Here is a 57,671-nt window from a genome sequence, read left to right on the forward strand (position 1 = left end):
GATGTAAGTTGCTAGCTCTTCGATGTCGTCACCCGCTTTTGCGCTGATGTCGATTTCTTGTGCTTGACCGAAGTTATCAGTGAACGACAGTTTTAGGTCGTTAGAGCCAGCTTGAACGTTCCAATCTTTGTCTTTCGCGTTCTCAGTTTGGTAGCTCTTACCACCCATCTGAGCATTATCAGAGCGCATGTCTTTCAGTTGAAGCATTACCGCTTCACCGTTATCCGCACCGATTTGGAATGATTTAGTACCGTGAGTACCGTTAAGCAGCTTGTTGCCACCAAAAGACGTAGTTTCCGCGATACGGTTTAGTTCGTCGTTAAGTGCTGTTACTTCTTCTTGAATCGCTACACGCTCAGATTTTGAGTTTGAGCCGTTTGAAGATTGTAGAGACAAATCACGCATACGTTGCAGGATGTTCGTTGTTTCGTTCATTGCACCTTCAGCAGTTTGTGCAATAGAGATACCGTCATTCGCGTTACGTACAGCAACATCAAGGCCGCGGCTCTGAACATTCAAACGGTTAGAGATTTGTAGGCCCGCAGCGTCATCTTTCGCGCTGTTGATTTTAGAGCCTGAAGCTAGACGCTCCATTGATGTTTGTTGTGCGCTGTTTGCGTTGTTTAGGTAACGTTGTGCTGTCATCGCTGAAACGTTTGTATTTACATTCACTGCCATGGTGATTTCTCCAATTGATTTTCCGGTATAGCGGTTTCCGACGTCTCGGAAAACCAAAGTAGTTCTCTCAAAGTTACTTTTAATAACGGCGCGAAATTCAGAAGCTTTAGAAAAACTTTTAAAAAACCAAAAAAAAATTATTAACCTGATATTTATCAATAATTTAATTTTCATCACTTTCTATTACAGAGATAGATTTCAATTGAAAAAAGATTTCAACCTGTTTAAAAAACGTACGAATCGACATCTAAATTAGTCAAGGTGGAGAAATGATCAATCACCAAAGATCTCTGGGGTAGGCAAATCCTGTGCAATAGATGAAATTATTTGTCGTGAAGAAGAGCCTTCAAATAGAGATCTAAGAAAGGTAGAGCGAGAAAATTCGCAGGGAAGTAAGTAGCAAAAACAAGAAACACAGAAAGGAAAAAGCCCCTTTTCCTTTGAGAGAACCGGGGCTAGTTGGCGCGTCAGAGCCTGTGTGGAGATCATCGAGAAATGAACACATTTCCGACTTGCCGTTGCATTCTTACCGTAAAAATGGATAGCAGGTGAGAGATGAGAGAGCTAAACACTCAATAGTAAGTATGCTTGCCAGTTTCCCTTGCTGCATGGCTCACGTCTGAACACGAGCAGCAAGTTCAACCAATAACTATTGCAACAATGTCATTGCAGAGTTAGGCAACTGTTTTGCTTGAGCAAGTATCGAAGTACCTGCTTGTTGCAGAATTTGTGACTTGGTCATTTGCGTCGTCTCTTTCGCAAAGTCCGTATCTTTGATTCGGCTGTTAGAAGCGTCTACGTTCTCTTGTACGTTTGCCAAGTTATTAATACTGTGGCTTAGACGGTTCTGTTTCGCACCCAAATCAGCACGCTGTGAATCTACGTACTTCATTGCAGAATCAATCACACTGATTGCGTTCTGTGAACCTGCAACGCTTGTTAGGCTGATATCTTGAACTGATGTTGCACGGCCTTCACTCTTAATACCTAGCTCAGATGCTAGACCACCAGAGATAGACATTGAACCCTCAAGATCAGGTTCAGCAACGAACAACTGTAAACGCCCTTCATCGGTAACCGATGCGTTCACTAGATCAGATTGACCATTAATGTAAGTCGCCAGTTCTTCAATATCGTCACCCGCTTTGGTGTTGATATCTAGAATGATGTCTTCGCCCGCTTTAGTCTTAAATTCGAACTTAAGATCGCTTGCAGTTGGCGGCACTTGCCAATCTTTATCTTTCGCGTTTTCTGAATCAAACGTAGTACCACCCATGCGGAAATCATCGGCACGAATGCTAGTCAACGCCATGATCATCGCTTCACCAGAGTTAGAACCAATCTGGAACGACGCTTCACCAAATGAACCATTCAGTAGACGACGGCCACCAAAAGAGGTTGTTTCCGCGATACGGTTAAGCTCATCTTGAAGTGCCATTGACTCTTCGTTCAGTGCAGTACGCTCTGCTGGAGAGTTAGTGCCGTTTGATGATTGAATCGCTAGATCACGCATACGTTGCAGTACGTTGGTTGATTCATTCATCGCGCCTTCAGCGGTTTGAGCAATCGAAATACCGTCGTTAGCATTACGCATTGCTACATCAAGGCCACGAGATTGAGCCGTTAAGCGGTTCGAGATTTGCAGACCTGCTGCATCATCTTTCGCGCTGTTGATCTTGTGACCAGATGACAAACGCTCCATAGAAGTCGCTAAGTCATTAGACGCTTTATTCAGGTAACGTTGTGCTGTCATAGCAGATACGTTAGTGCTTACATTGATAGCCATTTTGCTCTCCTTATGAGTTCGCAAACTTTCTGCGAAGCGGCCAGCTTTACTCTCATATGGATAAGCACTGACCGTGTATTACTCGATAAACCCTATTCAGGGTTTAAGATCTGTATTAATCATTTATAACCAACACAGATACAAGTTGTATGCCAAGTTTAATTTTGTATAAATAATTTTTTAATTAAATAAAAATCAAAAACTTACAAAAAATTAAACGCGATTATGATTGTTTGTTCTTTGAGGGTGAAACAACGTATACCCTCCTGATTGCCGTTTTTTGCCGCTATCTTGAAAAACAAAACGTTTCGTATAAAAAAGCGGCAAGTATTGAAGTCATTCGCACGTATGGCATAGCACATAAGGCAAAGAATCGACTCCGTGATGAACAGCAGCTCACCACTAAATACCGATTGATCATTAAATATAATTAAACAAGGTCAGGTCTTTTGTTTTGCCAAACGCTTGTTGTGAAGCTTGGAGTGCTCGAGAGTTTTCATTGAATTCAATGATGGCTTTCGAATAATCCAAGTCTTCAAAGTTGCTTTTTGCTTTCGCCAAAGACAACTTAAAATCTTCATGTTGTTGCTCTTGAATATCCAAGGTACTCAAGCGTGCACCGACATCGGTTCTCGCCTTAGTTAAATGGATAAACGCAGCATGGAACTCTTCTGTTACTTGGTGCAATTTCGCCGTTGCCGATGCATCCGACACAGGGTTTTCTGCCTGTTCTGCCGCCTCTTTGAACGTATCAAAGATAGAGAATGTCTCTCTCGGCTCTAAGGTGATGGAGTCACCCTTAGTGATCTGGCCTTTGACTTGAATATTCAGCCCTTCGTAAACAATGCCTGTCGAAGGATCAAAATCTTCTGCTGCAACCACTGCACCGTCTTTTTCAAGCTGATAAGCGAAATTACCCGTCTGCATGTCGACAAAAGTCACTTTATAAGTAGACCCATCTTCATCGCTGTTGGTCGCACGCCCGAGCAATAACTCAGACGCAGGCTCAAGCTCATATTGAGGCTCGTAATCCCCGAACGGGTTGTCTATTTCCATAAACATTTTGCTGCCGGGATCATTCATCGCCATTTCAAAGCTGCTTGCCACACGCATCTTGCGTTGATAGTCATCACCTTGGTAAGTCACGTTCCCTTCATTATCTCGAAAGAAAGGTTGGTTCTTTGGTTTAGTACCCGCAAATGTGTAGTTACCCGACTCATCTTGAGAGTTGGCTAAATGCAGAAAGTTATTCGCCAGTTCTTGAATTTCACGCTTCTTAGCTAAGCGGTCTTCTGGAGAAAGTGCACCGTTGATCATTTCCATCACGGTTCGTTTTGCTTCATCAGCAAAGCCTTCAGTGTTGGAGACCAATACCTCATGATGTTCAAGACGGTTTCTTACTAAAGTAATCGCATCTACATACTGTTTAAGCTGCTCTGACTGCTGACCAATATTCTGTAAATAGTGCGTCGCCAATGGGTCATCACTCGGCGACTGCAACTTCTTACCAGAAGCGAGCTGCGCTTGGTTGTGATGCACCTTGTTCTCTTGGCGGCGCAAGTCGTTTTGTACTGACTGATAATTGTGGAAGCTAGAGATGCGATTCAACATTTATACCTTCCTATCTCAGAGCCAAAATGGTGTTAAACGTATCGTTGGCTGCTTGCATGATGCGTGACGAAGCCATATACGCTTGTTGAAATTTCATCATATTTGCCGCTTCTTCATCGAGGTTAACCCCCGAAATCGAAGCAATACGTTCTTGAGCTGACTGCTTTTCTAGCGTCGCGATATCACTCAAGCGATTTGCCGTGGAAGACTTCAAGCCCGTATTGGTGTTCAAATTGTGGTAAAGGTCTAAAATCGTAGACTCACCATCATTCAAGATCTTACCTGTTTGGAGATCTTGTAGCTTACGTAGGTTTCCGTTATCGCCTTCTGATGGGACAAGGTTTGCCGTAAATTTATCGTTTGCCACCGCACCGGCTGTTAGCTCAAAGGTGGTGCCATTGATGGTCACAGGCCCTTGTGGCGGATACGGTTGCGGCTGCATTAAAATGTTGCCCTTTGGATCCGTCACGGCAAATTGCTCACCCTTTGGCGATACAACCACTTCGAACTCACGTAATTGGCCAGCCGCTAAAATTTTGAACCCCGCAGTGCCTTTAGCAAAGGTGGTCGATGCCTCATAACTTTGTGCGGCAATATCTCTAGGGTCTTTAGTTTCCATCTGAATCTGCGCAGCAAAGTTGCGCGTAGGGCGCAGTAATAACTTCTCGCCAAGTTCAGGAGGATTACGTATTTCCACTCGCATGCCATCAAGATAAAAAGCGTTACCACTAGAGTCGGTCGTCACCTTAACGGTTTCGCCATTCGGCTTAGTCACGACATAATCACTGCCGTCATACTTAAGGCCGTACTCACCACCTTTTAAGGCAGAGGTGTCATCGATATATACCGCAACATCCGCTGTTGACTGCCCACTAGCCGTGACACGAGATTTTGCCACCAGCTCTGAGTTCACATCGGTGAAAATATCTTGGCCTACGTTGCCGTTGAGATCCAAACCTTGCTCTTGAAGACTATTTACCTTGTACGAAAACGCCGTCGCCAAACGACCAAGCTCATCCATGATTGCTGGAATATGCTCGTCTCGCATGTCTAACATGGCACCGATTTTTCCGTCGATATCACTGCTGGTGATCGGTTTTAAAGACTTCCCTTCAACAATCGCCAAGCGACGCTGATGCGCATCGGGCAAGCCATCAACCATTTTCAGTTGGCTTGCTTCACTACCTGAAACCAAGGTATGGCCATTACCGATATGGACGTTAAATCCTTCGGCGTTTGAGCGCGGAGTTACCGTGACTTTGGTATAACCAGACAGCTCATTAATAAGCTTTTCGTGCTGATCCCGAAGGTCGTTATGTGGCCCAGGAGTTCGCATCATTAAGCGTTGTACGTCACGGATCTCGTAAGCCAGTTGGTTAACTCGCTCGATACCCATATCTAACTTTTTATTAGTAGAATCAGACTGTTGTCGAACTGTTTCATGAAATTCGTTCAAGGTTTTAGTTAATAGCCCAGCCTTTTCTAATACAACCTTTCGCGCACCAACATCATTCGGTGTATCGGCCAATGTTTTAACCGAGTCAAACCACTCGTTGAGGTTTTCTGGGATCTTCTTCGAAGCAACCGATGACAACATGCCCGACAGCATATCTAGGTTGGCTTCGGTATCACCTTTGTTGGCGGCATTGGTTGTCGATAGGTTAAGTTCATTGACGGCAAATTGGTCCCAAGAGCGGCGAACATTTTCCACATGCACACCCATACCATAGGTTTGGCCACCGTACTGGCGCGGGTCATTCACACCTTGAATCACAGATTGGCGGCTATAGCCCTCTGTGTTGGCGTTAGAAATGTTATGACCTGTGGTGTTTAGCTGTCTCTGAGCGGTAAGAACACTTTGTGCCCCTACATTCAGAAGATCCGACGCCATAATGCCCCCAAAAAACTTAACAAAATCAGCGCAAACTGATTAACTACAACTGCATATCATCAAGAGATAAAGCAATATATATGCCAATAGATAAAACTGAGAATTCAAAGGCAATAATTTATTGAAGTGTAAGGAGATAACTACAGACTTCGCAGCAAAACTTGAGGTGATAGATAGGAAAAGAGCCTGCCAATGGCAAGCTCTCAATGTTCATTAAAGGTGATTAGTTCATCTCATCAATCTTAGCTTTAACGCGCAATACCTTATCTGCATAGTTAGGGTCAGTTGCGTAACCTGCTTGGTGGATACCTTTGATGAAGTTCTCTGAGTTACCTTGATGCTGCAATGCCGTTTCGTATCTTGGGTTTTCGTTCAAGAACTTCACATAGTCGTTAAAGCTATCTTCAAAGTTTGAGTAAGAACGGAAAGAAGCCGACTCTTTAACGGCTGTTTTACCGTGGAACTCAAGTGTCTGCGTAGCAACCTTATCGCCCTTCCAACTTCTGTCTGCTTTGATGTTGAATAGGTTATTGCTGTTGCCCAAAGAGTTCTTAACCATTTTAGAACCCCAACCCGTTTCAAGGGCAGCTTGTGCCAATAGTAGAGACGAGTCCACACCAAGCGCGCTCGCTGCTTTTTCTGCGTAAGGCTTCATTGAGGTCACAAACGATTCTGGAGAATCAAAGGATACTGGCTGTTTTGCTGCTTGCGCAGATTGTACTTCTGATGCTCGACCTTCTGAACGGCCTGAGTACTGAGGTCTTTGCAATGAAGTATCAAAGCCTTCACTACGAACCTTATCTTCCGTCGCATCGCTTGCTTGACCCGCGCTTAACTGCGCCACAATCATATCCGCAAGACCTAACGAACCCGAAGCACTCAACTCACTCGCCATTTGCTCATCTTGCATTTGGCGATAAAACTGCTCGTTCTGGCTATTCAGCATATCCGATTTGAAGCTTGAGTTTGCATCGCGCATCGACTTAAACAACATTGAGGTAAAAATTGATTCAAACTGCTTTGCCGCAGCGGTTAATGCTTCTTTCTCGCTGCCTTCTTCACCGTTTACCGCTTGTTGACGAAGGCGGTCTAGGCTGCCGATGTCGTGGATAAAGCCGATGTCATTGTTATTCTTAATCATGCTTAACCCCTTAGATAATGATCAATTGGCCTTCAATCGCACCCGCTTGTTTCAGTGCTTGAAGGATTGCCATTAGATCAGAAGGCGCTGCGCCGACTTCGTTAACTGCTCGAACCAAATCATCCAGCGTTAGGCCAGGTTCAAACTTAAACATCTTGCCATCAGCTTCAGTGACTTCGATATCTGAATCAGGAACCACTACTGTTTGGCCGCCAGAAAATGCATTCGGTTGGCTTACGTTGAGATTTTCTTTGATTGCGACCGTCATACCACCGTGCGTTACCGCCGCCGCTTTTAAGCGAACGTGCTTACCAACCACGATCGTACCGGTACGAGAGTTAACAATGATTTTTGCAGAACCTTCTGCAGGGTCGAATTCGATATTTTCAATTGCAGACAGGAAAGCCACACGTTGGCTGATTTCTCGAGGTGCCCGAACTTTTACTGACGTCGCGTCTACCGCAGACGCCATTTGTGGGCCTAAGAAGTTGTTAACCGCATCAGCCAAACGCTGAGCCGTTGTAAAATCTGATTGGATTAGGTTGAAGGTAATATAGTCACCGCGACCGAATGGGGTTGGAATCTCTTGTTCAACCGTTGCACCGCTAGAGATGATGCCAACGTTAGGGTTGTTACCGACAATCTTAGAACCGTCGTTACCCTGCGCGCTAAAACCACTTACTACCAAGTTACCTTGCGCTACGGCATACACCTGGCCATCAAGACCTTTTAAAAAGGTTTGTAGCAGCGTACCACCACGTAGGCTTTTTGCCGAACCGATAGAAGACACGGTTACGTCAACTTCCTGACCTTGCTTAGAGAAAGCTGGCAGTTCAGCAGTCACAATAACAGCCGCTACGTTTTTGGTTTTTGGCTTAGTGCCGGGCGGCAATTGGATGCCAAAATTTTGCAGCATTGCGTTAAACGTTTGATCGGTAAAGGGAGTTGTCTCACCTGTACCCGGCAAACCTGTCACCAAACCGTAGCCAACAAGTTGGTTACTACGAACACCCGCCACTTTTGCCACGTCTTTAATACGCGCAGCATGGGCACTGGTGGCAAGAAATAGCATGCCGAATAGTACGAGTGTTAGTTTTTTCATTGAGTAACCTGTCTGTATTGCTTTAATTTATAATAGCTTAGCTAAATATGGCTGAGTGATAGAGGCTATCAGTATGTCGACACCCTCTCAAGCCCTACAGAGATACATTAAAGAATCGTGCCAAGAATCCAGGCTCTTGCATATCTTTCTGCACGCCCGTACCCGAGTACTGAATTCTTGCGTTAGAAACACGGTTTGAAGCGATGGTATTTTCGAAATCAATATCGTCTGGACGGATAGTGCCACTCAGGCGGATATACTCATCGCCTGTGTTCAATGTCATCCACTTTTCACCACGAACCACTAGGTTACCGTTGGCTAATACTTCAATAACTTCTACGGTAATGTAGCCGCTGATGCTGTTACTTTGGTTGGCTGACGCATCACCAGCGAAGGTATTGGTGTTGCTCAGATCGTAAGAGAAGTTGTACTTATCGATCGTTAGCTCTTGACCACCAACGGCCAAAGGCTCCATCGATGCATCGTTCGACTTAGACATGTCCGCGTTGGCTTTTTTGGTCGCTCGAGTATTCTCATCTAGCGCCACAGTAATGATGTCACCAATACCACGCGGTTTTGAGTCATCGTACATGCTGCCAATATGATTCACATTGAATAGTGAACCCGTTGCCGCTGCGTAATGCTCTGGTTTCTGCTTTGGATTGATTGGCGCCCATGCAGGGTCACCTGCAATTGGATCGGTTCTACCACGAAGCGTGTCGATAATGCCTGAGCTCTCTTCAGCCGACTTATCACCTTCCACTGCATCAACTACTGTGGTTGCGTTTTCTTCTGCTGGAGTCTCTATCGGGTCCAGCACAGCACAACCCGTCATAGACATAAACAGAGCTAAACAAAAAATACGTTTCATGGCGATATACTCTCAGCAGGCAGTGGTCAATGGATCAATTAGTAGAAACACGTTGATGAATTCGAATAAGTAAACGGCTAACAAACCAATTACAGCTGTTGGTTAACAAAGCTCATCATCTTGTCTACTGACGAGATAACTTTCGAGTTCATTTCGTATACACGCTGAGCTTCAATCATATTTACCAGCTCTTCGGTTACGTTTACGTTCGATGTTTCTAGCATCGATTGGCGGATGTTACCTAAGCCATCAAAACCCGGTACACCTTCTTGCGGGTCCCCACTCGCACCAGTCGGTAAGTAAAGGTTTTGACCGACTGGCTCTAAACCACCTGGGTTTACGAAGTCTGTAATCGTGATTTGGCCAACTACGACGTTGTTTTGCTCACCACGTAGACGAACCGATACTTCACCGTCGTTACCAACCGTTACTGAGATCGCGTCTTCAGGAATCACGATTTCTGGTTGTAGAGGGTAACCTTGGCCCGATGTTACGATTGCGCCGTCACCGTTCAGAGTAAACTGACCATTACGGCTGTAACCCGTTTCACCGTCTGGCATCTCAACTTGGAAGAAGCCGTCACCTTCGATCATCATATCTAGGCTGTTCGACGTTGTTTGTGCGTTACCGTGCGTGTGCACTTTCTGAGTAGCAACAACTTTAGAACCAGCACCCAACATCAAACCACTTGGCAGCTCAGTGTTCTGAGACGATTGACCACCCGGTTGGTTGATGTTCTGGTAGAACAGATCTTCAAATACCGCGCGGCTCTTTTTAAAACCAATGGTCGAGGCGTTGGCAAGGTTGTTCGAAATCGTTGAGATATTGGTTTGTTGGGCGTCTAAACCTGTTTTACTTACCCATAGTGCTGGATGCATAGCAATTTCCTTTAAACTCTATTAGCTCATACGAAGCAGTGAATCAGACGACTTGTCCATTTCCTCTGCTGTGCTCATCATCTTGACCTGCATTTCAAACTGACGTTGTAAGTCAATTAAGCTGGTCATTTCACCTACGGCATTTACGTTACTGCCTTCGATAGCACCTTTTAGCAACGTTACCGCTGCATCTGCTTCGTATGCCTGATCTGGGTTTTTCGAACGGAATAGACCATTCGTATCTTTAAACAAAGTTTGGTTGTCTGGACGTACAAGCTTAATACGATCAACTACGGCCAATTCTTCAGCTGGAGCGCCTTGAGGAATCACCGAAATCGTACCGTCAGTACCAATTTCTACTTTACTGATTGGGATGGGCAGTGTGATTGGCGCATCGTTTTCACCTAGCACCAAATGGCCACTTGCATTAGTTAGCAAACCGTTTTGGTCAACCTTAAGGTTGCCGTTACGTGTTAAACCTTCGCGGCCGATGTTATCCATAACTGAAATCCAACCATCACCTTGAACGGTAACATCGAGATCTCGGCCAGTGGTAACCACACTACCTTGCGAGAAACTATGGCCCGGACGCTCTGTCATACTGAAAACACGAGTAGGCATGCCTTCACCATACGCTTGCATTGAACGTGCTTGTGCTAAATCAGCACGGAAACCCGTTGTACTCACGTTGGCAAGGTTGTTTGCACGTAGCTGCAAAGCCTGCATATTTTGCTTAGCGCCACTCATGGCAAGAAACAGTGCGCGATCCATAATTTTGCTCCAAAAAATCATTTTCTAGAGCTTATAAAGCAAACACTGTGCCAATATTTTTAAGTGTTATTTATCATAAACTTAAATAGAAAAAGAACAAAGAGGGGTGATCATTAAAGGATCATTGAGGAGTCATTGTTGCCAGAGGCATTACCGGGCGGCAATAAAGGCGGCAAATAAAAAAGCAAACAACAATACCCAATTCAATAACATTGAATTGGGTATTCGCAGATGATTCAAACGTTCGAAACGATTAACGAATCTGAAGAATATTTTGTTGCAGTTGGTTGTGTACTTCTAGAGAACGCGAGTTCGCTTGGAAGTTACGTTGAGCAGAAATCAAATCAACCAATTCTTGAGTCATATCGATGTTCGATTGCTCTAGAGAGCCGTTGTTGATACTACCAAATGAACCTTTGTTCGATTCACCCCAGATCTTGTCACCTGAGTCATTAGTAGAATCCCATTGAGTGCCACCTTTCTTATCCAGGCCTTGCTCATTTGGTACACGAACTAAGCCTACACGGCCAAGCATCACGTTTTCACCATTTGAGTAAGTACCTAGAACACTGCCGTACTCATCGAAATCGATTTTAGTTAAGAAACCTGTTGTCGCACCATCTTCATCAAACTTAGTCAATTCAAACGGAGCAGCAAACTGAGTTGAAGAATCCAGACCAAACTTAAGCACCTGTGTTGGATCGGCACCGTTCAAGTCAATTGGGTTCGCACCTGCCCCTAGAGGATCAGAGTTAATTGGCTGACCACTGTTTAGGCTTGCTAACGTACCATCATTGTTGAACTTCATTGTGTGACCAACATGACCTGTTGCATTCGTCGCATCACCGCCAGTAATGTTCAATGGCTTCTCACCATTCTCATCTGACATGGTGTAGTACGTTTGCCAAGTGTTTGGTTGAGTCTGATCTTTGAGGTAGTAAGTCGTTAACTTGTAAGACTGACCCATAGAATCGTATACCGTCGAAGACGTTGCACGGTTATAAGTATCAGCATCTTGGTAGTTAAATGCAGCCGGGTCTTTAAGATCACCATTTGCAGGAAGGTTGACCCCTACTTCAATGTTTTCTGTCTGTTTTGGCTTACCAAACTCAGCAGGAATGTCGAGAGGCTTTGGCGCGTAAGAAAGAACTTCACCCGAGTTTGGATCCACATCGTAACCTAAAAGAAACTCATCATTAGCCGTAACCATGTAGTTGTCTTTGTTTAGGTGAAATGCACCATTACGCGTTAGTTCGTTAATCTCTGGCACCATGCGATCTTTCGATACTGCAAAGAAACCTGTACCACTTACACGCAAATCCATTGGGTTGTTCGTATAAATACTTGAACCTTCGTGGAACTGTTGCGCCACTTGGCTAGCTTGCGCACCACCACCAGACGTCGTTTTTGCGTTAGTAAACAACGAGTTTGAGTAAACATCACCGAACTCTGCACGAGACTCTTTAAAGCCAAACGTGTTTGCGTTCGCAATATTGTTACTGGTTGTATTCAGGTCTAATTGTGCAGCGGATAGGCCGCTTAAAGCTACATATGACATTCCAATATTCTCCTAATCTATCTAGCTAGCATAGTCACTCAATAAAGAGCTACGCTTTACCAACTTCTAGTACTTCAGCAAGTCGTACTGGCGATGTGAAACCAGCCAGATTGAGTAGTACGTTGCCATCACCCTTACCAAGAAGCACACTGTTCACGTTCGCATAACTGGAAACTTGGAACTCTGTGTTCTCGCCATCCAGTAAACCCGACGCTTTCACGTTATATTTACCGGCCGGCAATGGGTTACCGTCTTCGTCTTTTCCGTCCCATTCAACACGTGTATCACCAGATGGTTTAGAGCCGATATCAAATGTGCGAACCAATTGGCCAACTTCGTTCTCAACACGGACCATTACATTGTCCATTGCCTGAGGAAGCTTAACCATTGCCGCCATACCGCCATCACCGGGTTTTACACCTGCCGCACCAGGAACCAATACGTCACGACCAACCAAAGAGGATGCCTGAAGTGCTTGGTTAGAGGTCATTGATGAATTCAAGCTTTCAAACTGTGTATTCATTTTGCCAATGCCATCTACAGTCGCAAATGAAGCCATTTGCGCAATCATCTGGTCATTGCTAACCGGCTTGAAAGGGTCTTGTTGTGCTAGTTGCTTAGTCAACAAAGATAAGAAATCTTCTTGTTTAAGATCCTGCTTACCTGTTGTTTCATCGGGCTTTTTAGCGCCATCTTGAAGACTCTTCAGCTGGTCAACATAGGACAAGCCGCTTTGACCAACATTGTTGTTGATTCCAGCCATGTGCTACCTCCTTATCCTTATTGACCCATCTGCAGCGTACGCAGCAGCATTTGTTTACTCGAGTCAGCAACCTGTACGTTCGTTTGGTACGCACGTGATGCCGAAATCATGTTTGCCATCTCTTCCATAACGTTCACGTTAGGCTTATAGATGTAGCCTTCGTTGTTCGCTAATGGGTGATCAGGGTTGTACTCCGCGCTCAGCGGCTTATCGCTTTCTACAATACCCAATACTTTCACAGGCACAGTGTGGTCACTGTTGCGTGCTCGATTTAACTCAGCGCCGAACACTGCGTGGCGAGCCTTGTAAGTTTCTTCAGCAGAACTACTTACACTGTCCGCGTTTGCAAGGTTGCTCGAGGTAGTATTTAGACGAACAGATTCAGCACTCATCGCAGAACCAGTCACATTGAATACATTAAATAAGCTCATCTAATTATTCCCCTTTAATCGCTTTAGTTAAATTCTTGAACTTACTTCCTAAGAAGTCGAGAGAGGCTTGATGCCTAATTTGGTTTTGCATGAAAAGGTTTCTTTCCAAATCCAAATCAACCGTGTTGCCATCTCCTGTATCAGGTTGTGTAGGAATTCGATACTTCGTTTCCCCGTTCACCGTTGTTGAGGCAGAAATGTGCCGACCATCTGTACGGCTAAGACCAATGCTTGCCCCAGAACTTGCCGCTTGCAGTGATTTCTTAAAGTCTAATCCCTTTGCTTTATACCCAGGCGTGTTTGCTTGCGCGATATTGGTGGAAAGCACCTCAGCGTTACGCTCACGTACACCAACTGTGTGCTGGTGAATGCCCAAAGCATTGTCAAAAGAAATAGCCATGTAAACCTCAACTCAAGAACTGACTGTTATGAAATAACCAAAGCAATATATATACCAACTTTTAAAACAAAGCGGTCTATCAATACTTTTACAGGTTACTCGTAGGTAAACTTGCAATATACAAGCCAAAAAATAGAGTAAATTGGAATGTCACTCTGACTTAAAGATATAGCTTAAGCAGGAAAAAGAAAACCCAGCACTTGGCTGGGTTTTGAATTTAAGCAGTAACGTCGCACCTTATACTGGTGCTATTCATTACTTTAATTTGTAGATGATGCCTGGATTACAGCGAACCATTTCAAAACGATCCGTTAAGCCTGTTAACGATTCAGACGCACCCAATAGTAGGTAACCACCAGGGTTGAGGCTGTTTGCCATCTGGTTAAGTACCTTTGACTTCATATCAGGTGAGAAGTAAATCAGCACGTTACGACAGAAAATGATGTCGAACTTGCCTAACAATGCATAGCTGTCCATCAAGTTTTGAGGACGGAAGTTCACCATGCGCTTCACGTTGTCTTTCACTTTCATACGACCATCACCCGCATCTTCAAAGAAGGTACGACGACGCTCAGGAGAAAGTCCGCGTCCCAAAGCTAGGTTGTCGTACGCGCCCGTGCGGCACATATCCAACATACTTGCTGAGATGTCAGTTGCGGTAATCGATACATTTGGCAGCATACCCGGCTTACGAGCTTGAGTTTCAAGAATCGTCATTGCCATTGAGTATGCTTCTTGGCCTGAAGAGCTTGCGGCAGACCAAATCTTAATAGGACGTTTATTTGCCGCTATTTCCGGTAGAAGCTTATCCGCAAGCACAGCAAACGGGTAAGTATCACGGAACCAAAGTGTCTCGTTCGTCGTCATGGCATCGACAGCAGCCACACGCAGCTCACGGTTTCGACCTGTTACTACATCTCTCAACAAATCAGATAACGAAGCTAACTTAAACTTCGTTACTAATGGGCTTAAACGACTGCGCACTAAATACTGCTTGCTGTCACCTAATACAATGCCACATTGAGATTCTAAGAAACGGCTGAAATCGCGATACTCTTGATCACTTATTGTTATAGCAGTCATTAATGTCTCTTTTAGTTAGTTAACGCAGCTTTTACCGCTGCACCAAGCTCATCAGGGTTGAATTTCGCGATGAAGGAGTTAGCTCCTACGCGTTCAACCATGGCTTGGTTAAATACACCACTCAATGATGAGTGTAAAATTACGTATAAATCTTTAAGTTCGGCGTGACGACGAATCTCAGCAGTTAGCGTGTATCCATCCATCTCTGGCATTTCGATATCTGAAATCACCAACGAAATCTGGTCGTAAATACTGCCTTCTGATGACATCTGCACCAGCTTCTCATAGGCCTCTTTACCATCTTTCACTGAGATAACTTCAAAGCCAATTGACTCAATAGCACGTTGGACCTGCTTACGAGCAACGGTCGAGTCATCAGCGATCAAAATGCGACGAACCAGTTCTTTCTCTTGTTCTACTTTCGCAATGTCTTCAGCAATCTTGCTGTCCATTGTTTCATCAACAGGAGAAATTTCTGCAAGGATCTTCTCAACATCGAGAATTTCTACCAATTCATTGTCAATGTTGGTTACCGCTGTCAGGTAGTTAGCTCTACCTGCGCCATCCGGTGGCGGAAGAATCGATTCCCAGTGCATGTTAATAATGCGCTCTACTGAACTTACCAAGAAACCTTGAATGGTTCGGTTAAACTCAGAGATAACCACAAAACACTTTTCAACATCCGTTGTAGGACGGCCACCAATCGCTAAGCTCAAGTCGATCACAGAGATCGTTTGGCCACGAATGTGTGCGACACCTTTAACCAGTGGGTTCAAGTTTGGCATCTTCGTCAGCTTAGGGCATTGAAGCACTTCTTTTACTTTAAAGACATTAATGCCGTAACGCTGACGCCCCATTAGGCGAAAGGTTAGTAATTCTAATCGGTTTTGACCGACGAGTTGCGTACGCTGATTCACCGAATCAAGAATACCCGTCATGAGCTCATCTCCATATCAAACTTTTTTGGATAAAAAGTGTTAGTCTACTGCAGGCTACGAACCACTAGAGAAACGGAATGATGTATTATAAAACAAATCTGCCGCTTTTTTCCATAGCAATGTGTAGAGCTACTTTTAAAACTGTCGCTAAGTTTATCGGCATTTTATCAATATTGTTTAGTTTTTTTGTACAAGCTGCGACCCCAGAACAAATTGAGATGATTCAGTCTGCAGCAGAACAACATATCCTTGATACGGTAGAGCAGCCACAAGGCGGCGAACTCTTTGTTAATTCAGCAAATGTTGATTCAAGAATCAAAGCGACAGACTGCCCAATTCCTTTAGAGACCAGCGCCTCAACCACCACCAATACCCGCAGCAGTATTACGGTTTTAGTGCAATGTGTTCCTGATGAGTGGCGCGTTTATGTACCCGTGCGTCTTTCGATGTCGGTGCCCCTTGTCACCACCACTCGTTCACTCGCGAGAGGCGAAATCGTCGGTCAATACGATGTCACCACCGCTATGATTTCTCTTAACAAGTTTCGTCGCCAAGGTTTCACAGCCCCACAACAAGTCATCGGCGCTAAGGTAAAAAAGAACCTAAGACCGGGCGATGTTGTAGAAAGAGGTGATATCTGTGTCGTCTGCCGAAACGAGAAGGTTATCATACAGGCAGTAAAAGGTGGCATGACCATTACCACCAAAGGGACTGCGCTTACCGATGGCTCTATGGGTGATCAAGTAAGAGTGAAAAATGACAAATCACAGCGTATAATTGAAGGAATTGTTACCAGCATGTCTGAAGTCACAGTTTACTTTTAACTCTTTACTTCTAAATTGACGGTATCGTTAACGATTTCACTCTCTACTCTAACGCCAAATATGACGGCGGCGGTGTTTTGTCGCTTTTCGACTATTGAGCTAAAAATTGCTAAAGTATTCGAACCCTTGGTCGATATTGACTGTACAGGTTCCCATTTTTGAAGAAAAAGGCTTAACTATGGCAGGCATTGATAATATTCGTTCAGGGCAAACCCTAACGACCACTAACCGATCAGCAGTACGCTCTGATTCTAGTTCTGAGGCATCACGTTCTGATGTATCAACTAAATCACCAGCAAGCAAAGATGCGGTTTCACTTAGCCAACAAGGCAAAGCGATTGGTCAGCTCCACCAAGATATGGCAGCACAACCAAGCTTTGATTCTGTGAAAGTAGCAGCGATCAAAGAAGCGATTGCGAACGGTTCATACACTGTTGATCCAGAAAAACTGGCAGACAACATGATCAAGTTCGAAGATGAATTAAAAGGTCTTTAAGCCAACACTCACTTTTGATTGAAGTGATTGTCTTAAAGCATACGAGGTTATGAATAGGTTTACGTTATGGCGGCACTAGCAGATTTAGTTAATTTTCAACTTCAAAATGCCAAAGCCTTATCTGAATTATTAAGTTCAGAGAAAACCGCTATTACGAGCCGACAATCAAACGATATTGAGCGAATCGCCAAAGAAAAAGTAGTCCTTGTTGAACAATTAAGATCAACCGATCAGCGAATCGCGACCCATACCAATATCTCAGAACTGACCGAGAATCCTGAACTTGCTCAGTTAGTCACAAAGATCCAGTCGATAGTGCACGATTGCCAGCAAGCGAACCTTGTTAATGGCGAAGCCTTGAATCGAGCACACCTTAGCTTCAAAAAACTTAGCAATATGATGCAGCAAAGCCACGGTAAAATTGGCATGACCTACAATGCCGGTGGTCAAACGCATACTATTTCCACGCTGGGAACCAACGTAAAAGCCTAGTTAAGCTACCTCTTCAACAACACCCCTACTTAAGTCTGTATCTGTATCTGTATCTGTATCTGTATCTGTATCTCAGGCTATTTCTGTCGTTGTCCTTTATCAAAATTTCTAATCAGCCTTTGAACACCCTGACAAAATCGATAAACAAAAAAGCGGCAAGTATTTTCATACTTGCCGCTTTTACATCCATATTAGTTATTGGTTGCCGATATGCCATCTGGATAGCGAGTAGCAACCAATATCACTGAATATTCAATTCGAACACCGAAATTAGAACAGTGTTTGTTGTCTCTTCTCAGGTACTGCCTGAACTTCACCGTAGTTACGTAGCTGATCCATCTTGCGAATATCCAACTGAAGCTCTGTTACGTAGCTATCACCCACAGGGTAACTGCGCACCACTTCTGCGCCACGGATAACACCATCAACCGCACCTGACGTACGCTCTGTACCAAGCCGTTGATCTTCAAGTTCTGCTCGACCGCTTACTCGCATGCCGTAAACCTGTTCAGCAAGCTCACGATAAGCATCGATCTTAGAGGCTCTCATCGCACGGATACGTCTCTCTTCGTCGTTACGACCTTTCTGCTCACTGATACTCGCATAGCCAACAGCCACTAAGAAATCATCAGGTCTCATGCTCTGCAATGGCTGACAGCCAACAAGCAATAAAGCGGCAACAACAAACATTAACTTCTTCATCTCGAACTCCTAAGGGCGAAGAATAACAGTATAAGGCTGACTGATCGTTGGATCGGAACGAATGATCACGCCATCTTGAGTTCGAATACTGTTGAGAGTATCTAGGTCACGGCCAATACGGTCTGCAGGTAAGAAGCCTTGTGCCGTCGCCACTACAATTCGAGTTTGCATGCCAACAACGCGAGCATTTACTAGTACACCGCCTTCTTGGCGAAGCATGGTGCCTGTCAGTACATACTGTACGTCTTGCTCTTGAGCTAAGTCTTTCCAATCGCGGCTCAACGCAAAGTCACCTTGGTGAGTCACTTGGATAGAGCCAGTAGTTTTAAAATCAACCACCTTGAAGCCACGACGCTGAAACTGATGAATGAAGCCTTCTGATACCGAGTTGCCTAGCCAGTTCGTTGTGTCCATGTGCTGCAGGTCCACAAACGAAGTAATTGCTATTGGCGTTCTCGCTGAAATACTTGTATTCGAAATGATCAAATCTTCAGTCATACTTTCCACAAAAAAATCCATGGTATGGCGAGGGCTGTCCATCAACATAAACTGACTGCCTGAATATTCAGACTTGCCGTTATAGATCGGCGAATAAGCGCATGATGTCAGTAACATGACACTCATTACTACGAGCCATTTTTTCATTCTCTAATCTCCAGATAGTTTTAGTGCCACCTGTTCCAATATGTTCTCACCATTATTCTTTTCAATGGATTACAATGTTGGAACAGTCTTTGCTTTTCATTAATGGTTCAGATTAAGAAAAACGCACTTAAGTCAGCTTCAAGCTTATAGTTATTTGTTAAGCAATATTTATACCCAACTGGTAACGAATAGATGAAAAAAATAATTTCTTACTTATTTTCAATAAGTTCACTGATAACCATAAGCTTCAGTGCTCATGCCTCTTGGTATGAGGTTACCGGTACAGCAGCCATCGTATCGTCAGAGGAAACGGCAAGGGTCCATGCTCTGGAAGACGCGGTATATAAAGCGATCCAGTTCTCAGGAGCCGACATTGGTAGCATTGCCAACCTCACGCCCTACCTCGACGCAAACAAAAAAGAGTTTCAATTTACCAATCATGAAGTGCGCTACATCTTGGTAGAAAAAGAGAAAAAACGCAGTGGCAATATAATGATCACCGCAAGGATCGATATCTATCCTTCGGCAAATGCTTGCCATGAGAGCCAATATAAGAAGACATTTTTGGTCGGCAACATCGATGTGACTTCCCCACAGCAAGCTGTAATGGGCAGAATCTATAACATCGGTGATGATTTTGGTCATGTCGTAGATCGACAGCTGGCGCAAGAGTCTCGCAGCTTTGTTTCCGTTGGCACGACCAATTACGACATCGACAAACGTCGACCTGAAGTGATCAAGATGATCGCCCAAGACACTGGCGCACAATACATCATTGGTGGCGACATTACCGATTTAACCGCGACCATCGAGTCCAAACTGTTGAAAGACGACATCATCAATCGCCAGTTTGCGTTAGAGATGCAAGTCTTCGATGGTAAAACAGGACATCAGGTTTACAACCGTAGCTATCGTGAAGTGGCAAAGTGGCCATTTGCTAAGACCAGTGAAGTCGACACCCGCAGTGCCCGTTTCTGGGCATCAACCTACGGCAGCATGATGCTGCGTGTTAGCCGTAATATTATGTTGGACTTAGAATCGGAAGTGTCATGTAAGATCACCCTTCCAGAGGTTGCAGCGGTATTTGGTAACACTGTGACCATTGATTTAGGTCGAATGCATGGCGTACAACAAGGTGACAAGTTACAACTGTGGCACACAGGTTCGTTTATCGACCAACGCGGTTTGCCACGCAACAAGGTTTCTCAAAGCGACATCACCCTAACGGTTTCTCGCGTTTACGAAAACGAAGCGGAACTCACGATTGATCAGCCAAGCCTTGCGGGAAGCATTCAAATTGGTGATGTGATGCAGAAAATCATGTAGTTAGCGACACTCTCGTCTCAGAGTTTCTAATAAAGCCTTAGCAAAGATGCTAAGGCTTTATTTTTTTCATGGGTATTAGTTTCGGTTTTGCAGTATTTGGCGTAATCTTATTAATAACATAATCATCACTTAGCAAACTATGAGTCAGAATAATCTAATTGGTGCTACCGGTTACCGCTTTATCTCGAAAGGCAAAACCGCTTTTAAGATCCACATCCATACTCCCGAAGATACGGTGCTGCATCGGTCGGTCGGTTTTGTTCGTATGGGTGAAGACAAAGCACTAAAGAAAACCATTAAATTAAGAGATGAACTGGGCAGACAGCTTTGGGGTAAATTTTGGCCCAAAGTCCTCAAAGAGCCCTACCTAATGACGCGCCTGCCTCATAGTTTAGAACCCAAAATTGTATTCAAGCCAAATCCAACTCAGAGTGATCCTGAGCACCGCGACGAGTGCTACATCGCTAAGTGGCGCGTCTTCTCTGAGAATGGTGACTACAAGTACAAAACCAAGGTATGTTCAATCAGAAAGCACGGCCGACTTGCAGCTTATAGCCAAACCAAACGTGCGCTGCTTGATGCTCACAAAGACGTAATTGATCTACTTATATTTATGGGACGGTTGAACAGCATCGACTTAAAATAGGCTTAAATCCGATTAAGCTGACCGCCCATATTTTTCAGATACAAAAACAGCCGCACATTGCGGCTGTTTTTAATTTATGACGATCCATCGTGGCAATTTAGAGTATTGCTACATACAAAATCGATTACCTAGTTTCGGCATATCTCAGCCAGTGTCGCCAATCGGCGCTTAGACTCTTTCACATAAGGGTTGGCTTGATCCCATGCGTAACCCGCCAGAATTGAGCACACCATCTGCTTAATCTTTGGATTTGGATCTTGATAGAAAATCACATCCTGCAAAGTACCTGAGTACCACCCCTCAACATACGTTCTAAAGGTGTTTACACCAACCATCAAAGGAGCGGCATAATCGCGTTCCCAATCTACCTTCTCACCGTTAAGTTGCTTTTCGACACACTCAACCGCAAACTGTGCCGACTTCATCGCAATCGTCACGCCTGACGAGAACACCGGGTCAAGGAACTCACCAGCATTGCCAAGCAACGCGTACTTATCCGTCGCCAAATGTTTTACATTGGCAGAATAGCCACCAATTTCACCCGCAGGGTTTGGATACTCGGCGCTTGCCAGTATCTCAGCCAAGCCCGGCTCTTCCGCTGCCAGCTGTTTAATTGCAGCAATCTTGTCTTCTGGATAGGACTCAAAGAACTTAGGCTCTCCTACGACACCAAACGAAGAGACACCGTTACTAAACGGGATCAACCAATACCAAACATCAGGGTTGGTTGGATGCACAGAGATAAGAATTTTATTTCGGTCATATTCAAGATCGGTATCCACCTCTGCAATATGATCGTTAATGTGCGTAAAAATAGCTTTGCGTGGAGGGAGCGATGACGGCTCTGCCAAGTTAAGCATTTTTGGTAGCACTCGACCAAAACCACTGCCATCCAGAACGTATTGCGCTTCTATCTGATAACGCTCTCCACCCAGCACTTGTACATCTAAAATGGTGCTGTCGTCGGTGAAATTAATGCCCATTAACTCATGTTGGTAATCAATGCAGACACCCTGCGCCTCAGCCGTATCTGCCAAAACCTTATCAAAGGCACCTCGCTGAACCTGAAACGTAGTTCCAGGGCCAGAAGAGAACTTGTCTTCAAAATTAAACGCCGTATAAACGCCATTTTTGCGAAAGGCAGCGCCATCTTTGTATTGGAAGTTAGCGTTGATCACTGCGTCAGTCATCCCAGCCTGTTCAATCACTTCCATACAAGCTGGTAATAGGCTTTCACCAATAGAAAAGCGAGGGAATACGCTCTTTTCAATCACTCGAACATCGATGCCTTTTTTATGAAGTAAAGACGCAGCAATAGACCCTGATGGCCCAGCTCCGATGATCACCACTTGAGTTGATAGTTTTTTCATTATTTAAGCCATGTTTGTTATTTTTATTGCGCGCCAGCTTTCAATTCTAGAAGCGTGTGACCAAGACCGATATCGTCGGTACGCGTTACCACTTCAAAGCCCGCTTCTTCAACAATCTCTAAGAAATCTTCACAGCGGTAAAAACGACTGTTGCCATTGGCCAAGCAGGTAAAGTAGAGAGACGTCGCGTTTAAGCTATAAGAAGCCGCATCGTATTTCTGTGAATCCCAAAACAGTTCAAGGATATAGACAGTCGCATCTTCTGACATATGAGAGCGAACGCGCTTTAATATGCTCAGAATCTCCATTGGCGAGAAACAATCAAGGAACTGACTCATCCACCAAACATCCGCGCCCGTTGGCAGAGTTTGCTGTTTATCGAGCATATTCGCTGGGAATGACGTGACTCGCTCTTGATGACCATGCTTTGCCGCGTTTGCCATTGCCATTTCTAGCTGCTGTGGCAAATCAACAATCGTCACCTTAACGTCCGCATCATGGTTGCAGCATTTCATCGCCCACTTACCCGTGTTGCCGCCGATATCCACCAGCGACTTAGGTTTCTTGCTGAAGACTTTTTCAAGTAACACAGGGAACGAGCGATCCGAATAGAAGTGATCAAACTTGAACCAACTCTCTTTTGCTTTTTCTGGCAATTGAGACAAGCCTTGGTAAATGGTTTCCCAATCACCCAACTCTTTCAAGCCTGCAGGTGTGCCTTCTTCAATCGCTTCTGTTAGATGCATCATCGCGGCATAACAAACATCGGCTGTGAAATCCATGTTTGCGTTAGTCATACCATCATGCAGAAGGTAGAAACCAAGGTTAGCCATTTTGTAGTTAGGCTTTTCCCAAGTCACAATATGAGCACTTAACGCCATATCGAGCAGGACTTTCACGCCGTACTCAGAGACACCGGTCGATTCAGAGATAGACTCTGCTGGTAAACCCTCGTTGCCCGCGTCATCTAACGCTTTCAAAATGCCTAAATCACGAAGTGTACGAGCAGTATGAAAAACAATCGGAGCGAAAGACAATTTCTGCGCTTCTGTTTTTGCTTCTAATGCGTTGAATGGATCTAATTTATATTCCGACACGAAAAACCTAACTTTAAATAATAGAGAGTTACTCAGCTGCCATTTGCGCAAGCTTACGTTTAATATCAACGTTTAAGTTATTAACCCAACGGTTGTAATTACGGTGTATTTCACCATCGTCGTACTTCAAATTCTCTGATTCAACGTAAAGAATAGAGTAAAACTTATCACTATAAGGAATTTCAACCACAGCGTGGTGCGAACGAACATACAATTCAGCGCGGATCAAACCAGGCTTTATTTCTGAAACCAACCAGCCTCGATTTTCAGCAGATTCAGAAATAGCTGATTTAACCTGTTTACTTTGAAGATTCAGTGCAACTGGAGTATCCTCAACATTCATTACAGGTTGGACGCGTCCACATCCTGCAAGAACGAATATGAATAACATTGAAACTGCTATTTTTAGTAATTTCATTTAAATTCCTTATCTGTGTTTATTTATAAGCGCGCATAGTATTTAGTTAGACTCAAAGCAAATCAATACTCTATGTCAAATCAATCCCAATTAATGTCGTTTAATATTGAGAAATGGTCTGCAAATTCAGCGGGGCTCAATTCTATTGCTGAATGGCAAGCGTGGAGCACTAATTTAGATTGGCCACAAGATGGCTCAACTGAATTTAAAGCTATTCCTCCAATGATGCGCCGCCGAATGAGTGTGCAAAGCAAACTTGCTGTCCAAACCGCGTTAACCCTATTAAAAGACACCTCGATTGATTATCTGGTCTTTGCTAGCCGACATGGTGAGTTGCATCGAACCGCCACTTTGATTCAGTCGATATTAGAAGGTGACGATGCCTCACCAATGGCGTTCTCGCAGTCGGTACATAATACCGCAGCCGGTCTAACCACCATTGCCGCCAAAGCACCGATTCCACTGACTTCAATAGCCGCAGGGCAAGATACTTTCCATAACGCTCTGATCGAAGCTTATCTTTACCTTCATCAATATCCGTCGCATCGAGTGTTAGTTATCGATTTCGACCAACCTCTGCCCGAGCTCTACCAAGAGTACGAAACACAGAACTTTGCTGATTATGCGCTGGGCTTAGTGCTCACCGCTGGCAGTGAATGCTCTATTACTAGGACAGTAGAGACCAACCAAGCATCTTCCGTGTTACCACAAGGGTTAGAAATGCTCCAACATATCTTATTAGGTACAAATAAGTGGGCTATTGCTGGCAAGCACCAAACTTGGTCTTGGGTAAATAACACCGAGACAGGTACAGCGTAATGAGCAGAGTAGACCAGTATTGGCGAGTATTCGCGACAGGCCTCTGCTTTACCATCTTTGGTTTGGGTGGCTTAGTATTGAGCTTCTTAATCTTACCGACTATCGCGCTAACCACTCCAAATACCATTAAAAGAGAGCTTAAAGCACAGCGATTAATCCGTTTCTCATTCAATGCGTTTTGCCAGATCATGAAGTTCACCGGAGCAATCGATTACCGAATTGATGGTGCAGAACTACTGCGTAACGACCGTAACTGCATTATCGTCGCAAACCACCCAAGTTTGATTGACTATGTGCTGATCGCCTCCCAACTTCCTCAATGTGATTGCCTCGTCAAAGCGGCCATTTGGGAAAACCCTTTTATGAAAAGGATTGTCAAAGCGGCAGGTTATATACCGAACCAAGCCCCTGACGATCTTTTAGAGCGCTGTGAAGAACGCTTCTCACGTGGCAATGTCCTGCTGATTTTTCCCGAAGGAACTCGCACAACGCCAGGAATTGAACCATCCTTACAGCGTGGGGCGGCACAAATCGCGACTCGAACACAAACCGATTTACGCGTGATTCATATTACGGTTTCTCCGACATTCTTAACGAAAGAGAAAAAATGGTATCAAGTTCCTGCGTCGAAGCCCTTTTTTCATGTCGCGGTGAAAGGTAAAATAGAAGTCGAACCATTTATTGAAGGCTCAAATAATTTAACTTCGGCAGCAAGGCGCCTTAATCATCATCTTGCACAAACAATTTTCCCTTCCGAAGAAAACATTTAGCGTATCAATAACATAACAGGCGATATCGGCATTTCGAAAATACCTCATATAATGTAGAATCACCCCTTTAAAGCAGCATTCAGATAAAGCATTAAGTAGGCCAAAGTGGAAACATTACACAACGAACTGAAACAACTGATCATCGACGCATTGAACCTTGAAGACATGAGCATTGATGAGATTGAAACGGAAGCTCCACTATTTGGTGATGGACTTGGACTAGACTCTATCGATGCCCTTGAGCTTGGCCTTGCTATCAAGAAAAAGTACAACATTGTTATCGATGCAGATGATTCAAACACTCGACAGCACTTTGCGTCAGTTGAAAATCTAGCGAACTACATCTCTTCTCAAACGAATAACTAGACAGATCTTTATGACACAAGCTAACCAACAAGAAGTATACAACCAGGTTAAAGATGCGCTTATTGAGCTGTTCGAGCTTGATGCTGAAGATATCACCCCTGAAGCTCATCTCTATCTTGATCTAGACCTAGACAGCATTGATGCCGTTGATTTGGTCGTTCACCTACAGAACGTCACAGGTAAGAAGATCAAACCTGAAGAGTTCAAAGCAGTGCGCACCGTTAATGACGTTGTCGAATCTGTGGTTGAACTATTGAAGGACGCCTAATGCGTCCTCTGCTGACTTTACTGTCGGCAATTATACTTTTCACTTATCCAATAGCGGTTTACTTTGGACTCAACAAGTTTGGCTTACAAACCGTTGGTATTGCCTTAGCCGCTATCTTTGCTGTACGCATTTTCACCGGCGGTCAGGCTAAAATCAAAGAGCTAAAACACCTAGCTTGGATCAGTGGAAGTGCCGGTATTGTTCTGCTGGCTTTAGGCTTAGCCTTTAAGCAACACGGCTGGCTAACCTATTATCCCGTTATCGTTAATGTTTGTATGCTGGTTGTATTCGCTTCGAGCCTATGGCAACCACAAACGATTATCGAACGTCTTGCTCGCCTTCAAGAGCCTGAACTTCCGCAAAGTGGCGTTGATTACACACGAAAAGTCACCAAAGTGTGGTGCTTGTTCTTTGTTATCAATGGCTCTATTGCCCTTTACACCTGCTTCCAACCGCTAGAAGTATGGACCCTATACAATGGCTTACTCAGCTATCTGTTTGCAGGGTTACTCTTTGCAGGAGAGTGGGTAGTAAGACAGCGCATTCGTCAGAGTTAAATTGTTATGACCCAAACCGTATCTTACACCTCGTTGTCTGAGCTTCTCAGCCAGGACAGAGCCCCTGAATCTATTGTCTGCTTTGACGACAATAGCGAGATTACGTGGCAAACATTTAACGACTACTTATCTCAACTCGTACAATTTTTGTCTTTATCCCCTTTTCAACGAATCGCGATTTGTACCCAAGACAGCTACCTATTTGCGGTGGCCTTTTTGGCATGTGCAGCAGCCAACAAACACATCATCTTACCGGGCAACTACCAGCCATGTGCGCTTGCTGAGTTAAGTAAGCAGTTTGATTGCCTGCTAGTTGATAACTCGATTGGCGAAGTTGAGGTGAGTGACGTTCGTAATATCCAAACCTTATTGGATTCAAACACTGAAGCACAAAAACCTCTAACCGAGAATCTTACGACCATTGATTTGGCAACAGTCCCATTAACTCTGTTCACTTCAGGTTCAAGTGGCACGCCAAAAGCGATAGATAAAACGTTAGAACACCTCGATATTGAGACCGCTCAGTTACACAAGAACTGGGGGGAGTTACTCAAGGGAAACCAAATCCAAAGCACAGTTTCTCATCAACATATCTATGGTTTGCTGTTTAGAATCTTATGGCCACTATGCTCTGGTGTTCCATTTGCTCGACACAACCTTGAATACCCAGAACAGATCTTATCTCACGCAAATCAAAACTGTGTACTGATCAGCAGCCCAGCGCTACTTAAACGATTAAAGCATGAGACCAACAAGGTACAACTTGCAGGAATCTTCTCTTCGGGTGGTCCATTGCCTACCGAGTCGGCTCACCAGTCACGAGATCTACTAGGACATTTACCTATCGAGGTATTTGGCAGCACAGAGACCGGTGGCATCGCCTTTCGCCAACAAGAGAGCGCTCAAACCCCTTGGCAACTTTTTGAGTGTATTGAGGCTAGTCTCAACAGTGAGAATTGCATTAAGTTATTGTCGCCCTACATCGATAAGAATAGCTGGTATCAAACCGCTGATGAATGCGAAATGGTCTCGGATAATCAATTCATATTGAAAGGCCGAACCGACCGCGTGATCAAGATAGAAGAAAAACGAGTATCACTGGTTGAAGTGGAGAAACGACTGGAGCAACTGCCTTGGATAAGCGAATGCGTGGTGATTCCATTTGAGGAGCCTGAGCGATTAATCTTAGCCTCTGTTTTGGTATTATCAGATGAAGGCCAAGCCGCTCTATCGACCATGAGCAAAGGCAAATTCTGGTTGATGCTGCGTACAGAGCTCAGAAAGTGGTTAGAGCCAATCGCTATCCCACGAAAGTATCGTATTGTTGATGAGATTCCTCTCAACAGCCAAGGCAAGCGATTAACGTCTCACATAGAACAGCTAATAAAATCATAGAAACCGCTGATCGTATTTTACACTGAGATTATCTTTTTATATTTTTGTCAAAGAACCAATATTTGCCCAAGGATTCTAAGCACGCCCTATGGATAAAAGAAAACCAAACATCATTGCTGTAGACACGGTAGAAAATGAATCGACCCTGACACTTCATGTTAGCGGAGATATCACCGATTTTAAGGGGCACTTCAAGAGCTTCCCTATTCTACCTGGCGTCACGCAAATTGATTGGGCACTTCACTACGCAATCCAAGAGTTAGGCGTTCCTGGTTTCTTTAAAGGAATGGAAGTCATCAAGTTCCAAGAGCCTATCCTGCCTGATGCTACAATCCAGCTATCACTCAAATGGGATGCTGACAAAGACAAGCTGAGCTTCAGTTACACCTCAAACAACGGTGAACAGACCCACTCTTCAGGCAAAATGAAGCTGGGAGAGAAAAGTGAATAGCACTCCCGTCGAGGCTACTTCTCAACACCACACAAAAGAAAGCAGCTACAAGGCTTGCTTCCTTATCCCGTGCTTTAACCATGGCGCAACCATGCCGGCTGTGGTGTCGTCACTCCATCATTTTGAGTTACCGATCATCATCGTTGACGATGGCAGTGAACTCACAACAAAACAGTTTCTGTCTCCCCTAGCAGAGAATTCAAACGTAACCTTGGTGACGCTTGAACAGAACCAAGGTAAAGGCGGCGCAGTAAAAGCCGGAATCAAAAAAGCGCAGCAACTAGGCTTTAGCCACGCTATTCAGATAGATGCTGATGGGCAACACGACCTGGAAGCCTTGCCAACATTGATTGAGGCCTCACAAGCTAAGCCACAACGTCTGATATCAGGCCAGCCTATCTACGACGACAGCGTACCCAAAGCAAGGCTCTATGGGCGCTACGCGACACATATCTGGGTATGGATAGAAACCCTTTCTTTATCAATTAAAGACAGCATGTGTGGCTTTAGAGCGTATCCTATCAACCAAACTCAAACTGTGTTGAATAAGTACGATGTTGGTTCGAGAATGGACTTCGATATCGAGATTTTGGTTCGCCTGTATTGGGAAGGTTGCGACATAGACTTCGTTGAAACGCGCGTTATCTATCCTGAGAACGGCATCTCTCATTTCGATGCGCTGTGGGATAACGTCAAAATCAGTTGGATGCATACACGTCTATTCTTCGGCATGCTGCCAAGAGCACCAAAACTGATTGCTCGCCATTTCAAATCCGATTCAGCTGATAATAACCCAAATTTATCGACTGATTCAGAGCCGCAAGCTTCTGAACAACCACACTGGTCCCGCACTCAAGAACGCGGCACAGTATTAGGCATTAAGCTGTTATTAGCCATTTATACCCTGTTAGGTCGCGGTGTGTTCAACCTCATTCTGCGTGGTGTGATGCGTTACTACCACTTGACGGGCCAGCGTGCGCGAAACGCTTCCGAACAATATCTATTCCAATTAAAAGCCTATACGGAACAGCAAAATATTGAGCTCCCCGGAGAACTAACCAGTTACAACCATCTGCTTTCATTTGGCCATACGATGCTCGACAAGCTCGCGGCATGGAAAGGTGATTTCTCGGCAGATAACCTGACTATTCATGGCCAAGACCAGTTCGAGAGCATGGTGGCAAATAAGCAAGGTGTGCTAATCCTTGGATCTCACCTTGGCAATATTGAGCTGTGCCGAGCTTTGGGTCGCAGACACTCGAACATTAAAATCAACGCTCTGGTTTTCACTGAGCACGCTGAACGTTTTAATTCAGTAATGAAAGCAGTTAACCCGCAGTCTGATTTAAACCTGATTCAAGTGACATCAATGGGGCCAGATACGGCTATCTTATTACAACAGAAGTTGGAGCAAGGAGAATGGATCGTAATTGTTGGCGATAGAACTTCCACCAGCAAAGAGAGCCGCTCAGTATGGGCTGAGTTCTTAGGTAAGGAAGCTCCATTCCCTCAAGGTCCATTTATGTTAGCCTCTGTGCTAAAAGCACCCGTATTTTTACTGTTTGGCCTACGTGACGACTCACAATCTAAGCCGCATTTTAATGTCTATTTCGAGCATTTTAGCGACAAAATCGAGCTACCAAGAAAGACTCGCGAACAATCTTTACAGCAAGTCGTGCAGAAATACGCAGACCGACTTCAGCACTACACACTGCAAGCACCGCTTCAGTGGTACAACTTTTTTAACTTTTGGACATTGAGCAACCAGCACCATGACGAAAAAGAATCCAAATAGCATCACTTTTGGTGCCGAACGCCTCACGATTGAGGATGTTGTCGCTATCTCACAGGGCGCAAAAGCCTCGATGAATTCAAGTAACGAGTTCACATCTAAGATCGACCGAGGTGTCGCTTTCTTAGAACGCCTGTTGAAAGAAGAAGGCGTGATTTATGGCGTGACAACGGGTTACGGAGATTCATGTACCGTAGCAATCCCACCAAACCTTGTTGATGAATTACCATTGCATCTAACACGCTTCCACGGTTGTGGCTTGGGTGAAATACTGTCTCATGAGCAAGCTCGTGCAGTATTAGCAACGCGTCTTTGTTCGTTGTCGCAAGGTGTCTCTGGTGTGACTCACGATCTGCTCAATCAAATCGTTACCCTGATCAACCAAAATATTTCACCGCGTATTCCGCAAGAAGGTTCTGTTGGTGCTAGTGGCGACTTGACGCCTCTGTCTTACTTAGCCGCAGCACTGATTGGTGAGCGTGATGTAATCTACAAAGGTGAAGTGCGCCCAACCAGTGACGTTTACAAAGAGTTAGGCATTAACCCTATCAAGCTCAAGCCAAAAGAAGGCTTAGCATTGATGAATGGTACATCAGTGATGACGGCACTGGCTTGTATCGCCTACAAACGCGCGGAATATCTAGCTCAGCTATCAACTAAGATCACCGCAATGGTATCTGTCGGCATGCATGGCAACGACTTCCACTTCGATGAAGCGCTATTTGCTGTTAAACCACATCCAGGCCAGCAGCAAGTTGCGGCATGGCTGCGCGATGATCTACAAGCGGATCGCCCGCCACGTAACAGTGATCGACTCCAAGATCGTTACTCTCTGCGCTGTGCTCCACATGTTATCGGCGTGGTTCAAGACTCTCTGCCTTGGCTACGCCAAATGATCGAGAACGAGCTAAACAGTGCCAACGACAACCCGATTATCGATGGTGATAATGAACGCGTACTGCATGGTGGACACTTCTACGGTGGACACATTGCAATGGCGATGGATACGTTAAAAACTGCAGTTGCGAACCTTGCTGATCTGCTTGACCGTCAAATGGCTCAGCTGATGGACTACAAGTTCAACAACGGTTTGCCATTCAACCTAACGGGTGCTGAAGGCGAACGTAAGCCAATCAACCACGGCTTTAAAGCAGTACAGATTGGCGTTTCAGCTTGGACAGCAGAAGCATTGAAACACACCATGCCAGCAAGCGTATTCTCTCGCTCAACTGAGTGTCACAACCAAGATAAAGTGAGTATGGGCACCATCGCAGCTCGTGACTGTTTACGCGTTCTAGAGCTAACCGAACAAGTGGCAGCAGCGTCACTACTGGCGGGGACACAAGCACTCGAACTTCGTAAGCGCCACAATGAGCTTGATGAGCACCACATGAGTGAGAACCTCAAGCACATTCGCGACGAAGTGCTTAAAGAGTTTGAATTTATCGTAGAAGATCGACCACTTGAAGGCGATCTACGCCACTTCATTGCTCGTATTCAAAGTCAGCATTGGTCACTTTATTAAAAGAACTTTACTCATAGAGTAGTTAACTTCATAAAGTAGCCACCCTTTACGCAATATTGTTGAGAGCGATTTATGTCTGAAATCCTTCATCCATTACAATCTGAGGTGACGCTTATCACCTCATTCCAAGATGCCGACCCAATGGGCGTGATCTATCACGGCAACTACTTCCGATTCTTTGAAGAAGTTAGGCGCATCATGATGGATAAGATTGAGTACAACTACCATGATATGAAGGATTCTGGCTACATGTGGCCTATCATCGATACCCGCGTGAAATACATTAAGGCGATACCGTTTAATCACAAGATTAAGGTAACGGCTAAGTTGACTGAATGGGAAAACCGCTTGCGTGTTGACTACGAAATTCACGATGCCAACACCGGTGCTCGCATGACACGCGCTCACACCATGCAGGTTGCCGTCACCATTGAAGAACAAGAGATGTGCTTCGCTTCACCGAAAGTGTTTACTGACAAAGTCGAACACTGGCACCAATTTGGTTGCTTACCTCTAGCAACTGAACATCAAACGCAAGCCTCTAACCCACAGCAGGTGAACCATGAATCTGTTTAAACGCAGTCGCAAATACATCAATATCGCGCTAATTGGACTTACTACGATGATGGCAAGCGGCCTTGTAGGCGCCAAAGAAAACTCTGCAGCTGTCAGTTCTATTTCAGAGCTGCAGACGGTGCTCAGCGAGAATAGTATTGTGCGTGGTGAGTTCACTCAAACACGCAATATGGAGATGTTCGCCCAGCCTTTAACGTCGCAAGGTACATTTCTGTTAGACAAATCAAGTGGCCTACTTTGGACGCAAACCACTCCGTTTCCCGTGAACTTAGTGCTCACCGATAACAAACTGAGCCAAAGGTTTGCCGATCAACCCGCAAAAATCATCACCGACAAAGAAAATCCAATGGCGTTTTATTTCAGCCATATCTTCTTGTCAGTGTTTCATGGGGACACGCAAAAACTTCAGGAACAGTTCGCACTCGATTTTGAGCCCGCAACTAACACCAGCTCTGATGAAAATGTACAAGCATGGACACTGACTCTAAAGCCAAAAAATGCACCGATGAATGCGGTGTTTGAGGCGATCACGCTGCAAGGCAACAGCGATATTGAACGTATTGAGTTGAAAGAGATTCGTGGAGATAGCACAGTGATCGAATTCAGTCAGTTAAGCCATCTACCGGAAGTATTATCAGATGCTGAAGCGAAACAATTCCAACTCTAGTCTTGCCCTTGTTTGGCTTGTTGTTGTAATGCTATTTAGCGGGTTGTTGATCAAACAATTCGCTTTTTCTTCGTCGGTACCGATTGAAAGCAACATTCTAAAGTTACTGCCCGAAAACCAGCAAGACCCAATGGTAGAGCAAGCCTTTCAGCAGATATCCAGCTCGATGAGCGAGCAAGTGGTATTTATCATAAGCGCTCCCGATATCGAACAAACCATGGTTGCGACTGACGCTTTTGAAAAAGCCCTCAACCAAAGAACTTTTTCAAATCAGCCAACTCTGTTTAAGCAAGTTCAAGGTAAAATCAACGCCAGCACTCAAAGCCAGTGGAGCGATTTCTATTTTCGTCACCGATCTCAACTGCTGACCCAACAACAAAAAGAGACGCTGACACACTCGCCTGATTCGCGAGCTCAATATGTCATTCAGTCTCTGTACAATCCATTCTCAGGCGTCACTGCAGCAGAGTTATCTCTCGACCCATTCTTGTTATTTCGCGACTACATCAGTGCTATTGGCGTCCAATCAAGTAACTTTGTTCTGAAAGAGGGCTATCTCACGGCCCAGTCGAATGAGCAAACTCATATTTTAGTCACGGCTACTCTGGCGGGCTCACCTTATAGCTTGGCGATTCAAGAACAACTTCCAGATCTTGATTCAATTGAGCGCGAGGTCGAAAAACAATTTGGCGTCAAGGTGCAGCATACTGGTGTGGTGTTCTACGCCAATTACGGTACCGAAAGCGCGAAATCAGAAATCAGTACCATTGGTTTGGGCTCATTGGCAGGCGTTATTTTATTGGTGTGGCTGACATTTCGTAGTGCGCTACCACTTGCCTTATCTTTACTCTCAATCAGTACAGGATTATTGGTTGCACTGGCAAGCACTGTCGCTATCTTTGGTAAGGTGCATCTATTCAGCTTGGTGTTTGGCGCTAGCTTGATTGGCGTATCCATCGATTACTCTTTTCACTATCTCACTGACCGTTTGGCCGCAGGAAGCCACTGGCAGAGCGATAAAGGCCTAAAGCATATTTTCATTGCCATCACTCTAGGTTTAATCACCAGCTTAATCGGATACTTAGGGCTACTGGTTGCGCCATTCCCAGGCTTGCAGCAACTGGCTCTGTTTTCGTCGATTGGACTGATCGCAGCTTACGCCAGTGTGGTGTGCTGGTACCCCGTTTTAGCGGCAAAACCAGGCCAAGAGCGCCCTCTTCCCCTGTCGAAACTTTGGCATACTTGGTTAAGCCTTTGGAGCAACCCAAAATTTAGAATTGGCTTACCGTTAACAGTGACTGTCGTTAGCTTGATGTCACTCAGTCAAATTCGTTACGACGACGATATTCGCCAGCTTCAGGCTATGCCCGAACAACTCAAACAACAAGAGCAAGCCATTACTGAGATATCAGGGTTAGGCAGTGGTCAAAATATGCTTTTGGTCACAGCTCAGAGCGACCAAAAGCTACTCAAAAAATTGACAGAAATCACCACAAGCTTAGATTCGCTGGTCAATAGCCAAGGTATCTCCGGGTATCGCAGCATCAATCAACACTTGTTAAGTAAACAAGAACAGCATGATAACTATCAGTTGGTTGAACAACTCTATAGCCAACAAAGTCATATATTACAAAGCTCTTTCGGTTGGTCTACCTTTCCAGAACTACCAAAATTCGAACCAATCACAGTATCTGGATTTTTGGAGTCTCCGGTATCAGAACCCGTTCGACCACTTTGGTTAAAACCTATCGACGGGCAAGCAGCGTCGGTCATTTTGATAAAAGACGTCACTGATGCTGAGCTGTTCTCACAGTGGTTGGAGTCAGATTTTGCTCAGAAGCAAGGTGTGAAACACCTCAATAAAGCGGATGAAATCTCCTCTCTTTTTGCTGAGTACCGCGTCAAGATTACCGAGCTGTTATTGATAGCATTGGCAGCTATTGGCATGCTGTTAGGCTGGCGCTATGGTGTGAAGCAAAGCCTGTTAATGCTGTTGCCTTCATTGATTGCAGGCGTAGCAGGTTTGGCGGTGACCGGAGTTTTAGGCTCGACACTGAACCTATTTAACCTGCTTGGTTTGATTCTGATTTTAGGGATTGGCATAGACTACACCCTGTTCTTTGCTGAGCAAAAGAAATCGCTGAGCACCTTATTAGCGATCACCTTGTCAGGTCTCACAACACTACTTTCATTCGGCTTACTGTCGCTGAGCCAGACTCATGCTATTCATAGCTTCGGGGTGACGGTTCTGACAGGGATCTTTGTCGCTTGGCTGCTTTCTCCACTCGCGATCAACAGTAGTAAAAACGTAGAAGGACCAATTACTCGAGAGGCTTTTAGATGATCCAGACATTAAAGGTAACCTTCGCCATACTAGTGGGCATTCTAATGAGTGCCTGCTCGATGGTTTCTCAGCAGCCAAGTGGTGCGAGCGTGTCTATCGATCAAGACACCGATCTAGCACTACCACTGCCAGCTGAACTGGGATACTCATTAACAGCCAGTCAGTTGATTAGCGCTACGTGGGAAAATGATACACAGCAGCTTCCGGTTCAAGTCGAAGTCACACCGGGTAAAGTGGTTTTGGCGGGGTTCTCCTCTTGGGGTACTCGCATTCTATCGCTGCAATACCAGAATCAAGTAATTGATACGCAGGTTTTGTCTGGGCTTGGCGCAACTTTGCCACAACCTGAACAGGTGCTATTTAATTTAATGCTTACCTTATGGCCGGCTGAAGCATGGGCTCAGCCTTTACAAAGCATAGGTTGGCACCTAGTCGATACCGACAAAACAAGAACCGTATTTGATGAAAACCAACAGGCAATCATTCAAATTGATTACCAAACAGATCCTGGTACACACAAAACGGCAGGCGACATTGTTTTCAAACATTTGACCCAGGGCTACAACATCACCATACAAACGTTGAACTCAACGATTGTCGACAATCCAAGTAAGAGTTGAACACTATGCCTATTTACATCCAAGACTGTGGTTTCCACTCAGCGCTAGGCTCTGAGGTTACCGATATTCATGGCTGTCTGAAAGACGAACGTGAATCAAATATGGTCGAAGTGCACGATATGCTGAACGATGGTAAACATACTGTCGTTGGTCAGATCGCGGGTGAACTACCACCGATTCCTTCAGATCTTACGCAATACGCCACTCGCAACAATCAACTGGCGCTGTCGGCTCTTCACCAAATTGAAGATTCTATCGAGCAAACCAAATCTCAGTTTGGCGCAGATAGAATTGCTGTTGTTATTGGCACCAGCACCTCTGGGATCTACGATGGTGAAGCAGCCTTCAAACAAAAATTGGCAAACGGCGAGTTTCCAGCAGATTACCATTACTCAAAACAAGAGCTTGGTGATACCTCAGAGTTCGTTAGCCAGTATTGCGCATTAACGGGGCCAAACTACGTCATATCTACGGCTTGCTCATCCAGTGGCCGCGTATTTCTGACCGCCCAGCGCTTATTAGATTCAGGTATGGCTGATGCCGTGTTAGTGGGTGGTGTGGATACCTTGTGTAAGCTGACACTCAATGGTTTCCACGGCCTTGAAGCACTCTCAACAACACATTGTAAGCCATTTAGTGCAACCCGAGATGGTATCAACATAGGAGAAGCAGCGGCATTTATGTTGCTCAGCAAAACAAAGTCAGCCGGTGTTAATGCAGCACAAGACACGTCAAACATTGCCTTATTGGGCTGTGGGGACAGCTCTGATGCACACCACATTTCAGCGCCTCACCCTGAAGGCAATGGTGCTGAACAAGCAATGAAAAAAGCGTTACATTCTGCACAGTTAAACGCAGAAGACATTGGTTATATCAATGCACATGGTACAGCAACGCCACTCAATGACTCGATGGAAAGTAAAGCCATTCATCGTATTTTTGCAAACAAGGTTCCCGTCAGTTCTACCAAACCGCTGACCGGGCATACTCTAGGCGCAGCAAGTGCGATTGAGGCTGCAATTGCGTGGCATATTTTGAAATATGACTTACCGCTTCCCTTACAAAAATGTCAGGATAAAGCTGAAGATATTGAGATTGATTTGGTAAACTGTTCACAGAAACTTAAAGCAAAGAACATCTTAAGCAACTCGTTTGCTTTTGGTGGCAACAACATTAGCCTGATTTTTGGTGTAGTAAATGACTGATATCCCTTCTGTAGACCAACTTCTCCCTCACGATGATCCGATGATATTAATCGATCGTGCTATCAGCGTAGAAGCGTTGTCGATCCACTGTCAGGTCGATATTGGTGACCATAATCTGTTCTTTGACGCCGAATCTCAAACGGTCCCAGCTTATGTTGGCATCGAGTTTATGGCGCAGTCTGTAGCGGCGTGGTCTGGATACCATGCGCTGAAAAGCGGCACCACTCCCCCTATCGGTTTTCTGCTTGGCTCTCGTCGCTATAAATCACTGTGTGATGAGTTTACTCAAGGTCAGACCCTTGATATCTATGCCGAACAGCTTATGGAAGACAGCGGCATGGCCGTATTTACCGCAAGAGTCGAAGACCAAGGCGAGTTGGTAGCTCAATGCCAACTCAATGTTTACGTGCCAACCGAACAAAAATTACAAGAAATGAAAACTAGGAGCCCATCATGACCCGTCAGGTTTTAGTCACTGGTGCCAGCAAAGGCATTGGTAAAGCGATCGCTATTCAACTCGCGAAAGACGGATTTGAAATCGCCGTTCATTACATGGGTGACAAGCAAGGTGCTGAGGAGACTCTACAATCGATCACCGAGCAAGGTGGCGCTGGACGTCTTATCCAATTTGATATCAGCAACCGCAGCGAGTGTCGCGAAAAGCTTGAGTCTGATATCGCTGAACATGGTGCTTACTATGGTGTAGTGAACAACGCGGGCATTACTCGTGACACTGCATTCCCCGCGATGACGGAAGAAGAGTGGGATGGTGTGATCCATACCAACCTAGATAGCTTCTACAACGTACTTCACCCTTGTGTAATGCCTATGGTTCAAAAGCGTAAAGGTGGCCGTATCGTCACTCTAGCGTCGGTATCAGGCATTATGGGTAACCGCGGTCAAACTAACTATGCGGCAGCAAAAGCTGGTGTAATTGGCGCGACTAAGTCTCTTGCTCTAGAACTCGCAAAACGCAAGATCACGGTAAACTGTGTCGCTCCTGGCCTAATTGACACTGGCATGGTTGACGAACACGTGAAAGATCATGCGCTTCCTCAAGTACCACTGCGCCGCATGGGCGAGCCTGAAGAAGTAGCCGGCCTAGTCAGCTACCTAATGTCTGATATTGCAGGCTACGTAACTCGCCAAGTGATTTCAGTAAATGGAGGCTTAGTATGACCCGTCGCGTTGTTGTAACAGGAATGTCTGGTGTTACTGCTTTTGGTAACGACTGGCAACAGATAGAGCCTAAGCTAAAGGCCTGTGAGAATGCGACTCAATATATGCCAAGCTTCGAGCAATATGACGGTCTCAACACTAAGCTTGCCGCGCCTATTGATGACTTCCAACTTCCTAAACACTACAAGCGTAAGCAAGTGCGTGGCATGGGCCGTGTATCACGCCTAGCTACCGTTGCGACTGAGAATGCATTGGAGCAAGCCGGCTTAATTGGTCACGATATATTGACCAATGGCGAAACGGGTATCGCTTACGGCTCTTCAACTGGCAGTACCGATGCGGTTGGTGCTTTCGGAGTAATGCTGAACGAGAAGTCGACACGAGCAATCACAGCTACCACTTACGTACAGATGATGCCACACACAGCCGCGGTAAACGTAGGTCTGTTCTTTGGTCTGCGTGGCCGCGTGATTCCCACCAGCAGCGCCTGTACTTCAGGAAGCCAAGCCATTGGTTACGCCTATGAAGCGATCAAGCATGGTTACCAAACCGTAATGGTTGCCGGTGGTGGTGAAGAGTTATGCCCAACTGAGTCTGCCGTTTTCGATACCCTTTTCGCTACCAGTTTAAAAAACGACACACCCAAGAAATCCCCTAGCCCATACGACAGCGAGCGTGATGGCTTGGTTATCGGCGAAGGCGCTGGAACCCTGATCCTTGAAGAGTACGAACATGCTGTTGCTCGTGGCGCAAAGATCTACGCAGAAATCATAGGTTTTGCGAGCAACTGTGATGCGGCTCATGTGACTCAACCTCAGATGGAAACCATGCAAATCTGTATGGAGAAAGCATTGAGAGACGCACAACTTCCAGCTGAGAAGATTGGCTATGTTTCTGCGCACGGTACTGCGACTGAAAAAGGTGATATTGCAGAGAGTAACGCGACAGCGAATATCTTTGGTGAAGTACCAATCAGCTCTCTTAAGAGTTACTTTGGCCATACGCTTGGTGCGTGTGGTGCAATTGAAGCGTGGCTCAGCCTAGAGATGATGCATAGCGGTTGGTTCAGCCCAACCCTAAACCTTAAGAATGTCGATGAACAGTGCGGCAAGCTCGATTACATCACGGGCTCAGGTCGCGAATTGGATGTTGAATACTTGATGAGCAACAACTTTGCTTTTGGTGGAATCAACACCTCTATCATCTTCAAGAAAGTCTAAGCTTAGCTACATAAAACGCTAAGTAAATAAAAAGGGCCAGTAACCAAGTTACTGACCCTTTTTTGATTCTATCAATCGCTCAAATTAAGCGTTAGCTTCACGCTCAGCGATGAACTCAAGAGCCATCTTGATACGAGCGATTACGCGCTCTTTACCAACAAGCTCCATCACTGCATCAACAGAAGGAGACTGACCGCCACCTGTTACTGCTACGCGAAGTGGCATGCCGATTTTACCCATGCCGATCTCTAGCTCTTCACATACCGCTGCAATCACACCATCTTTGATGTTTGCAGTCGTGAAATCTTCAAGTGCTTCAACCTTAGCAAGAGCAAGCTCTAATGGGCCTTTAGCAACACCACGTAGGTGCTTCTTAGCCGCGCCAGCTTCAAACTCAGAGAAATCTTCGTAGAAGTAACGAGATTGCTCAGCAAGTTCGATAAGCGTGTTACAACGCTCGCCAACTAGCTTGATCACTTCAGTGATAGCTGGACCGTTTGTTGTATCGATCTTCTGTGCGTCTAGGTGCCATTGCAGGTATTTTGCAACGTACTCAGGCTCAGATGTCTTGATGTAGTGGTTGTTCAACCAAAGTAGCTTATCAGTGTTGAATGCAGAAGCAGACTTGCTGATAGCGTTCAGGCTGAAGAATTCAATCATCTCTTCTTGAGAGAAGATCTCTTGGTCACCGTGAGACCAGCCTAAACGAACTAGATAGTTGTTTAATGCATTTGGTAGGTAACCTTCATCGCGGTATTGCATTACAGAAACAGCACCGTGACGCTTAGAAAGTTTCGCACCGTCATCACCAAGAATCATTGCACAGTGAGCGAACGTTGGAACTGGCGCGCCTAGTGCTTCATAGATGTTGATTTGACGAGGTGTGTTGTTGATGTGGTCTTCACCACGAACAACGTGTGTGATACCCATGTCCCAGTCATCCACTACTACTACGAAGTTGTAAGTTGGTGCACCGTCTGTACGACGAATGATCAGGTCATCAAGTTGGCTGTTTGCGATTTCAATGCGACCACGGATTTGGTCATCAAATACTACGCTGCCTTCTTTAGGGTTACGGAAACGGATAACGCACGCATCGCCTTCTTTTGCTGCTTCGTTTGCTGCAACAATTTTAGGGTGGTTAGCATCGTAGCGAGCCATTTCTTTGTTTTCTTCTTGCTCTGCACGAATTTCATCAAGCAGCTCTTTAGACGCGTAGCATTTGAATGCTTTGTCTTCAGCAAGTAGCTTATCAACCATTTCGTTGTAACGGTCAAAACGCTTAGATTGGTAGTAAGGACCTTCGTCCCATTCCATACCCATCCATTGCATGCCTTCTAGAATTGCATCAACCGCTTCTTGAGAGTTACGCTCAAGGTCTGTGTCTTCGATACGTAGAACGAATTCACCGCCTTGGTTTTTAGCGAATAGCCAAGAGTAAAGTGCAGTACGTGCACCACCAACGTGAAGATAGCCAGTTGGGCTAGGAGCAAAACGAGTTTTAACCGTCATTTAAATACCTTGATTATGTAGGTGATTCTTTTAGTGCTCGCCATTACAAAGCCTGTAACAGAAAAATATCACTAAATTTTGGGCGCTATTTTATCACCACCGCTTAAATCTACAATCAGTAGTGAATGATTAATGCACTGTTGTTGTACGAAAGCTGTTATTGAAAGACTAATTACGTCTTCAAAGTAGCAAATCGATGGTATTAGCCTGTAGATTATAGTCGCACATTCTTTATTCCCCTCTCTCATTCCCAAATTGAATCCACCAGCTAATGCACCACTAAGATCAAATTCTTGAATTTATGTTTGACCTTACCCTTACGGGAAGGTTTATGTTAGGCGTAGATGAGAATTGGAGTATCGATATGAACCACTACACAACCGCGCTCAACGGCTTAAATTGCATGGGTTGTGCGAAGAAAGTCCGCACCCTGTTTGCTGATCTCGACAACACGACGATCAATGATATATCGCCGACCTACATCGATATTTCGACTCCATTTAATTACGTTCAACTCAACGAACAGTTGGCGACGCTTGGTTATAGCATGGGCAATAAACTGCACCTTTCGTTATCCGGTCTTAGCTGCGGTAAGTGCGTTAACAAGCTGACTCAAGCACTTGAACAAACCGAGCAAATCTCAGACCTAGAAATCAGCAAACAAGAATTAGCACTAGTCACTCTACTTTCTGAATCCGAGGTGATTGAGTTGGTCGAAAGCGCGGGTTATCACGCAGCTCCCTACTCTGAAGCGAATGACCTCTCACCGAGTTCGGATTTAGAAGAAGATAAAGAATCTGCATCTACAAAAACAATGCCTACTGAACCCGTTGCGAGTCAATATACTTATCACCTTGTTCTTAAGGGGATGACGTGTGCGAGTTGTGTTTCTTCGGTAGAGAAAGCACTGAAAAAGAATGAGTTCGTCGACCAAGCTCAGATCAATCTCGCAGAACAGACAGCCTTAGTTTTCACCTCTAAAACACGAGACGTCATCGAAAGCGCGCTAATAGAATCCGTAAAAACCGCAGGTTATGGTGCAGAGTTCGTTGATGACGCGGCGACTCAACAACAAAAACAGCAAGAACAACAACTTCGTACCCAAAAAGCTTTCCTAAAAAATTCGGTAAGCGCGCTGCTTATCGGTGCTCCGCTGATGGCGTGGGGTCTGTTTGGTGGCAGCATGACTATTGCTACATTTAACGACCAATTGGCTTGGGGCTTAATCGGTGTCGTCTGTTTGGTACTGCTAGCCACTTCAGGTCGTAGCTTCTTCACCAATGCTTGGCAATCACTGATGCACAAGCGCGCGACCATGGATACGTTAGTTGCTTTGGGTACAGGCGCAGCATGGTTCTACTCCATGCTAGTTGTGTTGATTCCGTCATGGTTCCCTGAGGCCTCTCGCCATGTCTACTTTGAGGCGAGTGCGATGATCGTTGGTCTAATTTCTTTGGGCCACTACATTGAAGCCAAAGCCAAAGCTCGCACCACAAAATCACTACAAGCTTTGATTAACCTACAACCTCAAAAAGCGGTGGTGATTGTCGATGGCAAAGAACAAACTATTGCTGTAGAAGCTATCCAAGTAGGCATGCAAGTACGCGTCAAACCGGGTGAGAAAGTGCCAGTTGATGGTGTTGTGGTATCGGGTGAGTCTTACATCGATGAATCCATGTTGACCGGTGAACCACTTCCCAACGTTAAATCGATGAGTGATGGCGTTTCAGCGGGCACTATTAATGGTGATGGCAGCTTAGTTATTGAAGCGACAGGAATTGGCTCAAGCACCATGTTGGCTAGAATCATTCAAATGGTTCGCCAAGCACAAAGCAGCAAACCAGCAATTGCGAAACTAGCCGATTCTATATCTGCCATTTTCGTACCCGTTGTAGTCGCGATCGCAGCTGTTGCAGCCCTAGTTTGGTTTTTTGTAGGCCCACAGCCAAGTGCCAGTTACATGCTTGTTGTATCGACCACTGTGCTGATCATCGCTTGTCCATGTGCATTAGGCTTAGCCACACCGCTTTCGATTACTGTCGGCGTTGGTAAAGCGGCTGAGTTTGGCGTTCTGATCAAAGACGCCGATGTGTTGCAATCTGCAAGCAAAATCGATGCTGTTGTATTTGATAAAACAGGCACTCTAACCCAAGGTAAACCAAGCGTTCAGCAGGCGTTTTACCCTAATCTAACGGAACGGGAATTACTGGCTTACGCTTATTCAGTGGAAGTAGGATCTGAGCACCCACTCGCCAAAGCCGTTTGCCAATATGCAGAGAGCTTGCATGTTTCAGCACTCCCACACAGCGACTTTGAAAACCGCCGAGGCCTTGGAGTACAAGCCAACATTAACGGAAAACACGTCCAAGTCGGCTCTCTTAAATACTTAACCCAACTTGGTATTGATACTCAAATAGGCCGTGACTTTATCGAACTTTGCCGTACACAAGCATGGACGCCAATCTTCGTAGTCATCGACCAAAAACTGGTAGGCATATTAGGCATTTCAGACGCGTTAAAAATAGATAGCACACAAGCCATTGCTCAACTAAAATCCGCCGGAATTCACACTGTGCTATTAACAGGCGACAACGATTCTGTTGCTCAAGCGATTGGCAAAAGCGTCGGTATTGATGAGGTTATCTCGGAAGTACTACCAGAGCAGAAAGCTCAGCATATTGTTCAGCTTCAACAACAATATAAGAGTGTGGCTATGGTTGGAGATGGCATTAACGATGCACCAGCGCTTGCTCAGGCCGACATAGGTATCGCAATGGGCAGTGGCAGTGATGTTGCAATTGAAAGTGCACAAATGACACTCCTCAACTCGTCGCCACTGTCTGTAAGCAACGCGATCGAGCTATCTCAAGCGACCGTAAGAAACATGAAGCAAAACCTATTTGGTGCCTTCATCTACAACTCGCTAGGCATTCCAATAGCAGCCGGTGTGCTCTACCCACTTTTTGGATTTTTGCTTAGCCCAGTAGTTGCAGGTGCAGCAATGGCGATGTCGTCAATTACTGTGGTAAGCAACGCCAACAGGCTGAGATTGTTCAAACCCACTCATTCTAATATCAATAATAACCATATTCATGAGGTTAACCATGATTCGTAAAGTTATGACTCTTACTGCACTCGCTGCAATTTCAGGACAGGCTTTGGCTACTGATGTGCTAAACCATAAATCTCCATATTGCGGCTGCTGCACTGAATGGACGGAGCATATGCGTGATTCCGGGTTCGATGTAACAGAGAAGCTCCACGATGATATGAACCCTATCAAGCAAAAGTTAGGCGTAACACAAGAGCTGTCTTCTTGCCACACCGCAGAGATCGACGGTTATGTATTTGAAGGTCACATTCCAGCAGAAGACGTAAAAGCCTTTTTAGAAAACCCACCACGTAATGCGATTGGTTTGGCGGTTCCGGGTATGCCAATGGGCTCACCAGGCATGGAGTATGGCGATAAGAAAGACGAGTATTCTGTGTATGCGTTTAATGAAAAAGGTCAGGTGTTTGAATACCGTCACTACAACGGGAAATAGAACCTAAACAGACCAACACACAACTATAAAAAAGAAGTCATAAAAATAGAGCCTAGCATTCAGTAAACCCAAGACTGTGGTTTACTTGCTAGGCTCTTTGCTTTTGGACAGTAAAGCAAATCTTGTCGCGGCACTAACCGGGCTGTTAGTGCCGCTATGTTCCCCTCGCTAATTAGCTAGCAAGCTATTTAACAAAGAAGTTCATTCAGCTAATAATCGAATCGACTAAACAGCTAAGCGAATCAGCTTAGAAGCCGTAAGAAGCACCGAATACGAATGCGTTGTTAGCATTATCAGCTTGGTTACGGTACTCAAAGTAAGGTTGAACACCTTGACGAGTCCATGTAGCACGAAGCTCGTGGTCCATTGTGTTGTCAGCATCGCTGATTACGTATACGTTGTTGTAGCTAAGCGCTAGTTCAGCATTTACTGCATAGCCGATACGGTTATCAAAACGAGTTTGGTCGTCAGCTTTGCTGTCTTCCATTGCGTGGTAACGAGTACGGTTGCTGATAGAGATACCGTTGTCGAAGTTATAACCGATCTTAACTAATGGACGATACTGAACCGTTTCGCCGTTGTTTAGTAGGTGGTGGTAACCAGCAGCAACCCATAGGTTGTCGTTGATGTTGTACATCTGCTCAACACCAAGAGTGATGTATGGAGAGTTACCTAGACCGCTATCTTGGATTGCGTCGTTGTCGTACTTACCAAGAGAGATACCATCAAACTCTGTTAGTAGCGTTGTACCTGAATCAAACGTGTGGCCCGCTTCTAGCGTAGACGTAGCGTTTGGTTGGAAATCAGAGTGAAATTGAACGTTACCTGTAACGTAAGAAGAACCAGCAAAAGCACTAGAAGCGAAAGCAAGAGAAAGAGCACTTAGAGCGATAATTTTTTTCATAGTAAACTGCCTTAGTTTGATTTTTTCAGCGGCATATCTTCGGTACATCATTCACCTTCACCGCTTGAGTAGTTGGTCGCCTCCCTGGCATGAAATCTATGTTGCTCGAATTAATTTGCGTTTCAAAATAAAAGGGGCGACAGAGTGATCCCTCTCACTATCAAAAAAAGACAAGTTATTTAACTATTTAAAATCAATAATTTAAAAACATAAAAATTGATAAAAAACTCAAGATGGAAAAATATACAGATCGGGATCACGTTATTTCATGAAGAAAAATTAGATTCAGATAGTTGAATCACATCTGATTTAGAGTTTTTTACAGGGAACTTATTTTTTGAAGAGAATAATGAGAAGCGCGTCACTTTTGGGATTAAAGTCACCTTATGTGCATTGTTGACGATATAAACAAAGGCGATTTCTATATGTTTCAGTTTTGGATAAACACCTAATTCGCATCAAACAAAAAGAGCTCCCGTTTTATCTTGAATAAGATAAAGGTCAGGAGCTCTTTTACTAATAGTGCTTATCGATTATTTAACTGAGGTAACTCGACTTACTTTCTCACCACTTTCTGAAATAGAGCGGATGTAAGTTTCACCAGAGACCGATGGACGTTGTTGCTCATCATACGTTAGCCACTTTTCACCATCTGCTGAGTATTGAAGCTCTACACCTGGGAATTGAACGTTCATCGCTAACTTACCATCCACAACCAGAGCGCCCGGCACGGGTAGTCGGTAATCAATGCCCGCTTTTTCAAGCTTAGCCAGTTCACGTTGACCCACGATATTGGCGAAGCGATTGAAGTCGCTGTTTAGCGCTTGCTTATTCACTAGGTTAGTTTCTGGAGAGTATTCAACGCCAACCTTGTAGTCGTTTTCCCAATCTGCTCGGTGCCATGCGCGCTCTGCTGCTGCTAGTACGCGAGGGAACACCATGTATTCATATTGCTCATCGTTACGTACTGTCTCAGACCAAAGCTGTGCTGATAGACCGTAGAAAGGTTTCGCTTCGATTTCACCTTTGCCAATAAAGCCGTTGCCATCGCGGTCTACAGATGTTTCCGCGTTTTGAGGCATATTCTCTGGTGCAAAACCAAACATTTTACGAGTATCGGTTGCACGAGTACCCCAATAGTAACCACGCTCTTTCGAGTCAACCTCATATGGGAAGTCCATGTACACGTAGTCTGGGTTAGAAGCGATCACGTCGTAACCTTTCTTAGACCACTCGTACACTGATGATGTGCCCCCCCAGTAAAGAACGTCCCAGAAGTTAACGCGTGTGTTTTCTGTTGCGAACGCATTCTCACCTTCACTGTACTTAAGGCCATCTTGCCAAGCTTGGAAGTTTGGAATGCCCTTCTCAGCAACAATCTTAGACACCTCTTCTGCAAAGTGGCTTGGCAGGTGACCGAAATCACTTACTGTACCGTCTGCAATTAATTTCTGACATTGTGGAGACTGTTGGAATGGCTTATCTTGCTTAGACAAGTCAATGTTACCTTTCCAAGCCACTTTATCTTCTGCATTAATATCTTGTAAGCCAGCGCCTAACTTGATGTTTTTCGCTTCATCGCCACCAAAGTGCCAAGTCGTTAGCGGAACACCCGCTTCTTGGTGCATTGCTGCCACTTCAGAGATCACTTTATCAACAAAGTGCGTCGAAGATTCCATACATGGGTTAATGAAGCTTTGCTTATCGTAGAACTGAACCGTGGTTACGTTCGATGTATCTAGTGGATCCATCAAGCGGTATTCATTTGCTGCCGCTTCTTTACCTTCCGCCATTAGACGAGTGTAACGCGCTTCCATCGACACCACAGCAGAACGAGCGTGTGCTGGCATATCAATTTCTGGAATTACTTCGATGCTGCGCGCTTTTGCGTAGCTTAAGATCTCGACGTAATCCGCTTTACTAAAGAAACCAGAGCCAAAGTTGTCTGTTGTTGGACCTGACCCTAGCTGAGGCAGTAAACAGCTTTGCTCTTCCAAATCAAAACAACGATTAGACCCTACATCCGTTAGCTCTGGTAAACCTGGAATTTCTAAACGCCAGCCTTCATCATCTGTTAGGTGAAGGTGCAGTTTATTCATCTTGTATGCCGCCATTTGGTCTAGCGTTGCTAGGATGGCATCTTTTGAGTGGAAGTTTCGAGCTACATCCACCATCACACCACGGTAATCAAAGCGCGGTGCATCTTTGATCGACAGTTGTGGTAATGATTCAGCGTTCTGACTATCTATTAGGCCAAAAATAGACTGAACTGCGTAGAAAGCACCCGTTTTATCAAACGCTTTAATCGCAATCCCCTCTTCCGAGATGCTTAGTTCATAAGCGCCAGATTTTGCTAAATCACCCGTAAACTGAGTAGGAACAACGGCAACACTTACAGGAAGGTCACCACTCACATCTACGTTTACCACATCTGCACGTTCTTCAATTGCAGCGAACTGATCAGCGTCGAATGCGTCTTTTGGTAAAGCAATACCACCAGCAATACTTACTGAACCTTCACCCGCTTCTACCGACATTGGCGTTGGCAATAGCGTTGTTGATACATCTTGAGTTGCTAGATCAGCATTCTTTTCAAAACGCGTCACCGCTGTCGCCATTACGTTATTATCATCAGGCGTACGCTTAAGGTTATTACCCTCAAGGCCGGTTACGAACGATGCAACATCTTCTGTATTCAATGATGCAATCATCTTAGGTTCTGCGTTTGGCGCCGTCACGAATGCACCTGGCATAAAGTCAGTTTCAAACAGTTGCCAGTATTCACTCGTTAACGGAAGAACCACTTCTTCACCAGCCGCAAAGCCGTCAAATTTTTCAGTAGGTTCTAGCTTGTGAAGGTCACCAGTAACGCGAGTGATCTTAAATTGCTCATTATCAACATCTAAAATAAGACGAATACTGTGGAAGTAGATGCTCCAATCTTTAGAGTCAATCGCTTCACCGTCATTGGTTAGCGTCATGTTCACTTTATTACATGACGCCCATTCAGCACCTAGGTCCTGACAAGCCAAGCCTTCATTCGCACCATGGTTAGTTAGAATTTCGTACTGAACATCAAGATTATCAGCCAGTGCATTCACTACTTTTTGTTCTGGTGCTTGCGTTACTGCACAACCTGTTAGGCCAGCCAATACCGCTACAGATAGTAAGTTTCTCTTCAACATCGTATTCACCCATAAATTAAAAATTGAGTAAGAAGCAAATTGGAGCGCTTCGAAAGTTAGATAAACTATATGGGCTTATTTTTTACCGTGAATTAAATCGAGCTAATAAAGTGATCGGCTTCAAATCTCAAAAATATTGATAAATTTAATTTAAATAAAATCATCAAGTTACAAGCATCGACACTTCCGTCATTTTAATTTTGACGTAAAATTTGAGAAATGAATCACAATCTTTTTTACCGATTTCATAAAATCGTGTCATTGGTAGTCAGAAAGGATTTAGAGTTTCAGCGTATTGTTATACTTTTCGTACAAACAACGTGACATCGTTCTCAAAAAAAACCGTTAAAAAACACCGTCAAAATCGATTTTAACGAGTTTAATACTTCCTAAAGGAGCTCCCTTTGCGCCCACTCTGGTACATGGTTTTATTCGTTTTCGCTTTTTCAGCAAGGCAAGCGCTCGCCGAGCCTCTTTATTGGCGAGCAAAAAAGGATGAACTGACACTCACTATCTTAGGTTCTGTGCACGTTGGGGACGAGAGTATGTACCCACTTCCTTCAGCGATCACCGACACGCTAAAAAACAGTGATGGGTTAGTTATCGAAACGGATATCAGAAAATCTGATGGCGTTGTATATCCCCGCAACAAACTCACTACAGCCGATGTACTCAATGAAGAACAGCTGCAATTATTAATCGACATCTCAAAATCATTGGATATGCCGACGCAACAACTGCTTAGCTCACCGCCTTGGGCGACATCTCTTTCCATACAGATGCAGCAGTTAAAAAATCTTGGTTATGGGTCCGCAGGAGGCGTTGATGCGACGCTAGCTTACAAAGCGACTATCCAAGATGTCCCGGTGATCAGCTTAGAGCCTCTTCAATTCCAAATAGACTTGATGACAAAACAGAAGGACGACGGTAAGGAGTGGTTAGTCAGTAGCCTTGAGGAATTTGACCAAACTGATCGTGTGGTTCATTGCCTAATAGAAAGCTGGAAGGCGGGTGATTTAGCAAAACTGGAAGCCTTCGCAAAGCTCTCTGAGATGTCGCCTGAACTAGAGAAAGCATTTTTAGCCGATCGAAACCTAGACTGGGCAAACAAACTAGCAGCCAATGATTGGAAACTCGACTCAAAAGGGAACTACTTGATTGTGGTTGGTGCCTTGCACCTAGTTGGCGAAGGTAACCTTTTGCAGTTGTTAAAAGAGAAAGGTTTTAATGTCACACAACAATCACAAAGCCAACAGGCTCAGTGTCAATTTGAGATTAGTGACGACAGCTAGTTCAACTCGAAGCCATGACCTTCTCCTAATATAAGCATTATCTAATAACAGAATCATTACATTTAATAGCACCATTGGGGTGCTATTATCTTTCGCTCTTTCTACCTACGGCGTTGTTCGAATGAAACCAGTACTTTTTGCTTTCCCTTTAGCCCTCACGATGCTGATGCCCTCAATAGCCTCAGCCAAAGAAACGTGCACCATTGAACAGTTTCAGGCTATAGATATTCAACCTGATGCTAAGGGCGGTGTCTTAGATAAAGAAAGTGGGCAGTTTTTGATTACAGAGAAACCACCGATGCGCTGCGCCAATATTACGTTCACAACATCGACAACACGAAACCGCATTGCAAGCCAAATGAATGGGAATTTTGAAGCGAGCTTTTACGATAACCAAACGGGTAACTCTCACTCGGTGACGTTTGATGAAGATGAGGTAAAGGCAGGTTACATTCGAATAGGCCCTAATAAACCAGCTGAAGCGTATGTTTGCTTTGTTACTTCAGAGACTCCAATCAAAAACATCACCTGTGATGTCAAGTAAACAGGTTTGGGGCTACTGGCTATTGGGTCAACCCTTGTCTCTGTAAAGGGCATATAGAACAACAAGAGATTCCCAACTCGCTCTAGGGAATGACGTACATACCGGAAAGCAAAAAAGCCGTAGCACCTTCTACTACAAAGAGTGCTACGGCTTTCTTTTATGTGGTCGGTGAAGAGCTATTTTGAAAATCAGGCGAACCCCACCTAGGTTCAAATCCCATTTCCCTTCCCCTGAAACGACGAAAGCCTGCTTAATGAGCAGGCTTTCTAAATGTGGTCGGTGAAGAGGGATTCGAACCCCCGACCCTCTGGTCCCAAACCAGATGCGCTACCAAGCTGCGCTATTCACCGAGATATCTAACTGGCTGATTGCCTGTCGATGGAGCGTATAATACGGATTCTGAATTTATCCGCAAGCGCTTTTTCTCATATTTATTGTGAATTCCAATCGTTCGAACAAAAGACATACAACAACTCGCTTGATGTGACGAAAAACACACAGTTACCAACAAGTATTTAACTTATGAAACAGAATTGATCCAGATCAGTGAATTGATAACACCACTTAATACACTAACCCGTGTCATATAACTTTGAGGTATACACATGGACTTTTGGCTAGATCTCCTATTTGGTAATGCGGTGGGACTATCTTCAATGATAGTAATCTTCGGGGCTCTGGGTCTCATGATGTTTTATGGAGGCTTCTTCATCTACAAAGTTATGACTGAAAAATCTCCTCACTAGAATCGCTCAGCCTAAATCATTTACTTTTAAGCATTGTTTTACTTTATAAGTATTACTTTATTTTATAACTAAATGTAAAAACGCTTTGCACCGGAGCAGACTTATTGTCTTCTCCGGTTTTTTCATTTTTAAACCCAGCCTCAACTTAGGTATACTTACCCTATCCTTCCCAACTTGAGATACACAATATGTCTCATGATGACGACTTAGATCTATTCCAAGAAATGATGGGCGATGTTAAACGTATCGACCATGACACCGCTGAACACCAAAAAGTACACCGAGTCACAGAATCTCACCTTGCTAAGCGTGAAGCCGCTATGTGGCTGTCTGACGACGAGAAAGACTACTTATCATTAGACTATTCGCCAATGATCAAGCCAGACGATGTCGTTGCTTATAAAAAAGACGGTGTACAAGAAGGCGTATACAAAAAGCTGCGCCTAGGCAAATACCCTATTCAAGCCAAGCTCGACCTTCATAGAAAAACACTGAAAGACGCACGTAACGAAGTGCTTTCATTTTTGCGTCAGTGTTTAAGAATGGATGTTCGTACCGTCATCATTGTTCACGGTAAGGGAGAGCGTTCGAACCCACCAGCAATGATGAAAAGCTACGTGGCAAATTGGCTCACGCAAATCAACGACGTTCAATGTGTTCATTCTGCTCAGCAATTTCATGGTGATACGGGCGCTGTCTATGTCATGCTCAGAAAGAGTAATGAGAAAAAGCTAGAGAACAGAGAGCGCCATCAAAAACGCACCAGTTAATAGGTTGAGATAGATAAACGGGCGAATAACGATTTTGCATCAGGATCGATATTTCGTGCCTAGACTCACACCAAGTGCTAAAATTGCCTCAGTTAACGAATTCCAACTCAAAGCAACTATCCAAAGGTTGCTTTTTGTTTATTTATATTTCCGTTGTGAAACGCTAAGAGAATATCATGTCACAAGAATCCCAAGCTAAACGCCTTAATAAATACATCAGTGAAACTGGTTTTTGCTCACGCCGCGAAGCCGATAAACTCATTGATGCAGGCCGAGTTACTATTAACGGTAAGATCCCTGAGATGGGCACTAAAGTCTTGCCAGGTGATGATGTTGAGATCGACAATAAGCCTGTTCGCTCAAAAGAGAAGCCGATTTACATTGCTCTTAATAAACCAACAGGTATCACCTGTACGACTGAGCGTGATATTCCTGGCAACATCGTCGACTTTATCGGCCACCACAAGCGTATTTTCCCTATTGGCCGCTTAGATAAACCTTCTGATGGCCTTATCTTCTTGACCAACGATGGCGACATCGTAAATAAAATCCTACGTGCAGGTAACAATCACGAGAAAGAATACGTGGTGCGTGTAGATAAGCCGATTACGACTGAGTTTTTGAAGCAAATGGGCGCTGGTGTCCATATTCTCGATACTGTTACCTTGCCATGTAAGGTCGAGAAAGAGACCAAGTTCTCATTCCGAATTACACTAACACAAGGCCTTAACCGCCAAATTCGCCGTATGTGTGAAGCGCTCGGTTACGAAGTATTTAAGCTGCGCCGTGTTCGTATTATGAATATCTCACTAGACGGTATTCCTAACGGCAAATGGCGCTACCTGAGCGACGAAGAGATCACTGAGATCTTGGCGATGTGTGAAGGTTCAGTAAGTACGGAAGATGCGTCAAAAATGAACGCGAAAGGTCAACGTATTCGTAAAGCGACTGACGCGAAACTTTTTGACAGCCGTGAAGAGAACCAAACTTCAACAGCACGTCGCAATCAAAAAGAGAACCGTACTCGCACTTACCGCGGTAACAATGCGGATGAATTCCGTCATGCGCCTAATTCAAAGCGTGGCCGCAATTCGTCGAACGGTGAAAGCGGTGGTAATACCGAGAACTGGAAATCAAACTCTCGTTCAGAGCGCTCTAACTCAGATAGAAACCGTTCGGATCGCAATCGTAACGATCGCGACAATACCGATCGTAGAAGCGGTAAACCGGCAAACCGCAGCCAAAATTCAAACAGACCGAACAAACCTGCACCAAAGCGTGTTGGTGGTACTTTAGGTCTTAAGAAGTAGTCAGAATCAATAAGACGAGACACTCGATATAAAAACGCCCGCTAGATTAGTCTAGCGGGCGTTTTTTTTGGTCATTCGATAGCTTTATCGTCATGATGACGACAATCTATAAACAGAGATCAGCAAACTGGCCGCGAGTGAGCAATGCTAAGTCTTTTGGATCTAACTCAATCTCTAGCCCGCGCTTCCCTGCACTCACACAGATAGTTTCAAAATCGGTAGCGCTTGAATGAACAAAGGTAGGCAGTGCTTTTTTCTGTCCAAGAGGACTAATTCCACCAACAACATAACCCGTGGTTTTCTGAGCAATATCTGGATCAGCCATCTCCGCTTTTTTGCCCTTCGCCGCTTTCGCTGCAAGCTTTAAGTTTAGCTTCTGATCGACAGGAATAACGGCAACCGCCAAATCTTTAGCGACACCGTTCAAACAGAACAAAAGCGTTTTGAACACACGTTTTGGGTCCTGACCCAGCGCTTCAACGGCTTCCAATCCATAGTTGGTATTATTCGCATCATGATGATACTGATGCACACTATGAGCGATTTTCTTTTTCTTGGCGAGATTGATTGCAGGGGTCATAACAAATCCAAACGATAGATAAACAAAAAGCGACGCCGAGGCGTCGCTTTAGTTAAATTTATCATGGTGCTAGAGTCAATCTAATTTAGCCCCTATTGACACAATTACTTGTATTCAATTACTTGTAAACCATTTGGCCTGAAGGTGCGTACTTGTTTACGTCAACCGGGCTGTTTGCTTCTAGGTATTCTTTCAGTACTTCAGCGTCAACAAAGCCAGTGTTTACGTAACCAGGGTGGTCAGACAGTTTAGGGTAACCATCACCACCAGCTGCGTTGAAGCTTGGCACCGTGAAGCGGTATGTTTCATCTAAACGTAGCTGTTTACCACCGATGAATACATTCGATACTTCACCGTTTGCCACTGTCATTGAGATACCAGCAAACTGTGCGTAAGCACCAGAATCGATTGGTTTAGTCGCCACTACATTTAGGTAATCTAGAACTTCTTTACCCGTCATGTCTGTGTAAGTCAGGATGTTTGCAAAAGGTTGTACTGTTAGTACGTCTTTGTAAGTCACATCACCGGCTTCAATTGAATCACGTACACCACCAGAGTTCATCACAGCGAAGTCTGCTTTTGCACGCTCCATGTGAGACGTTGCAATCAAACGACCTAGGTTAGTCTGTTGGAAACGAACAACGTTACGGTCGCCTTCAAGCTTGCCATTAGTTTCAGCAATTTGAACTTCTAGCTGTGCTTGACCTTGCTCTTGGAAAGGACGTAGGAATTCAAGTAACTCTGGGTCTTGTGCGATTTCATCTTGAATAAGAACACGTTGCTTCTTACCGTCAATCTTAACTTTCTTCTTAAGGTTAACTGGAATCAGATCGTAGCTCACCATCTCTAGTTCGCCGTTACGGAATTCGTAATCAGCACGGCCTACGTACTTGCCCCACTCATGAGCTTGAACGATGTAAGTACCGTTCTGTACGTCAGGCTTACACTCATCACCCGGCTTGAAGTTTTTCTTCGCTACGTTAGGGCCTTCCATACATACAGGCTCTTGAGAGTGACCACCAACGATCATGTCTAGATCGCCTTCGTTTAGGTAACGAGCGAGTGCAACATCACCCGGAGCGTTAACACCACGTTGGCCATTTTCGTAGTGACCCATGTGAGTCACAGCAAAGATTAGATCCGGTTTTTCTGTTTCTTTAAGTTCAGCGATTAGCTTCTTCGCTTCTTCTTTAGGGTCACGGAAATCTATGCCTGCGATAAATTCAGGGTTACCAATCTTTTGGGTATCTTCAGTTGTTAAACCAATAACCGCAATCTTGATACCTTGCTTTTCAAACATTTCGTACGCTTGGAATTTACGTTCGCCTGTCGCTTTATCGTAGATGTTTGCAGATAGCATTGGGAAGTTAGCCCAGTCGATCTGCTTTTGTAGTACGTCTAAAGAGTTATCAAACTCGTGGTTACCCAATGCCATTGCATCGTAACCAATTTTGTTCATACCTTTAAAATCAGGTTCTGCGTCCTGAAGATCTGACTCTGGAACACCCGTGTTGATGTCACCGCCAGATAGAAGCAACACGCTACCGCCTTCTGCTTCAACTTCTGAACGAAGTTGGTCAACAAGCGTTTTACGCGCAGACATGCCGTATTCGCCGTATTTATTCTGCCAGAAACGACCATGGTTATCGTTTGTGTGAAGAATCGTTAGCTTGTAAGTTTCGTCTTGGTTCCAATCATGAGCTGATTGAGACGCACACCCAGCTAAAGTAGCTAGGATTGCAGCACTTAGTGCTGTCTTTAGAATAAGGCGTTGCTTCATTGTCATACCTTTGAACTTTTTAGGGGAATCCACTGCTTTTTATAATCTATTGCGACCCCTTTCCTGGAGTTCGAACAATAAGACTTCAACATGACTAATCTTAAATTAACATTCTAGATGTAACACGACGATTTCATATTTATGTCGAATTGGTCACGCATAGATCAACAGTTAAGTGTAACAAAATTATGAGATTACACTCAAACTTCCCCTGCATCACAGGCAATCGTTTACTTATAAAGTGTGATGAACATCAGTAATTTACTGTAAACAGGACAGACCTCACACACTCATGGTTATTTCTTAGGGAGTCAAAGATTCTGTTAACAAGGGTTTAATCATCTAGCGCTAATTAGCGCTCAAAAGAACAGATAAGCGCACAACGAAACGAACTGATACCCAGATAAACAAAAACGCCCAACTCTTAGAGTTGGGCGTTTATTTGATATCGTTAAATAACCACTTTAACTAATTTACATTAGCGAGTTATTTAACATCAGCTTCAGCTACTTAATATCGATGTGCTCAAAGCCTTTGATAAGGTCATCCAGTGCTTTCATCTGCTTCAAGAACGGCTCTAGTTTGTCTAGAGGTAGCGCAGATGGGCCATCACAGCGAGCTTGGTCTGGGTTAGGGTGAGCTTCAATGAACAGACCCGCAATACCTGTCGCAAGACCCGCTTTAGCAAGCTCAACCGTTTGCTCACGACGGCCGCCAGATGCAGCACCTGATGGGTCACGCATTTGTAGAGAGTGCGTCACATCGAAGATGATTGGGCTACCGTTTGAAGACTTCTTCATTACGCCAAAGCCAAGCATATCAACTACTAGGTTGTCGTAACCCATGCAAGCGCCACGCTCACAAAGGATGATGTTGTCGTTACCACACTCAGCGAACTTATCAACGATGTTGCCAACTTGGTTCGGGCTCATGAACTGAGGCTTCTTCACGTTGATTACTGCGCCAGTCTTAGCCATTGCTTCAACAAGATCAGTTTGACGAGCTAAGAATGCAGGTAGTTGGATCACATCAACCACATCCGCAACAGGCTGAGCTTGGGCTTCTGTGTGAATATCAGTAATGATCTTCACGCCGAAAGTGTCTTTCAGCTCTTGGAAGATTTTAAGACCTTCTTCCATGCCTGGACCACGGTATGAATGAACTGAGCTTCGATTCGCTTTATCGAAAGACGCCTTAAATACGTAAGGGATGCCCAGCTTCTCTGTTACTTTTACATAGTGCTCACAGATCTGCATAGCGAGATCGCGAGATTCAAGAACGTTCATGCCTGCAAATAGCGTAAATGGCTTGTCGTTAGCAATTGGCATATCGCCAATATGAACTGTTTTCTGTTCCATCATATTCTCTCTAAATAATTATTAATTAGTGAACAACCACTGTCTTTTCGTTCATGACGTTCACTTGAGATTTCAGTAACTCAGATGCAGGGTCATCTGGGCATTGGTCGATAAAGTATTGATAATCCGTTGCAGCCACTTGATGACAGTCTAGCTGCTGATAGATAAAACCGCGGTCACGGATTTCATACGGGTCATCCGGCACAAACGTTAACGCCAGATCGGTACACTTCAATGCAAGTGTATAACGCTCTTCTCGCAGCAGTGCACTCTTGAGCAGAGCTAACCACTTACCAATAATTGTTGGATGGTCGGCGACTTCCAAGTGCTCAGGTTTCACCTTAGCTAATGGGCCATCATGCCCAATTAACCATGCTCGCAACGTTTGTTCGCCAACGTACTCACCGTTATAAGGGTTAATGTAGGCCGCAGCTTGCCCGTACCAGCTTACTTTAAGTAAGAATTGAGTCGGG

The 57,671-nt window shown here is 44.7% G+C and carries 56 protein-coding genes and 1 tRNA gene (1 of these 57 running past the window's edge); 29 read left to right on the top strand and 28 right to left on the bottom strand.

The window, feature by feature from the left end:
• The 15 genes from CWO27_RS21075 to CWO27_RS21150 all read right to left on the bottom strand — a co-directional run.
• A partial coding sequence (locus CWO27_RS21075; RefSeq protein ID WP_107899469.1) for a flagellin occupies positions 1–678 on the bottom strand: 678 nt, incomplete at its 3' end.
• A gap of 649 nt (positions 679–1,327) precedes the next feature.
• Complete coding sequence (locus CWO27_RS21085) at positions 1,328–2,464, bottom strand: flagellin (RefSeq protein ID WP_076651682.1); 1,137 nt, start codon at positions 2,462–2,464, stop codon at positions 1,328–1,330.
• 420 nt (positions 2,465–2,884) lie between these two features.
• Positions 2,885–4,075 (bottom strand): flagellar hook-associated protein FlgL, encoded by a 1,191-nt coding sequence (flgL, locus tag CWO27_RS21090; RefSeq protein ID WP_048661936.1) that lies wholly within the window; start codon positions 4,073–4,075, stop codon positions 2,885–2,887.
• A gap of 10 nt (positions 4,076–4,085) precedes the next feature.
• Positions 4,086–5,966, bottom strand: coding sequence for a flagellar hook-associated protein FlgK (gene flgK, locus CWO27_RS21095; RefSeq protein WP_048659816.1), 1,881 nt, complete (start codon positions 5,964–5,966; stop codon positions 4,086–4,088).
• Between the two features lie 223 nt (positions 5,967–6,189).
• Positions 6,190–7,107, bottom strand: coding sequence for a flagellar assembly peptidoglycan hydrolase FlgJ (flgJ, locus tag CWO27_RS21100; protein ID WP_048661934.1), 918 nt, complete (start codon positions 7,105–7,107; stop codon positions 6,190–6,192).
• Positions 7,108–7,117: 10 nt separating this feature from the next.
• Entirely contained in the window at positions 7,118–8,209 is a 1,092-nt protein-coding gene (locus CWO27_RS21105; protein WP_017106350.1) for a flagellar basal body P-ring protein FlgI, read from the bottom strand.
• A gap of 94 nt (positions 8,210–8,303) precedes the next feature.
• Positions 8,304–9,080 carry a flagellar basal body L-ring protein FlgH gene (gene flgH / locus CWO27_RS21110; RefSeq protein WP_048659814.1) on the bottom strand — a complete coding sequence of 259 codons (777 nt, stop codon included), beginning with the start codon at positions 9,078–9,080 and terminating at the stop codon, positions 8,304–8,306.
• Between the two features lie 89 nt (positions 9,081–9,169).
• The gene (flgG, locus tag CWO27_RS21115; protein WP_004739713.1) at positions 9,170–9,958 is read right to left on the bottom strand and encodes a flagellar basal-body rod protein FlgG; all 789 of its coding nucleotides are present in this window, start codon (positions 9,956–9,958) and stop codon (positions 9,170–9,172) included.
• A 21-nt stretch (positions 9,959–9,979) separates the two neighbouring features.
• On the bottom strand, positions 9,980–10,729 hold the full coding sequence (locus tag CWO27_RS21120) for a flagellar basal body rod protein FlgF (RefSeq protein ID WP_107899470.1): 750 nt from the start codon (positions 10,727–10,729) through the stop codon (positions 9,980–9,982).
• A 253-nt stretch (positions 10,730–10,982) separates the two neighbouring features.
• A complete protein-coding gene (gene flgE / locus CWO27_RS21125) occupies positions 10,983–12,287 on the bottom strand; it encodes a flagellar hook protein FlgE (protein ID WP_048609567.1) in 1,305 nt (434 codons plus the stop codon).
• A 49-nt stretch (positions 12,288–12,336) separates the two neighbouring features.
• Entirely contained in the window at positions 12,337–13,050 is a 714-nt protein-coding gene (gene flgD / locus CWO27_RS21130; protein ID WP_010439286.1) for a flagellar hook assembly protein FlgD, read from the bottom strand.
• Between the two features lie 17 nt (positions 13,051–13,067).
• Entirely contained in the window at positions 13,068–13,481 is a 414-nt protein-coding gene (gene flgC / locus CWO27_RS21135; protein ID WP_017631739.1) for a flagellar basal body rod protein FlgC, read from the bottom strand.
• Between the two features lie 4 nt (positions 13,482–13,485).
• Positions 13,486–13,881, bottom strand: coding sequence for a flagellar basal body rod protein FlgB (gene flgB / locus CWO27_RS21140; RefSeq protein ID WP_004736175.1), 396 nt, complete (start codon positions 13,879–13,881; stop codon positions 13,486–13,488).
• Between the two features lie 255 nt (positions 13,882–14,136).
• Positions 14,137–14,964 carry a protein-glutamate O-methyltransferase gene (locus CWO27_RS21145; protein WP_004736174.1) on the bottom strand — a complete coding sequence of 276 codons (828 nt, stop codon included), beginning with the start codon at positions 14,962–14,964 and terminating at the stop codon, positions 14,137–14,139.
• Between the two features lie 11 nt (positions 14,965–14,975).
• Entirely contained in the window at positions 14,976–15,902 is a 927-nt protein-coding gene (locus tag CWO27_RS21150; RefSeq protein ID WP_048609568.1) for a chemotaxis protein CheV, read from the bottom strand.
• Positions 15,903–15,979: 77 nt separating this feature from the next.
• On the opposite strand from CWO27_RS21150, the gene flgA reads away from it, so the two are divergent.
• The 3 genes from flgA (at position 15,980) to CWO27_RS21165 (ending at position 17,714) form a co-directional block, all read left to right on the top strand.
• The gene (flgA, locus tag CWO27_RS21155; protein ID WP_048659809.1) at positions 15,980–16,726 is read left to right on the top strand and encodes a flagellar basal body P-ring formation chaperone FlgA; all 747 of its coding nucleotides are present in this window, start codon (positions 15,980–15,982) and stop codon (positions 16,724–16,726) included.
• Positions 16,727–16,904: 178 nt separating this feature from the next.
• Positions 16,905–17,222, top strand: coding sequence for a flagellar biosynthesis anti-sigma factor FlgM (gene flgM, locus CWO27_RS21160; RefSeq protein ID WP_017062263.1), 318 nt, complete (start codon positions 16,905–16,907; stop codon positions 17,220–17,222).
• Positions 17,223–17,288: 66 nt separating this feature from the next.
• Positions 17,289–17,714 carry a flagella synthesis protein FlgN gene (locus CWO27_RS21165; RefSeq protein WP_017062264.1) on the top strand — a complete coding sequence of 142 codons (426 nt, stop codon included), beginning with the start codon at positions 17,289–17,291 and terminating at the stop codon, positions 17,712–17,714.
• A gap of 270 nt (positions 17,715–17,984) precedes the next feature.
• Here the strand turns inward: CWO27_RS21165 and flgP are convergent, their stop codons facing one another.
• Together flgP and CWO27_RS21175 are read right to left on the bottom strand one after the other, a co-directional pair.
• Positions 17,985–18,416, bottom strand: a complete 432-nt coding sequence (flgP, locus tag CWO27_RS21170) for a flagellar assembly lipoprotein FlgP (protein ID WP_016791311.1) — start codon at positions 18,414–18,416, stop codon at positions 17,985–17,987.
• 9 nt (positions 18,417–18,425) lie between these two features.
• Positions 18,426–19,061 carry a FlgO family outer membrane protein gene (locus CWO27_RS21175; RefSeq protein ID WP_017064137.1) on the bottom strand — a complete coding sequence of 212 codons (636 nt, stop codon included), beginning with the start codon at positions 19,059–19,061 and terminating at the stop codon, positions 18,426–18,428.
• Between the two features lie 192 nt (positions 19,062–19,253).
• On the opposite strand from CWO27_RS21175, the gene CWO27_RS21180 reads away from it, so the two are divergent.
• On the top strand, positions 19,254–20,387 hold the full coding sequence (locus CWO27_RS21180; protein WP_017062267.1) for a flagellar assembly protein FlgT: 1,134 nt from the start codon (positions 19,254–19,256) through the stop codon (positions 20,385–20,387).
• A 139-nt stretch (positions 20,388–20,526) separates the two neighbouring features.
• On the top strand, positions 20,527–21,033 hold the full coding sequence (locus CWO27_RS21185; RefSeq protein ID WP_017062268.1) for a hypothetical protein: 507 nt from the start codon (positions 20,527–20,529) through the stop codon (positions 21,031–21,033).
• 128 nt (positions 21,034–21,161) lie between these two features.
• On the opposite strand, the gene CWO27_RS21190 is transcribed toward CWO27_RS21185, so the two are convergent.
• The 3 genes from CWO27_RS21190 to CWO27_RS21200 are packed head-to-tail and all read right to left on the bottom strand — an operon-like array spanning position 21,162 to position 23,918.
• Positions 21,162–22,403, bottom strand: coding sequence for an NAD(P)/FAD-dependent oxidoreductase (locus CWO27_RS21190; RefSeq protein ID WP_017062269.1), 1,242 nt, complete (start codon positions 22,401–22,403; stop codon positions 21,162–21,164).
• A 23-nt stretch (positions 22,404–22,426) separates the two neighbouring features.
• Complete coding sequence (locus CWO27_RS21195) at positions 22,427–23,500, bottom strand: methyltransferase (protein WP_102480666.1); 1,074 nt, start codon at positions 23,498–23,500, stop codon at positions 22,427–22,429.
• Positions 23,501–23,528: 28 nt separating this feature from the next.
• On the bottom strand, positions 23,529–23,918 hold the full coding sequence (locus CWO27_RS21200; protein ID WP_017062271.1) for a hypothetical protein: 390 nt from the start codon (positions 23,916–23,918) through the stop codon (positions 23,529–23,531).
• 72 nt (positions 23,919–23,990) lie between these two features.
• Between CWO27_RS21200 and CWO27_RS21205 the strand changes: the two genes are divergently transcribed.
• The 17 genes from CWO27_RS21205 to CWO27_RS21285 all read left to right on the top strand — a co-directional run bounded on the left by CWO27_RS21205 (position 23,991) and on the right by CWO27_RS21285 (position 39,672).
• The gene (locus CWO27_RS21205) at positions 23,991–24,737 is read left to right on the top strand and encodes a beta-ketoacyl synthase chain length factor (RefSeq protein WP_170960835.1); all 747 of its coding nucleotides are present in this window, start codon (positions 23,991–23,993) and stop codon (positions 24,735–24,737) included.
• Positions 24,737–25,507, top strand: a complete 771-nt coding sequence (locus CWO27_RS21210) for a lysophospholipid acyltransferase family protein (protein ID WP_048661930.1) — start codon at positions 24,737–24,739, stop codon at positions 25,505–25,507. The genes CWO27_RS21205 and CWO27_RS21210 overlap by 1 nt, the downstream gene beginning before the upstream one ends.
• 105 nt (positions 25,508–25,612) lie before the next feature.
• On the top strand, positions 25,613–25,873 hold the full coding sequence (locus tag CWO27_RS21215; RefSeq protein WP_004736154.1) for a phosphopantetheine-binding protein: 261 nt from the start codon (positions 25,613–25,615) through the stop codon (positions 25,871–25,873).
• 10 nt (positions 25,874–25,883) lie between these two features.
• Positions 25,884–26,141: an acyl carrier protein gene (locus tag CWO27_RS21220; protein ID WP_004739745.1), complete on the top strand. Its 258-nt coding sequence runs from the start codon at positions 25,884–25,886 to the stop codon at positions 26,139–26,141.
• Positions 26,141–26,698 carry a septation protein IspZ gene (locus CWO27_RS21225; protein ID WP_017062274.1) on the top strand — a complete coding sequence of 186 codons (558 nt, stop codon included), beginning with the start codon at positions 26,141–26,143 and terminating at the stop codon, positions 26,696–26,698. The genes CWO27_RS21220 and CWO27_RS21225 overlap by 1 nt, the downstream gene beginning before the upstream one ends.
• Positions 26,699–26,704: 6 nt before the next feature.
• Positions 26,705–28,093, top strand: coding sequence for an AMP-binding protein (locus CWO27_RS21230; RefSeq protein WP_107899471.1), 1,389 nt, complete (start codon positions 26,705–26,707; stop codon positions 28,091–28,093).
• Positions 28,094–28,181: 88 nt separating this feature from the next.
• Positions 28,182–28,544 (top strand): ApeI family dehydratase, encoded by a 363-nt coding sequence (locus tag CWO27_RS21235; protein ID WP_048659801.1) that lies wholly within the window; start codon positions 28,182–28,184, stop codon positions 28,542–28,544.
• Positions 28,537–30,339, top strand: a complete 1,803-nt coding sequence (locus CWO27_RS21240) for a glycosyltransferase family 2 protein (protein WP_107899472.1) — start codon at positions 28,537–28,539, stop codon at positions 30,337–30,339. The genes CWO27_RS21235 and CWO27_RS21240 overlap by 8 nt, the downstream gene beginning before the upstream one ends.
• The gene (locus tag CWO27_RS21245) at positions 30,317–31,861 is read left to right on the top strand and encodes an HAL/PAL/TAL family ammonia-lyase (RefSeq protein ID WP_107899473.1); all 1,545 of its coding nucleotides are present in this window, start codon (positions 30,317–30,319) and stop codon (positions 31,859–31,861) included. The genes CWO27_RS21240 and CWO27_RS21245 overlap by 23 nt, the downstream gene beginning before the upstream one ends.
• A 72-nt stretch (positions 31,862–31,933) precedes the next feature.
• On the top strand, positions 31,934–32,437 hold the full coding sequence (locus CWO27_RS21250; RefSeq protein WP_107899474.1) for an acyl-CoA thioesterase: 504 nt from the start codon (positions 31,934–31,936) through the stop codon (positions 32,435–32,437).
• Positions 32,424–33,104, top strand: a complete 681-nt coding sequence (locus CWO27_RS21255) for a LolA family protein (protein ID WP_107899475.1) — start codon at positions 32,424–32,426, stop codon at positions 33,102–33,104. Before CWO27_RS21250 ends, CWO27_RS21255 begins: the two co-directional genes overlap by 14 nt.
• Positions 33,076–35,448: an MMPL family transporter gene (locus CWO27_RS21260; protein ID WP_107899476.1), complete on the top strand. Its 2,373-nt coding sequence runs from the start codon at positions 33,076–33,078 to the stop codon at positions 35,446–35,448. The genes CWO27_RS21255 and CWO27_RS21260 overlap by 29 nt, the downstream gene beginning before the upstream one ends.
• The gene (locus tag CWO27_RS21265; protein ID WP_048659797.1) at positions 35,445–36,068 is read left to right on the top strand and encodes a DUF3261 domain-containing protein; all 624 of its coding nucleotides are present in this window, start codon (positions 35,445–35,447) and stop codon (positions 36,066–36,068) included. Before CWO27_RS21260 ends, CWO27_RS21265 begins: the two co-directional genes overlap by 4 nt.
• Before the next feature lie 5 nt (positions 36,069–36,073).
• On the top strand, positions 36,074–37,273 hold the full coding sequence (locus CWO27_RS21270) for a beta-ketoacyl-[acyl-carrier-protein] synthase family protein (protein WP_107899477.1): 1,200 nt from the start codon (positions 36,074–36,076) through the stop codon (positions 37,271–37,273).
• The gene (locus CWO27_RS21275) at positions 37,266–37,730 is read left to right on the top strand and encodes a hotdog family protein (protein ID WP_102480677.1); all 465 of its coding nucleotides are present in this window, start codon (positions 37,266–37,268) and stop codon (positions 37,728–37,730) included. Before CWO27_RS21270 ends, CWO27_RS21275 begins: the two co-directional genes overlap by 8 nt.
• Positions 37,727–38,452: a 3-ketoacyl-ACP reductase FabG2 gene (locus CWO27_RS21280; RefSeq protein WP_019824153.1), complete on the top strand. Its 726-nt coding sequence runs from the start codon at positions 37,727–37,729 to the stop codon at positions 38,450–38,452. The genes CWO27_RS21275 and CWO27_RS21280 overlap by 4 nt, the downstream gene beginning before the upstream one ends.
• Entirely contained in the window at positions 38,449–39,672 is a 1,224-nt protein-coding gene (locus CWO27_RS21285) for a beta-ketoacyl-ACP synthase (RefSeq protein ID WP_048669164.1), read from the top strand. The genes CWO27_RS21280 and CWO27_RS21285 overlap by 4 nt, the downstream gene beginning before the upstream one ends.
• Positions 39,673–39,756: 84 nt before the next feature.
• Here the strand turns inward: CWO27_RS21285 and gltX are convergent, their stop codons facing one another.
• The gene (gltX, locus tag CWO27_RS21290) at positions 39,757–41,184 is read right to left on the bottom strand and encodes a glutamate--tRNA ligase (RefSeq protein ID WP_017069020.1); all 1,428 of its coding nucleotides are present in this window, start codon (positions 41,182–41,184) and stop codon (positions 39,757–39,759) included.
• A 301-nt stretch (positions 41,185–41,485) separates the two neighbouring features.
• Here gltX and CWO27_RS21295 point away from each other — a divergent pair, with 301 nt between their 5' ends.
• Both CWO27_RS21295 and CWO27_RS21300 read left to right on the top strand, forming a co-directional pair.
• On the top strand, positions 41,486–44,299 hold the full coding sequence (locus tag CWO27_RS21295) for a copper-translocating P-type ATPase (protein ID WP_107899478.1): 2,814 nt from the start codon (positions 41,486–41,488) through the stop codon (positions 44,297–44,299).
• Positions 44,289–44,729, top strand: coding sequence for a DUF411 domain-containing protein (locus tag CWO27_RS21300; RefSeq protein WP_102480681.1), 441 nt, complete (start codon positions 44,289–44,291; stop codon positions 44,727–44,729). Before CWO27_RS21295 ends, CWO27_RS21300 begins: the two co-directional genes overlap by 11 nt.
• A 247-nt stretch (positions 44,730–44,976) precedes the next feature.
• Here the strand turns inward: CWO27_RS21300 and CWO27_RS21305 are convergent, their stop codons facing one another.
• Together CWO27_RS21305 and CWO27_RS21310 are read right to left on the bottom strand one after the other, a co-directional pair.
• Positions 44,977–45,633: an oligogalacturonate-specific porin KdgM family protein gene (locus CWO27_RS21305; protein WP_019824160.1), complete on the bottom strand. Its 657-nt coding sequence runs from the start codon at positions 45,631–45,633 to the stop codon at positions 44,977–44,979.
• A gap of 533 nt (positions 45,634–46,166) precedes the next feature.
• A complete protein-coding gene (locus tag CWO27_RS21310) occupies positions 46,167–48,818 on the bottom strand; it encodes a beta-N-acetylhexosaminidase (RefSeq protein ID WP_102480682.1) in 2,652 nt (883 codons plus the stop codon).
• Positions 48,819–49,222: 404 nt separating this feature from the next.
• Between CWO27_RS21310 and CWO27_RS21315 the strand changes: the two genes are divergently transcribed.
• The gene (locus CWO27_RS21315; protein ID WP_107899479.1) at positions 49,223–50,110 is read left to right on the top strand and encodes a TraB/GumN family protein; all 888 of its coding nucleotides are present in this window, start codon (positions 49,223–49,225) and stop codon (positions 50,108–50,110) included.
• 121 nt (positions 50,111–50,231) lie between these two features.
• Positions 50,232–50,654 (top strand): hypothetical protein, encoded by a 423-nt coding sequence (locus tag CWO27_RS21320; protein ID WP_107899480.1) that lies wholly within the window; start codon positions 50,232–50,234, stop codon positions 50,652–50,654.
• A 273-nt stretch (positions 50,655–50,927) separates the two neighbouring features.
• Here the strand turns inward: CWO27_RS21320 and CWO27_RS21325 are convergent.
• Positions 50,928–51,004, bottom strand: a tRNA-Pro gene (locus tag CWO27_RS21325).
• 255 nt (positions 51,005–51,259) lie between these two features.
• Here CWO27_RS21325 and CWO27_RS21330 point away from each other — a divergent pair.
• From CWO27_RS21330 to rluF, 3 genes are all read left to right on the top strand, one after another.
• A complete protein-coding gene (locus CWO27_RS21330; RefSeq protein ID WP_017062321.1) occupies positions 51,260–51,400 on the top strand; it encodes a DUF3149 domain-containing protein in 141 nt (46 codons plus the stop codon).
• Between the two features lie 188 nt (positions 51,401–51,588).
• Positions 51,589–52,170 carry a DNA endonuclease SmrA gene (smrA, locus tag CWO27_RS21335; protein ID WP_107899481.1) on the top strand — a complete coding sequence of 194 codons (582 nt, stop codon included), beginning with the start codon at positions 51,589–51,591 and terminating at the stop codon, positions 52,168–52,170.
• Between the two features lie 176 nt (positions 52,171–52,346).
• A complete protein-coding gene (gene rluF, locus CWO27_RS21340; protein WP_102479136.1) occupies positions 52,347–53,480 on the top strand; it encodes a 23S rRNA pseudouridine(2604) synthase RluF in 1,134 nt (377 codons plus the stop codon).
• Positions 53,481–53,586: 106 nt separating this feature from the next.
• Here rluF and ybaK read toward each other — a convergent pair whose 3' ends face one another.
• The 4 genes from ybaK to CWO27_RS21360 all read right to left on the bottom strand — a co-directional run.
• Entirely contained in the window at positions 53,587–54,060 is a 474-nt protein-coding gene (ybaK, locus tag CWO27_RS21345) for a Cys-tRNA(Pro) deacylase (protein ID WP_107899482.1), read from the bottom strand.
• 118 nt (positions 54,061–54,178) lie between these two features.
• A complete protein-coding gene (gene ushA / locus CWO27_RS21350; RefSeq protein ID WP_048659781.1) occupies positions 54,179–55,840 on the bottom strand; it encodes a bifunctional UDP-sugar hydrolase/5'-nucleotidase UshA in 1,662 nt (553 codons plus the stop codon).
• Between the two features lie 506 nt (positions 55,841–56,346).
• Complete coding sequence (kdsA, locus tag CWO27_RS21355; RefSeq protein ID WP_017069619.1) at positions 56,347–57,201, bottom strand: 3-deoxy-8-phosphooctulonate synthase; 855 nt, start codon at positions 57,199–57,201, stop codon at positions 56,347–56,349.
• Between the two features lie 22 nt (positions 57,202–57,223).
• On the bottom strand, positions 57,224–57,671 hold the 3' portion of the coding sequence (locus CWO27_RS21360) for a SirB1 family protein (RefSeq protein WP_017069620.1). 362 nt of this gene lie beyond the right edge of the window; only the last 448 of its 810 coding nucleotides appear in the window; the start codon falls outside the window, past its right edge — the gene reads right to left on this strand; it ends in the stop codon at positions 57,224–57,226.

It is taken from the genome of Vibrio sp. 10N.286.51.C3 (assembly GCF_003050065.1).
GTDB classification, from domain to species: Bacteria; Pseudomonadota; Gammaproteobacteria; order Enterobacterales; family Vibrionaceae; genus Vibrio; species Vibrio crassostreae.

Coding starts and splice junctions, on each gene's coding strand:
- ushA (WP_048659781.1), bottom strand. CDS start 55,840: ATGAAGCAACGCCTTATTCTAAAGACAGCACTAAGTGCTGCAATCCTA.
- ybaK (WP_107899482.1), bottom strand. CDS start 54,060: ATGACCCCTGCAATCAATCTCGCCAAGAAAAAGAAAATCGCTCATAGT.
- CWO27_RS21255 (WP_107899475.1), top strand. CDS start 32,424: ATGAATCTGTTTAAACGCAGTCGCAAATACATCAATATCGCGCTAATT.
- CWO27_RS21250 (WP_107899474.1), top strand. CDS start 31,934: ATGTCTGAAATCCTTCATCCATTACAATCTGAGGTGACGCTTATCACC.
- flgM (WP_017062263.1), top strand. CDS start 16,905: ATGGCAGGCATTGATAATATTCGTTCAGGGCAAACCCTAACGACCACT.
- CWO27_RS21120 (WP_107899470.1), bottom strand. CDS start 10,729: ATGGATCGCGCACTGTTTCTTGCCATGAGTGGCGCTAAGCAAAATATG.
- CWO27_RS21105 (WP_017106350.1), bottom strand. CDS start 8,209: ATGAAAAAACTAACACTCGTACTATTCGGCATGCTATTTCTTGCCACC.
- CWO27_RS21185 (WP_017062268.1), top strand. CDS start 20,527: ATGAGTCAGAATAATCTAATTGGTGCTACCGGTTACCGCTTTATCTCG.
- CWO27_RS21270 (WP_107899477.1), top strand. CDS start 36,074: ATGCCTATTTACATCCAAGACTGTGGTTTCCACTCAGCGCTAGGCTCT.
- CWO27_RS21190 (WP_017062269.1), bottom strand. CDS start 22,403: ATGAAAAAACTATCAACTCAAGTGGTGATCATCGGAGCTGGGCCATCA.
- flgE (WP_048609567.1), bottom strand. CDS start 12,287: ATGTCATATGTAGCTTTAAGCGGCCTATCCGCTGCACAATTAGACCTG.
- flgH (WP_048659814.1), bottom strand. CDS start 9,080: ATGAAACGTATTTTTTGTTTAGCTCTGTTTATGTCTATGACGGGTTGT.
- gltX (WP_017069020.1), bottom strand. CDS start 41,184: ATGACGGTTAAAACTCGTTTTGCTCCTAGCCCAACTGGCTATCTTCAC.
- CWO27_RS21150 (WP_048609568.1), bottom strand. CDS start 15,902: ATGACGGGTATTCTTGATTCGGTGAATCAGCGTACGCAACTCGTCGGT.
- kdsA (WP_017069619.1), bottom strand. CDS start 57,201: ATGATGGAACAGAAAACAGTTCATATTGGCGATATGCCAATTGCTAAC.
- CWO27_RS21220 (WP_004739745.1), top strand. CDS start 25,884: ATGACACAAGCTAACCAACAAGAAGTATACAACCAGGTTAAAGATGCG.
- CWO27_RS21205 (WP_170960835.1), top strand. CDS start 23,991: ATGTCAAATCAATCCCAATTAATGTCGTTTAATATTGAGAAATGGTCT.
- CWO27_RS21165 (WP_017062264.1), top strand. CDS start 17,289: ATGGCGGCACTAGCAGATTTAGTTAATTTTCAACTTCAAAATGCCAAA.
- CWO27_RS21245 (WP_107899473.1), top strand. CDS start 30,317: ATGACGAAAAAGAATCCAAATAGCATCACTTTTGGTGCCGAACGCCTC.
- CWO27_RS21275 (WP_102480677.1), top strand. CDS start 37,266: ATGACTGATATCCCTTCTGTAGACCAACTTCTCCCTCACGATGATCCG.
- CWO27_RS21230 (WP_107899471.1), top strand. CDS start 26,705: ATGACCCAAACCGTATCTTACACCTCGTTGTCTGAGCTTCTCAGCCAG.
- flgD (WP_010439286.1), bottom strand. CDS start 13,050: ATGGCTGGAATCAACAACAATGTTGGTCAAAGCGGCTTGTCCTATGTT.
- CWO27_RS21330 (WP_017062321.1), top strand. CDS start 51,260: ATGGACTTTTGGCTAGATCTCCTATTTGGTAATGCGGTGGGACTATCT.
- flgC (WP_017631739.1), bottom strand. CDS start 13,481: ATGAGCTTATTTAATGTATTCAATGTGACTGGTTCTGCGATGAGTGCT.
- flgP (WP_016791311.1), bottom strand. CDS start 18,416: ATGAAGAAGTTAATGTTTGTTGTTGCCGCTTTATTGCTTGTTGGCTGT.
- CWO27_RS21280 (WP_019824153.1), top strand. CDS start 37,727: ATGACCCGTCAGGTTTTAGTCACTGGTGCCAGCAAAGGCATTGGTAAA.
- CWO27_RS21180 (WP_017062267.1), top strand. CDS start 19,254: ATGAAAAAAATAATTTCTTACTTATTTTCAATAAGTTCACTGATAACC.
- CWO27_RS21320 (WP_107899480.1), top strand. CDS start 50,232: ATGAAACCAGTACTTTTTGCTTTCCCTTTAGCCCTCACGATGCTGATG.
- CWO27_RS21225 (WP_017062274.1), top strand. CDS start 26,141: ATGCGTCCTCTGCTGACTTTACTGTCGGCAATTATACTTTTCACTTAT.
- CWO27_RS21235 (WP_048659801.1), top strand. CDS start 28,182: ATGGATAAAAGAAAACCAAACATCATTGCTGTAGACACGGTAGAAAAT.
- smrA (WP_107899481.1), top strand. CDS start 51,589: ATGTCTCATGATGACGACTTAGATCTATTCCAAGAAATGATGGGCGAT.
- flgK (WP_048659816.1), bottom strand. CDS start 5,966: ATGGCGTCGGATCTTCTGAATGTAGGGGCACAAAGTGTTCTTACCGCT.
- CWO27_RS21085 (WP_076651682.1), bottom strand. CDS start 2,464: ATGGCTATCAATGTAAGCACTAACGTATCTGCTATGACAGCACAACGT.
- CWO27_RS21200 (WP_017062271.1), bottom strand. CDS start 23,918: ATGAAATTACTAAAAATAGCAGTTTCAATGTTATTCATATTCGTTCTT.
- CWO27_RS21285 (WP_048669164.1), top strand. CDS start 38,449: ATGACCCGTCGCGTTGTTGTAACAGGAATGTCTGGTGTTACTGCTTTT.
- flgL (WP_048661936.1), bottom strand. CDS start 4,075: ATGTTGAATCGCATCTCTAGCTTCCACAATTATCAGTCAGTACAAAAC.
- CWO27_RS21265 (WP_048659797.1), top strand. CDS start 35,445: ATGATCCAGACATTAAAGGTAACCTTCGCCATACTAGTGGGCATTCTA.
- CWO27_RS21295 (WP_107899478.1), top strand. CDS start 41,486: ATGTTTGACCTTACCCTTACGGGAAGGTTTATGTTAGGCGTAGATGAG.
- CWO27_RS21300 (WP_102480681.1), top strand. CDS start 44,289: ATGATTCGTAAAGTTATGACTCTTACTGCACTCGCTGCAATTTCAGGA.
- flgA (WP_048659809.1), top strand. CDS start 15,980: ATGATGTATTATAAAACAAATCTGCCGCTTTTTTCCATAGCAATGTGT.
- rluF (WP_102479136.1), top strand. CDS start 52,347: ATGTCACAAGAATCCCAAGCTAAACGCCTTAATAAATACATCAGTGAA.
- flgJ (WP_048661934.1), bottom strand. CDS start 7,107: ATGATTAAGAATAACAATGACATCGGCTTTATCCACGACATCGGCAGC.
- CWO27_RS21305 (WP_019824160.1), bottom strand. CDS start 45,633: ATGAAAAAAATTATCGCTCTAAGTGCTCTTTCTCTTGCTTTCGCTTCT.
- CWO27_RS21210 (WP_048661930.1), top strand. CDS start 24,737: ATGAGCAGAGTAGACCAGTATTGGCGAGTATTCGCGACAGGCCTCTGC.
- flgG (WP_004739713.1), bottom strand. CDS start 9,958: ATGCATCCAGCACTATGGGTAAGTAAAACAGGTTTAGACGCCCAACAA.
- flgB (WP_004736175.1), bottom strand. CDS start 13,881: ATGGCTATTTCTTTTGACAATGCTTTGGGCATTCACCAGCACACAGTT.
- CWO27_RS21260 (WP_107899476.1), top strand. CDS start 33,076: ATGCTGAAGCGAAACAATTCCAACTCTAGTCTTGCCCTTGTTTGGCTT.
- CWO27_RS21145 (WP_004736174.1), bottom strand. CDS start 14,964: ATGACTGCTATAACAATAAGTGATCAAGAGTATCGCGATTTCAGCCGT.
- CWO27_RS21175 (WP_017064137.1), bottom strand. CDS start 19,061: ATGAAAAAATGGCTCGTAGTAATGAGTGTCATGTTACTGACATCATGC.
- CWO27_RS21310 (WP_102480682.1), bottom strand. CDS start 48,818: ATGTTGAAGAGAAACTTACTATCTGTAGCGGTATTGGCTGGCCTAACA.